The following is a 56,104-nucleotide window of genomic DNA, read 5'->3' on the forward strand; positions in this document are numbered from 1 at the left end:
GTCGAGTGTTCGAGTCACTCACGCCCCACCAGCGAATTCAGGAAAAGCCGGAAGCTTGCTTCCGGCTTTTTTCATTTCCGCGCGCACTGCGGTTGCGCGCGGTCGGCATGGCTGCCGGTTTCTTGATACGCGGGTTCTCACCAATTCCCCTGCGCCCGCTTTCCCGGTTGAATCGCATCCGCGCACATTGTGGAACATAGTTCCGTATCGCGGAACTATCGCAAGGTGCCGGCCGTCGCCGCATCCCGGCACGGCCCGGTCATGCCAGCGCGGGGATCCGTGACAGCGCGGGGCGCAGACGAAAGGTCTGCGTCCGAAGAAACGCCTGCAGCCCGCCTGGCGAATCAGTGAAAGAAGAACGGAGGCACTCCTTGAAAGCAGTTATCAACGCCGGCGCAGCCGCCTGCATCGCCGCCCTTGGCCTGGCCCACGCCGGCCTGGCCCAGGCCCAGTCCTACCCCAACAAGCCGATCCGCCTGATCGTTCCGTTCGCGGCCGGCGGCACCACCGACATCGTTGCGCGCGCGGTCTCCGACGGCCTCGGCCGCGAACTGGGCCAGCCGGTGGTGGTGGAAAACCGCGGCGGCGGCGGCGGCGCGATCGGCGCCGACGCGCTCGCCAAGTCCGCCCCGGACGGCTACACGCTGGGCATCGCCACCGTCAGCACGATGGCGACCAACCCCGCCACCAACCCCAAGAACCCGTACGACCCGCTAAAGGACTTCGCGCCGATCACCAACCTGGTCAACGTGCCGAACGTGCTGACGGTCAACCCGAAGGTGCCGGCCAAGACCCTGAAGGAATTCGTCGCGATGCTGCAGGCCAACCCCGGCAAGTACAGCTACGCCTCGGCCGGCAAGGGCAGCATCTCGCACCTGGACGGCGAGCTGTTCAAGGACATCACCAAGACCGATATGGTCCATATCCCCTACCGCGGATCGGGCCCTGCGCTGAACGACACGCTGGCCGGCCAGGTCAACGCACAGTTCGACAACCTGCCGTCGTCGATGCCGCATATCCAGGCCGGCAAGCTGCGCGCGCTGGCAGTGGCAGCGCCCAAGCGGGTCGAGGGCCTGCCTGACGTGCCGACCTTTGCCGAAGCCGGCATGAAGGACATGAACAACATGGCCTGGTACGGCCTGGTGGCCCCGGCCGGCACGCCGGCGGCAATCATCACGCGCGTGCATGATGCCGCGGTCAAGGCGCTGCAGGACCCGAACGTCAAGCGCCGCCTGGCCGACAGCGGTGCCTACACCGACGGCAACACCGCGGCGCAGTACGCCGCCCAGATCAAGCGCGAGCTGGACCTGCGCAAGAAGATCGCACGCGACCAGAACATCACACTGGAATAACCGGACGGCGAAACCGTCCCGCGAGGGTCATGACCGGCTGCCACCTGGCAGCCGTTTTTTTATGGCTGGCCGTTGAAAATGGGCCATGGGGCACCCACATCTATCTAAAGAGCGTTGCATTTGATCCGGCGCAGTACGCAGGCAACGCCATGGGTGTTCAATACTTGTAAAAGAAATTTTCACTTTGCGGACAAGCGCTGACTCGGTACATTTACCGGGTGTTCCGCCACATGTGCCCGGCCGTCACCGGCCAAGCTCGGCCCCAAACCGGATTCGCGCAGGCGCTGCGCGACCGTCAATCGCGAGGATAAGCAAGATGCTGAAAAAGACCGTTTCGACCCTGATCGTTGCAGCACTGGCCGCACTGGGCGCGACGCAAGTGTACGCGCAGAAGAACTACACCGAAGGCGGCGATCTCTACGGTGGCAGCCACACCAAGAAGGCCAGCCCGAACCAGAACCCGGCCAAGTCCGGCAAGTTCGACCCGTACACCGATGGCGCCAAGCAATCGACCAAGTCGGACCTGACCAACTCGGGCAAGAAGTTCGACCCGAACACGGATGGCGCCAAGGCCGGCAAGTTCGATCCGTACACCGACGGCGCCAAGGCCGGCAAGGCTGACCCGTACACCGACGGCGCCAAGGCACCCGCCAGCCAGGGCGGCAAGGCGCAGTAAGCCTGCCCCGCCGCCAACCGGCGGCACCAAGGCAAACAGCCCGCTTGCGCGGGCTGTTTTGCTTTCTGGCGGAGGCAGCGCTCAGGCTGCCATCGCCTGGGCCGGGTGCGCGGGCTGCATGGTGCCGCGGTCGCGGAAGCCGACATGCCAGGACAGCGCCTCTTCCAGCAGGTGCGGGGTCTGGCCACCATGGGCGCTGGCGCGCCGGAAGTAGTCGCCCAGCAGCTCGCGGTATTGCGGGTCGGCACAGTTGGCGATGAGCGTGCGCGCGCGTTCGCGCGGCGCCAGGCCGCGCAAGTCGGCCAGGCCGTGCTCGGTGACGATGATGTCGACGTCGTGCTCGGTATGGTCCACGTGCGCCACCATCGGCACGATGCTGGAGATATCGCCGCCCTTGGCCACCGACTTGGTCACGAATACCGACAGGTGCGCATTGCGCGCAAAATCCCCGGAGCCGCCGATGCCGTTCATCATGTGCGTGCCCCCCACATGCGTGGAGTTGACGTTGCCGTAGATGTCGCACTCCAGCGCCGTATTGATGGTGATCAGCCCGAGCCGGCGCAGGATCTCCGGATGGTTGCTGATCTCCTGCGGACGCAGCACCAGGCGCGAGCGATAGCGGTCCAGGTTCGACAGGAAGCGCTGGTACACCTCGCGCGTCAGCGTCACCGAAGAGGCCGAGGCAAACGCCAGGCGCCCCGCATCCAGAAGTTCGATGGTGCTGTCCTGCAGCACCTCGGAATACATCTGCAGGTCGCGGAACGGTGAATCGACCATGCCGTGCAACACCGCGTTGGCAATGGTGCCAATGCCCGCCTGCAGCGGCTGCAGCGAGGGCGAGAGCCTGCCGGCGCGGACTTCGCGCAGCAGGAAATCGTTGAGATGGCCGGCGATATTGCGCGTATCGGCATCCGGCGGCAGCGCGTTGGACGGGCTGTCGTCCTTGGCGGTGATGACGATGGCCGCGATCTTCTCGGGATCGATGGGGATATACGGCAGGCCAATGCGCTGCTCGGGCGCGATCAGCGGGATCGGCTGGCGGTAGGGACGCTGCACCGGGAAGTAGATGTCGTGCAGCCCTTCCAGCTCCAGCGGCATGTTCAGGTTGATCTCGACGATCACCTTGCGCGCCAGCATGGCGAAGCTGGCCGAGTTGCCGACCGAGGTGCTGGGGATGATGCCGCCCTGCTCGGTGATCGCCACCGCTTCCACCACCGCAACGTCCACCGGCGCGATCTGGCCGGAGCGCAGTTGCTCCACGGTCTCGGACAGGTGCTGGTCGATGAACATCACTTCGCCGGCGTTGATCTTGCGGCGCAGCGTGGCGTCAGACTGAAACGGCAGGCGGCGCGCAATCACGTCGGCCTCTGCCAGTACCCGGTCGATATCGTTGCCCAGCGAGGCGCCGGTCATCAGGGTGATGCGCAGTGGCTCGGTTGCCGCCCGCCGCGCCAGCGCAAACGGGACTTCCTTGCAGTCGCCCGCGCGCGTGAAGCCGCTCATGCCTACCGTCATGCCGTCGCGGATCAGCGCGGCGGCTTCGTCGGCCGAGACAACCTTGTCGTGCAGCCTGGCCAGGCGAATGCGTTCCTTGTACATCCTTATCTCCGGTCTGGCGGCCGGGCCCGTGCCCGCGCCGCGCGCCCCGTGCTGGCCTGAAGGCTCGTTGGCGGGGGTCTCCGGCAGGCAGTGTAGCCAGCCGCATACATTCTGGCTGTGATTTAAAGTCATAGTTTCCAGTCGCTTTATTCATAGCTGAAACAATGCTGGGAAACGTGCGGGCCACTATGTCCCTGTGATGCCACAGGGCATTCCCTCGCTGTCACATTGCCGGCAAAGGATTCTGGTAGTGTCTGCCCCATCGGTCGACCGTGCCCCGCCAGAGAGGTTGCGGCGTCCGTGCCGCCCGGGCCGGCCATGCTCCGGCCCCTGGTATCTGTGCGACGGATGCCAGCGCATCGCAGTGGCGGCAAACCAAAACAGGAGACGCCATTCATGCAGCCAAGACCCCTCGAACCCAGCGAGCCGGTTGTCCTTGCCCTGGTTGATGCCGTAACCGCCTGGCAAAGTGCGTTGGAACAGACGCTGTGCGCCTCTGGCCTGAACTACGCCCAGTGGCTTCTGTTGCGGGCCATCCGCCAGGATGCCTTCGTGCGCGGCTCGCCCTTGACCGGCCCGATGCTGATCGATGTCGCGCGTTCCGAGACGATGCTGGATGAACTGCAGCGCGACGGCTGGATCGAGTACGCAGACACCCAGGCGCCCCGCATTGCAGATAGCGCAGCCAGCCGGCTGCAGCGCACCGCGCAGGCCCTCAGCGCGCTGCACAGCGTGTCAGTAGCGGCGCTCAGTTCGCAAGAGCGTGTTGCGCTGGGCTCCCTGCTGGAGCGGATGAAGACCACGCTGAGCGACCACACCACGCGCCAGGTTCGCGCGGGCACCCAAGCCGCCCGGCAGGAGACAGCTGCCGCGCCCTCGCATTGCCCCGGCCTGCCGCCGGTCGCCCACCGCCCCACCACCTGCCCCACCCTCGCCGCCACGCGCCTCTGAGCGCCGCGCAAGCCGGTCCCGCGGGCAGCAGCGGGAACCGATCCTTTTCTTCACGCGTCATCCTCATACCCGCCACTTTTCTTGCGCCGGGCATGCGGTTTTTTCCTAAAGTATGAGCATGCCCCGGCACATGCTGCGGGCCGCCCATCGACACCGCGAGGAGGGATCATGCCGCAGGAGAACGAAGACAAGGTCGCGCACCTGCTGGACGAACTGGCCAGCTTCGCGCGCGAGCGGCTGCCGGCGGCGATGTTCGCCGTGGTCGAGCCCTTCCTGCTGCACTACTACGACCAGGCCGACGCCGAAGACTTGCTCCAGCACGACGTCGACGATCTCTACGGCGCCGTGATGGCGCACTGGCAGACCGCACAGAAATTCACCCCCGGCAATGCGCGCATCCGCGTCTACAACCCCAACCTGGAAGAGCACGGCTGGCACTCGGACCACACCGTGGTCGAGATCGTCAATGACGACATGCCCTTCTTGGTCGACTCGGTGACGGTGGAGATCAACCGGCAGGGACTGGCGCTGCACTCGGCGATCCATCCCGTGTTCCGGGTCTGGCGCGACGCGCGCGGCGGCATCGAGCGGATCGCCAAGGGCGGCGCCGGCGAAGCCGGGGACAGCTCGCGCCTGGAGTCCTTTATCCACTTCGAGATCGACCGCAGCGGCGAGGCCGCGCGGCTGGAGGCGCTACGCAGCTGCATTGCGCAGGTGCTGGTCGACGTGCGCGCGGCGGTGGAAGACTGGCCGAAGATGTGCGACATCACCCAGACCACCATCAGCGCCATGGCGCAGGCGCCCGACGCGGCCGCGCCGGAAAGCGCCGAAGCGCGCGCCTTCCTGGACTGGATGATGGATGACCACTTCACCTTCCTCGGCCAGCGTGACTACCAGCTGGTGTCGCAGGACGGGCGCTACTTCCTGCGCGGCGTGCCGGGCTCGGGCGCGGGCATCCTGCGCGAAAGCCTGCGCGAGCCCGATACCGAAGACCTCACGCTGCTGCCCGCCGCGGCCACCGCGATCATCGAAGGGGCTTCGCCGATCTTCCTGACCAAGGCCAACTCGCGCGCCACCGTGCACCGGCCGGGCTATCTCGACTATGTCGGCGTCAAGCTGCTCGATGACAAGGGGCAGCTGTTCGGCGAGCGGCGCTTTGTCGGCCTGTACACCTCGACTGCCTACATGGCGCCGATCGCGGAAATCCCGCTGGTGCGGCTCAAGTGCGCCAATATCCTGGCGCGCGCGGGCTTCCTCGCCAAGGGGCACCTGTACAAGTCGATGGTGACCATCCTTGAGCAATACCCGCGCGATGAACTGTTCCAGGCCACCGAGGATGAACTGTTCGACATCACCACCGGCATCCTGCGGCTGCAGGAACACCAGCGCACCCGGCTCTTTGTACGGCGCGACCGCTTCGACCGCTTTGTCTCGTGCCTGGTGTTCGTGCCGCGCGACAAGTACAACACCGACCTGCGCCAGAAGATCCAGAAGCTGCTGACCGCGGCCTTCCACGGCACCAGCTGCGAGTTCACGCCGCTGCTGTCCGAGTCGCCGCTGGCGCGCATCCAGCTGACCGTGCGCGGCGAGCCCGGCACCATGCCGCACGTTGATACGCGCGAGCTGGAGGCGCGCATCGTGCACGCCAGCCGCCGCTGGCAGGACGATCTCGCCGAAGCCTTGCATGAAAGCCATGGCGAAGAGCAAGGCAACCGGCTGCTGCAGCGCTATGGCGGCTCGTTCCCCGCCGGCTACCGTGAGGACTATCCGGCCCGCACCGCGGTGCGCGATATCGAGCTGATGGAGCACGCGCTGCGCGGCAACGGCATGGCGATGAACCTGTACCGGCCGATCGAGGCCGCGCCGGGGGTGTTCCGCTTCAAGGTGTACCGTGCCGGCGAGCCGATCGCGCTGTCGCACAGCCTGCCCATGCTGGAGCACCTGGGCGTGCGCGTGGATGAAGAGCGCCCCTACCTGATCGAACCCGACAGCGGCACGCCGGTATGGGTGCACGACTTCGGGCTGGAGATTGCCGACAGCGGCGGCGCGGCGGAATTCGATATCGCGCGCGTCAAGGCATTGTTCGAGGATGCCTTCGCGCGCGCCTGGCACGGCGAGATCGAGAACGACGATTTCAACCGCCTGGTGCTGCGCGCCGAGCTGGCCGCGCGCGACGTCACCATCCTGCGCGCCTATGCCCGCTACCTGCGCCAGGTCGGCTCGACCTTCAGCGACGCCTATATCGAGCGCGCACTGACCGGCAACGCGGCCATTGCCGCCATGCTGGTCGGCCTGTTCGTTGCGCGCTTCGACACCTTCAGCGAGGTCGCCACCGACACCGCCCGCCAGGCGCGCTGCGACAAGCTGCTGGCCGATATCGGCGCGGCGCTGGACAAGGTGCCCAACCTGGACGAGGACCGCATCCTGCGGCTCTTCCTGGGCGTGATCAACGCCACCGTGCGCACCAACTATTTCCACCGTGGCGAGGAAAGCCAGCCGCGCCCGTATGTGTCGTTCAAGTTCAATCCCGCGCTGGTCCCTGGCCTGCCCGAGCCGCGCCCGATGTTCGAGATCTGGGTCTACTCGCCACGCGTTGAGGGCGTGCACCTGCGCGGCGGGCGCGTGGCCCGCGGCGGACTGCGCTGGTCAGACCGGCGCGAGGACTTCCGCACGGAAGTGCTGGGACTGATGAAGGCGCAGATGGTCAAGAACACGGTGATCGTGCCGGTGGGCTCCAAGGGTGGCTTCGTGGTCAAACGCCCGCCCCCGCCCACCGACCGCGATGCTTTCCTGCAGGAGGGCATTGCCTGCTACCAGACCTTCCTGCGCGGGCTGCTGGACTTGACCGACAACCTCGTCGGCGGCCAGCTGGTGCCGCCTCCCGAGGTGGTGCGCCACGACGACAACGACCCCTACCTGGTGGTCGCAGCCGACAAGGGCACCGCGACGTTCTCCGATTTCGCCAACGCGATCTCGGCCGAATACGGCTTCTGGCTGGGCGATGCCTTTGCGTCCGGGGGCTCGGTCGGATATGACCACAAGAAGATGGGCATTACCGCGCGCGGTGCGTGGGAATCGGTCAAGCGGCATTTCCGCGAGATGGGTGTCGATATCCAGACCACGGACTTCACCGTGGCCGGCATCGGCGACATGTCGGGCGACGTGTTCGGCAACGGCATGCTGCTGTCGCCGCATATCCGGCTGGTGGCGGCTTTCGACCACCGGCATATCTTCCTCGATCCCGACCCGGACACGGCAAGGAGCCTGCAGGAACGCACGCGGCTGTTCGGCCTGCCCCGCTCCAGCTGGGCCGACTACGACGCCACGCTGATCTCCGCCGGCGGCGGCATCTATCCGCGCAGCGCCAAGACCATCCCGCTGTCGCCGCAGGTGCAGGCAGTGCTGGGGGTCACGGCAGCCACACTGTCGCCGGCCGAGCTGATCCACGCCATCCTGATGGCGCCGGTCGACCTGCTCTACAACGGCGGCATCGGCACCTACGTCAAGTCCAGCCAGGAAACCCACCTGCAGGCCGGCGACCGCACCAACGACGCGGTGCGCGTCAATGGCAACGACCTGCGCTGCAAGGTGGTCGGCGAAGGCGGCAACCTCGGCTTCACCCAGCTGGGCCGCATCGAGTTCGCGCGCAACGGCGGTCGCATCAACACCGATGCCATCGACAACTCGGCCGGGGTGGATTGCTCGGACCACGAGGTCAATATCAAGATCCTGCTCGGACTGGTGGTTGCCGACGGCGAAATGACCGAGAAGCAGCGCAACAAGCTGCTGGCCGAGATGACCGACGAGGTCGGCCTGCTGGTGCTGCAGGACAACTACTACCAGACCCAGGCACTGTCCGTGGCCGGGCGCAGCAGCCCCGCGCTGCTCGACGGCGAGGCGCGCCTGGTGCGCTGGCTGGAGCGCGCCGGGCGGCTCAACCGCCCGCTGGAGTTCCTGCCTTCGGAGGAGGAAATCGCCGAGCGCAAGCTGGCCGATGAAGGCCTCGCATCGCCCGAACGTGCGGTGCTGCTTGCCTACAGCAAGATGTGGCTGTACGACGAACTGCTGGCCTCCGACGTGCCGGAAGACGCGCTGGTTGCCGGACTGCTGTCGGACTATTTCCCGGTTCCGCTGCGCCAGCGTTACGCCGACGCGATGCAGCGCCACCCGCTGCGACGCGAGATCCTGTCGACGCACCTGACCAATATGCTGGTCAATCGCATCGGCGCCACCTTCGTGCACCGGATCATGGAAGAGACCGACGCACGCCCGGCCGATATCGTGCGCGCCTGCCTGATCGCACGCGATGTCTTCGGCCTGACCACCCTGTGGCAGGAGATCGATGCGCTGGACAACCGTGTGGCCGATGCCGAGCAGGCGCGCATGTTCGGGGCCGTGGCGCTGCTGCTGGAGCGCGCGTGCCTGTGGTTCATCCGCTATCTGCGTAGCGGCAGCAAGGCCGCCGAGGATCTGGCGCGCTTTGCCCAGGCAGCGCAATGGCTGGCACCGCAACTGCCGCGGCTGCTGCCACCGGCCGATGCGACGGCGCTGTCAGAGCGCACCCGCGCCTTGACGGATGCGGGGGTCGACGAAGCGCTGGCCGTGCGCGTGGCCGGCAGCGAGATCTCCGCTGCCGCGCTCGATATCGCCGAAGTGGCCACCGCGTGCGAACGCAGCCTGGACCTGGTGGCGGGGGTTTATTTCGCGCTGGACAGCCACCTGAGCTTCAGCTGGCTGCGCGAGCGCGCGCTGGCGCTGCCATCGGACACGCACTGGGATCTGCTGGCACGCACCACCACGCTGGAAGACCTGGGGCGGCTCAAGCGCGCACTGACCGTCAGCGTGCTGACACAGGCGGGTGAACTGGATACGCCCGAAACCATGATCGATGCGTGGCGGTCCAGCCGTCATGGCGCGCTGGAACGCTTTACGCGCATGCTGGCCGACCAGCGCGCCTCGGGGGCTGCGGGGCTGTCGATGCTGTCGGTCGCGGTGCGCGAAATCGGTATGCTGGAACGCGCATAGAGCGGCGCTGTCCAGCCGGGGGTTATTGGTCTGCTTCTGCGTCCGTGTCGATGTCCGCAGCGTCGCCGAAGCCTGCGTCGGCACCACGCGGGCGCAGTTCCAGCCCGAGCAGGACCAGCAGATCGAAGGCATCGGAAAGCAGGTGCTTCTGCCTGGGCAGCAGGCTGGCGTACGGCATGTCGTAGATCGACTGGTGCGCGGCACGCTCGCCCTTGAGGCCACGGTCGCGCGCGATATCCGACAGCAGCGCGGCAAACCCTGAGAGATCCTGCGCTGCCAGTGCTGAATTCAATACCTTGGCGATCACTTCCGGCGAAGCGTTCGCCCAGCCCATGCGTTCGGCATTGGAAGCAGAGTCTTGAGGAAGGTCGGCAAAGTCCATGATGTGTATAACGGTCCCGCCTGAGCAAGCTTAAGGCAGCAGCCATGTGTATTTGACCCCACATGCGTGGGGTGACATGGCGTGCCGCCGTCGGTCCGGACTAGCGCGGCGCCGGCTTCGCCGCCACCTGGCGGTAGACCGTGCTGCCGTCGCGCGCGGTGCGTGCCTGGACGTGATTGCGTGCACCGCATTGCGGGCAGCGGAACACGGGACCCTGCCCTTCATTGCGGATCTGCACCTCATTCGGCTCCCAGCGCGCACCGCAAGCCTGGTTCCCACAAACAAACATGAATTCTCCTTGAAACAGACGCCCGAGAGCCTGAGCCGGGCGCGATACCGGGCATGGCCGCACCGCCTGGTGGCGGCGCGGCCATGCCTGCTCAGCCGTGATTATCAGGCCAGTCGGCCGGCCGCGGGCCCATTCGCCACATATTCGGCGGCTCACCCAATGCCGTGCTCTGATACATCCAGGCGCCGCAGCCAGTGCAGCGCCAGCGGCTGTCGACCTTGCAGCGGTTGCTCATCGCAGCCATGCCCGAGGCAGCCAGGTTCTCGTGCGGCGGCACGCTGGACGGTTCGCCCACCAGCTGATGACACAGGTCACAGGCGTGCATCGGCATCTCCTGTCATGGCGATGATTGCGCGGCGGCGCCTTCAGCCATTGTGCTGCACCCATTGCCGCGCCCACGAAATCGCCGCGGCCCGCGCGTCTTCAGGCGTCGCGTGCGTGGCCGGCGGCGCGCCGCCCTCCAGCACCACGGCGCCCGACTCCCAGATATCGCACAGGGCCTTGAACCGCCCCATGCCCAGCGCGTGGCAATACACGTGGATCACGAAGCCGCCGTACTCCACCACGTCGGTGGCGGTATCGGTCAGCGCCTGATCCGCCGCGGGATCGGACGGCACCAGCGGCGCATCGCGCTGGCGCAGCACCCGCTGCTCCGCGGCGGTGCGCACCAGCATGGCGCAGGCACTGCCCACCGCCGCGCCCAGCACCGCGCCCAAGCCAAACCAGCAAGCCCTGCTCCCGCACCTCGCCATGGCATCCCCCGTAGCGACCCTGCCGGCCTGCCACGACCACGCTGTGCGACCGGCATCGTTTTCAGGTTATACCAATCCAGGCCGACACCGCTTGCCACCAACTTCCACGCGGCAAGGACACAGCGCCGCAGGGTGTGCCGGCGCACGAAAATGAGAATCGTGGGGGATGACCGAACCGCCGGCCAGGGCTATACTGTACATCCATACAGTATCCGGATACTGCCCCATGCCCTTGTACCAGTCCGATTCCATCCTGCTCGAGGCCTACTACTTCGGCGACGACAGCGAATCCCTGCGCCTGCCCTGCGGCAGTGTCTGCGTGGGCGCCGGCGCCATCCTCGTCGACGGCATCGAGCCACGCCAGCTGCAGGCGCTGCGCTGGACGCCGGATTTCCTGTCCTTCGACGCCCAGGGCACCCGTCACCGCTACCCGGTCAGCCGCCCCGCCCTTGTCGGCCCCGGCCAGGCACGCTTCGCGCTGCTTTAAGCTACGGCTTCCGCATCCCCGATGCGCCACGCCCCTTGCCCACATGCCAGACCTCAGTCCGACCGCCCGCCAACTGATCCGCTCGCTCGACCTGCAGCCACATCCGGAAGGCGGCTACTACCGCGAAACCTATCGCGGCGAAGAACAGGTCGTCTGCCAGGACGGGCGCACGCGCGAAGCCTGCACCGCAATCCACTACATGCTGTGCGGCAACGACTATTCCGCGTGGCATCGCATCCGGTCCGACGAACTCTGGCACTACCACGCAGGCTCCCCCGTGGACGTGCACCGGATCGTGGACGGCACCATCGTCACGCAGCGCCTGGGCGACCCGCTGCGGCATCCCGGCGCGGCCTTCCAGGCAATGGTGCCCGCCGGACTATGGTTTGCCGCCGAACGCCTGGATCTGGGCGATGGCGTGGACTTCGCCCTAGTCGGCTGCACCGTGGCACCGGCCTTCCGCTTCAGCGATTTCGAACTGGCCGACGCAACAGCGCTTGCCGGCCTGGCAAGCGGACATGACGCGCTGTTGGGCAGACTGACTCGCTAGCCCCCAAAAAAACAGCCCGCCGCGGCGGGGTGCGGGCGGGCTGGCAAGTACAGCGGCACGAGTCTAAGCCAGGGCCCCAGCGGGCCATGATGGGAGAACCCGGGTATCTCGCCGCTTTTTCTGGAAACGGCCGCGCAGCGCGTATAGCCCAATAGGCACTCAGGATGCGGATCAATATCCTGCAGCACAGATAATCTTGGGCTCACCTATTATTTGCAGCTACAATTATTCCGCATTGACATCACCTTCGACCCCGTCAAGGATGTCAGCAACCAGTCCAAGCACGGTGTTTCACTCGCGCTGGCGGCAAGGTTCGACTGGCCGAACCTGTTGGCAGGGATAGATGACAGGGCCGACTACAGAGAACTCCGCGAGATCGGCTTCGGCGTCATTGATGAGCGCCTCTATTGCGTGGTGTTCACCCAGCGCGGGAATGCAATGCATATCATCAGCCTGCGCAAGGCCAATAAACGCGAGGTACGGAACTATGTCGACCAAGCCTAAGATCGTCATGCCGACCGACGAAGAGGACGCGGCCATCAACCGCGGCATCGCTGCGGATCCGGACACGTACGAGGTGTCGGCGAAAGAGATGCAGGCCATGAAACCGCTCGGCAAGCGCGGCCGTGGTCGGCCCAAGCTCGCCAGCACCAAGGAACTGGTGAGCATTCGCTATGACGCGGATGTACTGGATGCATTCCGCGCCAGTGGGGAAGGTTGGCAGACGTTGATGAACGCAACGCTGAACGTTGCGATTCAACAGGCCATGGACATTACCTACGTTGGGGGGCCACTGCATGGAACCACGGTCCGCGACAACCCCAACACCTTGTCATCCGTACTTACCTATCGCCCGGTAACAGCCTTCGCGAACGACCCTGCGCATCAGGCAACGTATCGTCGGGTAACCCTCGAACGCTCCATTGGAAACAACGTCGAGCGCCGCGAGTTCTTTGTGAGTGACAGTCTCACCGACAGCGAAGCCGATTCCCTCGTCCAGCGAGAAGACCTCTGGCCTATGTCAGAGCCACACCATGCCTGAGTATTGGATGCTGTCCAATAGTGCAGCTTGGCGGGCTCCCCGGAGTCAGCCAGCACCGGCAGCGTCCAAACTCGCTGATGCAATTGGCGACCTGCTGTTCCCGCGCGTCCGAGTGCTTGCGTGCGTTGCGCATATATGGCGCAAGCTCCACAGGAAAAGTAAGAACGACAGCAGCGATCGCTATCGTTGCAACAGGTTAGGTAGAAAGCGGGCCGGCTTTTCGCAGTAACAGCCAGCGCCGCGCATGGCGGGCCGAAAGGTCATGCACTTATCCACGCTTGCATTCGACCTTCTCTTCGTATTCACCGTCGTCCTTCCATTCGCGCTCGATCAGGCAAGGGCCGTCGCGGTACTTCTGCTTCTGCTCATAGCCACGCGGGCCGCCCTTGCATTTGCGCTCTTCCTTGTATTCGCCATCGCGCTTCTGTTCGCGTTCGATTTCACAAGGGCCGCTACGGAATTTCTCTTTGTACTCACCGCCACGATATGCGCTCGGGTAGCCGCGGTCATCGGCGCGTGCGGCAGCCGCGGCCGTCAGCAGGAGGAGCGCAAGGGTAGCCACATAGAGCTTTCGGAACATAAGTGGGGAATCGGTCGGGAGGATGGCAGAGCATAGCAACGGGCATCGGTGACGGCTGTATCAAAGCGTTACCGCACCGGCCGGCCATTTCCACGCGGAAAAAAAACCGCTTGGCTATTCACCAAGCGGGTTTCTGTCTGATCGGGGCGAGAGGATTTGAACCTCCGACCACCTGCACCCCATATATCCACACAACCCAATCAAATCATGTGGTTAGCGCATTTCTTCTAACTTGCTGCGTAAACTTTAAGCACGGTGGCACAAGGCTTTGCGGGAAGTTCTTGGGGCAAGTCAGACAGATCAGGCGCCGTCTTCCCGCGCAGGCTGGGGTGAGGCTATACTGTATATTCATACAGTACCCATACACGCCCCGCCATGTCGCCCGAACCTGCAAACTGCCCCATCTGCGGCGCTGCCGCTGAGCGCATGCGCGCCCCATCTCATGGCTACCTCTACAGGTGCCCAAGTTGTGGCGCCTTTCACATCACCAGCAGCGCGCTGGCCCGTACGAGGGACATTCCGAGTTCTGTCCGGGAGGGTGTCCGGCTACTTCGGGCCTACGGTCACCAGCCTCAGATCGAGGTTTCTCGGGACGGCGTGCGCGTCGTCCCCGGTCGGAGCTGAGCATGGGCAACAGCAAACGCGCGGCAGGCTACCATCTCCCGGCCACAACCCCCGAACCGCTACCCCAGTTCGGCGCGAACGGCATTCTTGCCCAAGTCCAGGGGCACTACATCGCCGCTGGCCTGCAGACGTTGCCTCAGGCCACGCACGACTCGCCCAGCCACCATGAGGTCCTGGTCGAAGCCGGCCATCTCGGCACCGTCCGGCTTTTCATAGAGAAGAAACTGGCCCGCCACAACCGGCACAGCCACTACTACTGGTCCGCCTATCGAGCCGAGCCTGCCGACAAATAGCAGCGCCCCGTTTTGCACCGGTAGCGGTCTGGATTGGCATGCGTGACTGCACGTCCGGCCGTCCCCATGTCAAATTCCGGCCGCCCCTCCCGCCGAAGCCACCCGGCAACACCCTTCAGGCTCTATCTTTAACAACTGCCCTACTTCACCTGAACGGACAACAAAACATGCCGAGAAACATGTTGAAAAACTGTTTAGGCAGACTTGCTGTGCTCGGCAGCGTGCATCGCGAGGTAGGCGTTGAGGTTTTCGTCACATATACCTAAGGTGCGCAAGATTTCGGCCATGAAGCTGACCGGAGCGGTACCGGGAGCTGTGACGACATGCTGATCGGCAACTGCATAAGGGACATCCTGATAGTAAGCGGCTCCACCATAATTCAGTTCCGACAGGTTTTCTGCCGAATTGGACGTATGACGGAGGTTATCGAGCACGCCCGATTGCGCCAACACACGGGTACCGTCGCAAATGCCAGCGACGACGATGTTTCTTTCATGGGCAGCGGCAACTAGCGCTGCGATATTTGGGGCCAGATCGGTTTGCCAGATAGTACCTCCACATACGACTAGCAGGTCAAGCTCATCGAGTAGGATGGCTTCGAGCGCCAAGTGCGGGGTGACGATCATGCCTCCAGAGGAGGTGACTGGAGCGCCATCGGGGGTGGCGAAGCGCGTATCGAAGCCGTAATAGGCACGACCAGTGGAATTTATCAGGGCGGTTTCCCAATCGGAAAAATTCTCGGTGAGAATAGTAATGGCACGTGTCATTGGAGTGTCCTTTTTTATGTTGTTTATGAATGCCTGAGGAATTTTCCTTTCCACAGGAAACCAAAGAGTAATAGACACTACTGTCAGTTTCTGTCAGTAGAGTTTGGCTCCTGTGGAGGGATGTCCTTAACTTCATGCTGCTCTTTGAGAAGAACTTGCTGGCGACGTGGATAGCTTTGGGGCTCAATCCTGTCGACAGGCAGCAAAGGCGCGCCACCTCGCCCCTCCTCGGGGCAGGTCGCGTTTCGGAAGAGCAACGCCCAGCCTATCGCAACACTGAAGGAGCTACTCTTAAAAGTACGCGGCTACCGACTGCTGGCCACCACGGGCAGCGCGCCGCGGCTGAAGTCCCGCAACGGAGCCGACGCAACGACCTGGTTTCCCGAGCTGACGGGATGGCGCCTGGCTCTATTGCCCATTCCCAAGAAAAACAAAGGTTCCGAGCTGCATTTCTTCACCGGGCCTAAGATACCAAGAAGAAATACCAGGAATCTCAGGATTGTATGTAGCACTTTCCCAAACAGGAAGCCTTGTATGCCGAAATTGACAAAACCTCTCCTTTTAACACTGCACAATGGCGGGCAGCGCCGCAACATATATCACAGTGTTATTTTCTTTGACATGATGCTCGTCACAAATTTATGGACGTAATCGCGCTTCAATGGTGCTTTGAGAAGAGGAAACGTCCATGCGCTCAAACGCTGCTAGTTCCTGTGTTGCCTTGCTTATAACTTTGGCCGCGACCAGCGCCGCGGGAAAAGCAAACGCTGCCGCGGCGAGCGCCGGGATGAGGGACTCGGACTCAGGCGCCGCTGTCCCGGTGCTCGATATGAGCCGAACCGCTTCGACAAGCGCGCAAAGCGAGTATCTCTACATGCGTGAGTGCGGAAAGAGGTAAAGGCATTTCCCTCAAAGCACCGCAGCAGCTCTAGGGACGAGGATGCACACCATAAAGGTCGGTACCATCTGATCGTCGCAACTAGGCCACTGATTCCATGGATTGTGAAAGCATCACCACATCAAACAGCGGCAGTCGCTTTGCTACGAGCCCCTGATCATCAGCGGATTCTCGACACGCCGAGGCACTTCCGCGCGGGCTCGGCGCTCTTTTTGGACCTTCATCTTGTGCACCAAGCCAGCTCAAAAAACGGACGCGGCGAACTAATGCCTTTGCTAAAGACTTGGCCCTCCTGCCTCTAGGCATCGTGTGACTGTCGTCACAACCCCGGAAGGCACCAAGGTTCAGAATTAGCCCGTTCGAGATGACCCGTTCGAACACCCTGTTGGAGTCTGACCCCTCTAACAATTTGCGACCACGCCAAGCCCCTGAGGCTTGGCGTTTTTTTTCGAAGCTGAGTTCTGCTGGCAAGCGGCCACCGCCGCCTCCTGTCGGGTGTCGTATCCTTTCCGCTGCTCCATCTCTACCAGCGGCGCCTTGGCCCTTCATGCAGATGTCGGCGCCCGGCTCCACCGGTCACGCGCCAGTGCTGGCGACTCCGTCTCCTGCACGAGTCGACCTTCCCAGCGAGGAGTAAATCGCAACTTGTGATTGCCATCACCACCGCCGGAGCCGCCAACGAGCAGAATCGCCTCGTCAGGGACCCCGCTAGCGATCTGACCCGTTCGAGATTGACCCCTCGGCGGATTTCCCTTAGAACGCCAAGTCCCCGCTTGGCGTTTTTTTTGGGGCTAGTCATTGCCCGATGCGACCACCGCCTGCGCCCTCACCCGCTCCTCTAGCGCCCTCAACTGCGCGGCTGTTTCGTGATAGGCGCCGTAGTTGTCGGCGACGGTGGTGGCAACGTCTTGAGCTGGGGCGGCGGGCGCATCAGCAACTCCGGCGGGTTCGGGAAGCTCGCCCCGCGCGGCGGCGTCGTGGAGCACCCTGAAACCACCAGGCATAGGGCAAGAATCAGACTCGGCACCATCCTTGGTGATGGCCGCGTCCAGACGCCATAGCAGCGCTGTTGGCAGGCCCCCGCGTAGTCGCCTGCAAGCAACCGCTTCCGCATCGACGAGCCGGACCAGTTGCCGATGCCGAACTGCCCAACGAAATCAACGTACAGGTCAAACCCCTCCTGGTGGAGCCGGACACCGGGCAGGCTGGCCACGAACCGCCGCTCGTCGACCACCATCAGGTTGCGCGCCAGGATTGCCCCGCGCTCGCGCGTGATCGGCGGATCTGACATCCGAACCGGCCGGCCGTCCTCGTAGCGGGTCGAGCCATGCCCGATCGTGAGCACGTCGCCCCTGGTCGGAATCACCGGCCGCTCAGTGAAGCCCTCGGAGGCCTGCCAGGCGGTAAAGCCGACTGCCGACATCGTGAGCGGCGCGACCGCGATGCGCAGCTGACTCATGGCAGGCACCCTGCAGTTCGCGCATTTTCGCAGCGTGCTCCTCGGCTTCGCGCTGATCTTTCCGCCGCGTGTACCAAGCGTTCAGTCCGAACGTTAGTAGCGCAGTAAATATGCCGATGATGATGCCGATATCGGTCAGAGTAAGTGACGACAGGATCGACACGACTGCGCCGGCGTAGCTGCTGGCCTCAACGGGATTGGTTTGTCGCACGTTGTATCCCCGGAAGCAAAAAAGCCCGCTCGCGGCGGGCAACAAAAAACCCGCGTTCAGCGGGTTGTCTAGAGAGAGATGTGCCGATTGTCGGAAGACACTTGGCTCAGTACTTTTTTGAGGATTCCAAATTGTTCTCAACCAAAATGCATTTACACTTTCCCGTATTACAAAAAATTACAAACCGGGTACGACGAAGGATGAAGGGCAAGCCCCCCGCGACTGCCACGGTCGTGTTGAGAAAGGACTCAGGCTGGGTCGTCGAACGTGGCGTAGGCAAATACACGATCGTCTTCCATCATCAGTATCGAAGCGCTGCGGAGGCAATGGAGGCTGCTCTCGCTTTGTTCCCTGGCGAGCCAGTCGAAGTTCTGAGCCCTGGTTCTGCCCGGAAGCGCCCTAGAAGCACGACAAAAATGCGAAGCGCAAGGCGATTCGCTTGAGGATTGCGCGGCAAGTCAGGACGGTAGCCAGTAGCGACTGCACCGGCCAGCCGTTATCCATCTCTGTACAGGAATGGCCGCTCAAACGTCCCTCGCTATTGGGATGAGACCATATCGAGCTTCAGGCTGCATGCGGAAGCAGTCCTAGACCAGGAAGGAGATCGACACTACGAAGCCCAATGGCCTGTCTTGGCTTCTCGCACTCGCGCAACACCACGGACTTCCTACGTCCTTGCTTGGCTGGACGCATTCGCCCTACGTGGCGGCGTTCTTCGCGATGGCAGATGCACTTGAACGGAAAAACTCCCGCCCAAGTGTCAAGTACGTGCGAATCTACGGCCTCACCCAGGAGTTTTTTCGAGATCACTCCGCGGAGCTGATCAACTTTCCGGCTCTTGAGCCGTACGTCTCATGCACGGGCGTTTCGCCCCGAGGAAATCCTCGACTCTACGCACAGCAAGGCCTCTTTTTGGTTACAAGCGTTGGGAATCTTGAAGCCTTTATCTGTAGCCGAGAACAGGAGCACGGACAGTCGTACCTCACGCAAAATCATGCCAATCGGTGTGCGACGTTACAGTAACAGTCCGATATTAGAAATCTTCTAATACGAAGAGCTCGCGCGCTACCCTGCGCGGAAAATAAAAAACCCGCTTGGCTATTCACCAAGCGGGTTTCTGTCTGGTCGGGGCGAGAGGATTTGAACCTCCGACCACCTGCACCCCATGCAGGTACGCTACCAGGCTGCGCTACGCCCCGAAGCAAAAGATTATAACAGAAGCATTTCCCGTATGACTAGCTCCCGACGTCGAAATTATCCGTGCTTCGCGATCTCCCGCAGTTGCGCGAGCAGGTGCTGCACTTCGACCAGTTCATTGCGCAGGCCGCCGATGTCGACCGACAATGCCACCGCATTTTCTTCGCCAGCCTCTGCGGCCTCAGGCGCTGCCGCTGCCCCACTGTGATGACGGCCTTCATCGAGGCGGTTGCGCGCGCCGTTGATGGTGAAGCCCTGTTCGTAGAGCAGTTCGCGGATGCGGCGGATCAGCAGGACTTCATGGTGCTGGTAGTAGCGGCGATTGCCGCGGCGCTTGACGGGCTTGAGTTGCGTGAACTCCTGCTCCCAATAGCGCAGGACGTGCGGCTTGACGGCGCAAAGCTCGCTCACCTCACCGATGGTGAAGTAGCGCTTGGCCGGAATCGGCGGCAACGCGATGCGATCGCTGGATTTGTCCGACATGTGGTGTGTAGACGAGCGTCAGGCCATGCCGGCCATGCGGTTGGCGCGCACCAGGTGCGCGCCCAGAAGCATACCGATGCCGGCTTCGGGAAGCAATCCGCCGTTCGGGTGACGCGTCAGCCGGCGATGCCCGCGCGTTCTTCCACCAGGCCCTTGAGCTTCTGGCTGGCGTGGAACGTGACCACGCGGCGCGCGGTGATTGGAATGACTTCGCCGGTCTTGGGATTGCGGCCGGGCCGCTGCGGCTTGTCGCGCAACTGGAAGTTGCCGAAGCCGGACAGCTTGACGCTGTCGCCCTGCTCCAGCGCTTCGCGGATGACGTCGAAGAAGGCTTCGACCATGTCCTTCGATTCGCGCTTGTTCAGGCCGACCTGGTCGAACAGCATCTCGGCGAGTTCGGCCTTGGTCAGCGTGGGAACTTCGGTCGCGCGCGCATCCGGCATAGCGTCGTCAAGGGAGGAAGCCTGCCGGTCGCTCATCTCACCCAGTGCTGCAGCGGTCATGGAATTCGCGTCTCGATCATTCATGTCGATCGCTCAAGTGTGTGTCTGGCGATCCGCCCGGGGCAAGCCCGGGCGCCCTTGTTTATCGTGTGTCCGTCGCGTACTTGTCGCGTACTGGGATGGCTTAGCCGCGCAGCCGGGCCTGGAAGGCCTCTGTCAGCGCGTCGACCATGCAGCGCACTGCGCTGTCGACGGTTTCGTCCTGGAGGGTCGACCCAGTATCTTGCAAGGTCACCCGGAACGCAAGGCTTTTCTCGTCCGCGCCAATGGCAGCGGAAGCGCCCTTGGGACGGAACTCGTCGAACAGCACCAGGCTCTGGCAGTAGCGGCCGTAGCCCTGCTTTTCCAGTGCCGCGCGCATGGCGTCGAGCAGGTCCTGCACGCGCACCGATTGCTTCACGACCACGGCCAGGTCGCGCACGGCGGCCGGGAACTTGGAGATCTCGGTGTACACCGGCAGGCCGGTGTCGCGCAGCGTGTCAAGCGCCAGTTCGAACACGACCGGGGCGTGCGTCAGCTCGTATTCCTGCAGCCAGCGCGGATGCAGCTCGCCAACCACGCCCACCGCCTTGCCGTCGAGCAGCACGCGCGCGGCGCGGCCCGGATGCAGCGCGGGGTGCGACACCGGCTCGAAACGCGGCACGTGCGGATGGAACAGTGCCTCGACATCGCCCTTGATGTCGAAGAAGTCGACGTTGCGCGTGGGGATGCCCCACTGCTCTTCGAACACCGGGCCGTAGGCGATGCCCGCGGCCATCATCGGCTGATCGTAGCCGGCCACCGTCAGGCCGCCGTCCTTCACGCTGTCGTCACGATGGAACACGCGGCCCACCTCGAACAGGCGCACGCGCGCGGCCTTGCGGTTCAGGTTGTAGCGCACCTTGTCGACCAGGCCGCCGATCAGCGTCGAGCGCATCACCGCCAACTGGCTGGCGATCGGGTTCAGCAGGCGGATCGGGTTGTCGTTGGCGGCGAAGTCGCGCTCCCACTTCTCTTCGACGAAGGCGAAGTTGATGACTTCCTGGTAGTCGCGCGCGGCCACGGCATGGCGCACCACGTGGGTGGAGCGGCGGGCCTCGTTGGTCGGGCGCATCTCGCTTTCGGCGATCGGCGGACGGGCTGGGATGCGCTCGAAACCATAGATGCGGGCGACTTCCTCGATCAGGTCTTCCTCGATCTCGATATCGAAGCGGTAGCTCGGCGGCGTGACTTCAAACACCTCGCCCTCGGCGCCCTGGGTGCGCGCGAACGGCAGCTGCAGGCGCTGGAATACATCGGCAATGGCCGCGGGCGACAGCTCGATTCCCAGCACGCGCTCGGCGCGCGCCACGCGCAGGCTGACCGGCTTGCGCTGCGGCAGGTTGACCACGTGGTCGTCCACCGGGCCGGCCTGGCCGCCGCAGATCTCGAGGATCAGCGCGGTGATGCGCTCGATATGCTCAACCGTGGTGGTGTAGTCAACGCCGCGCTCGAAGCGGTGTCCGGCGTCGGTCGAGAAATTGTAGCGGCGGCCACGGCCCTGGATCGCAGCGGGCCACCAGAATGCGGCCTCGAGATAGATGTCCGTGGTATCCAGCGTCACGGCGGTGCTGTCGCCGCCCATGATGCCGGCCAGGCTTTCGATCTCCTTGTCATCGGCGATCACGCCGACCTGCTCGTCGACCTCGATGGTGTTGCCGTTGAGCAGCTTGATCTGCTCGCCCTTGCGGCCCCAGCGCACGTCCAGGCCGCCGTGGATCTTGTTCAGGTCGAACACGTGCGAGGGACGACCCAGTTCCAGCATGACGTAGTTCGAGATATCGACCAGTGCGGAAACACTGCGCTGGCCCGAGCGCTCCAGGCGCTGCACCATCCATGCCGGTGTGGCCGCGCGCGCATTGACGCCGCGGATCACGCGGCCGGAGAAGCGGCCGCACAGGTCCGGCGCCGATACCTTGACCGGCAGCTTGTCCTGGATCGTCACTGCCACCGGCTTCATCTCGGGCAGCGTCAGCGCGGCGCCGGTCAGTGCCGACACTTCGCGCGCCACGCCGTGGATCGACAGGCAGTCGGCCTTGTTCGGCGTCAGCTTGATGACAAAGACCTGGTCATCCAGGTCGAGGTATTGGCGGATGTTCTGGCCGACCGGCGCGTCATCCGGTAGCACCAGCAGGCCACCGTGTTCTTCCGACAGCTTCAGTTCGCGTGCCGAGCACAGCATACCGTAGCTGTCCACGCCGCGCAGCTTGCCGACCTTGATTTCAAACGGCTGGCCGCCGTCCTCGGACGGGGGCAGCACGGCGCCAACCAGTGCGCACGGCACCAGGATGCCCGGCTTGACGTTGGGTGCGCCGCAGACGATCTGCAGGGGCTCGCCGGTGCCGGCATCGACCTGGCACACGTTGAGGCGGTCGGCGTTGGGATGGCGCTCGGTCGACAGCACGCGCGCGACCACCACCTTGTCGAACGGCGGCGCGACCGAGCCCACCTCTTCCACTTCCAGGCCGGCCATGGTCAGCGTGTGCGACAGCGCGTCGGTGGAGATCTTTTCAGGGTTGGCGAAGGTGCGAAGCCAGGATTCCGAGAATTGCATGGCGCTTCTGATCCGGTAAGTATTCTGTGTGATCGTTGACGAGGAGACGGCGGCGCGTCAGGCGAACTGGCGCAGGAAGCGCACGTCGCCCTCGAAGAACAGGCGCAGGTCGTTGATGCCATAGCGCAGCATGGTCAGGCGCTCCAGGCCGGAGCCGAACGCAAAACCGATATAGCGCTCGGGATCGAGGCCCATATTGCGCAGCACGTTCGGATGCACCTGGCCCGAACCGGAGATCTCCAGCCACTTGCCATTGCCGAAGGCCATGTCGATCTCTGCCGACGGCTCGGTGAATGGGAAGTACGACGGGCGGAAGCGCACCTGGATGTCATCGCGCTCGAAGAACTTGCGCAGGAAGTCGGTGTACACGCCCTTCAGGTCGGCAAAGCTGACATCCTCGCCGATCCACAGGCCTTCGACCTGGTTGAACATCGGCGAGTGCGTGGCGTCGCTGTCGACACGGTAGGTGCGGCCCGGGCAGATCACCTTGATCGGCGGCATCGCCTTGCCGGCGTACTTCTCGACATGCATCTTGGCGTAGCGGACCTGCATCGGGCTGGTATGCGTGCGCAGGAGCAACAGCTTGTCTTCGCTGTCGCGGCCATCCACGTAGAACGTGTCCTGCATCGAACGCGCCGGATGGTTGTCCGGATTGTTCAGCGCGGTGAAGTTCATCCAGTCGGTCTCGATCTCGGGGCCGTCGGCCACATCGAAACCGATCGAGCCGAAGATCTGCTCGACGCGCTCCCACGTGCGCATCACCGGGTGCAGGCTGCCGCGGCTGACCGCACGGCCAGGCAGCGTGACGTCGATGGCCTCGGCGGCCAGGCGCGCGTTCATCAGCGCATCGGCCAGTGCCTGGCGGCGTGCCTGCAGTGCAGCTTCAACCTGCTGCTTGATCTGGTTGATGCGGGCGCCTTCCGTCTTGCGGGTTTCCGGGTCGAGCTTGCCGAGGCCCTTGAGCAGTTCGGTCAGCGCGCCGGTCTTGCCCAGGAAGCGGGCCTTTTCGTTTTCCAGCGTGGCGTTGTCGTTGGCAGCAGCGAAGGCGGCCTGGGCATCGGCGACAATTTGATCCAGATCCTGAGACATGGCGGCGGTCGTGGGATTTTTGGCGTCGGGCCGGTATGCACCGGTCCGACGTGGGTTGGCACTACGTGCGGTGTTCGTTTCGAATGCGGTCTCGGCAACCGGATTGCGGCAACTGAAACGGCATTCGAAATAAAAACGGGGCTCGGTGAGGAGCCCCGTTTCAGCAGACCTTGCGGTCAGCGGTCGACCTTGCGGTCGGTGCTTGCCCGGCAGCGCTTACGCGCTACCGCAGCCGGCATCAGGCAACGGTGGCTTTCACCTGGTTGACGATGGCGGCAAAGGCAGGCTTGTCGTGAATAGCCATGTCCGACAGCACCTTGCGGTCCAGTTCAATCGAGGCCTTCTTCAGACCGTTCATGAACACGCTGTAGGTCATGCCATGCTCACGCGTCGCGGCATTGATACGCGCAATCCACAGGGCGCGGAACACGCGCTTCTTGTTGCGGCGATCGCGGTATGCGTACTGGCCAGCACGCATGACCGCCTGCTTGGCGATGCGATAGACATTATTGCGACGGCCGCGGTAACCCTTGGCAGCATCGATGACTTTCTTGTGACGGGCCCGTGCAGTGACCCCACGCTTTACTCGAGGCATGTAATTCTCCTTTCGTTTTCGTCAGGGGTTATGCGTAAGGCATCATCGCGCGCACCGACTTCAGGTTCGTCTCATGGACGTCCTGAGTACCGCGCAGTTGACGCTTGTTCTTGGTGGTCTTCTTGGTCAGGATGTGACGCTTGAAGGCCTGGCCACGCTTGAACGAACCGTTCGGACGTGCAGTAAAGCGCTTGGAGGCGCTTTTCTTCGTCTTCATCTTCGGCATGAAAAACTCCAGCTCATATGACATGCATGCAGGTGGACGGCTCACGCCGACGCTTGCAAGACCCGCATCCACTTGTTGTTGCACAGCAGCCCTTGCGGACCGCGCGCGACTTCCGCACGAAGCAACGCCGGGATGCCTGGCATCCCGGCCGCTGCACCGCGCAGGAATTACTTCTTCTTCTTGGGGGCGAGCACCATCACCATCTGGCGCCCTTCCATCTTCGGCATCTGCTCGACCTGGCCGATTTCTTCCAGGTCCGCCTTCAGGCGTTCGAGCATGCGCGCGCCGATTTCCTGGTGCGCCATCTCGCGACCACGGAACCGCAGCGTGATCTTGGTCTTGTCGCCGTCTTCCAGGAAGCGCTTCAGGTTGCGCAGCTTGACGTTGTAGTCGCCATCATCCGTACCCGGCCGGAACTTGACTTCCTTGACCTGGATGATTTTCTGCTTCAGCTTCGCCTCGTGGGCGCGCTTGGCTTCCTCGTACTTGAACTTCCCGTAATCCATGATCCGGGCGACGGGCGGAACCGCGTTCGGCGCGATCTCGACCAGGTCCAAGTCCTTATCTTCAGCCAGCCGGAGCGCGTCCATGAACTTGACGATGCCGAGCTGTTCGTTATCAACCCCTACCAGGCGCAGCTCAGGCGCGCTGATTTCCCGGTTGATGCGATGACCTTTGTCCGTAGCGATGTTGCGTTACCTCAAGAAGACAAAAAAACAAGCCGTGCTCACCACCCATCAGGCTTTGCTGGCAACGTCGTTTTGCAGACGCTCAACAAACGCGGAGACGGGCATCACACCCAGATCCACGTTGCCACGGGCACGCACGGCCACTTGACTGGCATCCCGCTCCTTGTCGCCCACTACCAGCAGGTAGGGAACCTTTTGAAGCGAATGCTCGCGGATTTTATACGTAATTTTCTCATTACGCAAATCAGCCTTGGCCCTAAACCCTTGTTTTTGCAGCAATTGCACGACGCTTTCGGCGTATTCCGCCTGCGAATCCGCAATATTCATGACCACCACCTGCTCCGGGGCCAGCCAAGCCGGCAGGGCACCGGCATGGTTTTCCAGCAGGATGCCCAGGAAACGCTCGAACGAACCCAGGATGGCACGGTGAAGCATCACCGGGCGCTTGCGCGAGTTGTCCTCGGAGACGTATTCGGCATCCAGGCGCTCCGGCAGCACCAGGTCAAGCTGCAGCGTGCCGCACTGCCACGAGCGGCCGATCGCGTCCTTGATGTGGTACTCGACCTTGGGGCCGTAGAAAGCGCCTTCACCCGGCAGCTCTTCCCAATCCACGCCGCAGGCGCGCAGCGCCAGTCGCAGGCCCTCTTCGGCGTGATCCCATACCTCGTCGGAGCCGGCCCGCTGGTCCGGGCGCAGCGACAGCTTGACCTTCACATCCTTGAAGCCGAAGTCGTCGTAGACCGAGAAAGCCAGTTCGTTGAAGGCCTTGGCCTCCGCCACGATCTGCTCTTCCGTGCAGAAGATGTGCGCATCATCCTGCACAAAGCCGCGCACACGCATCAGCCCGTGCAGCGCGCCCGACGGCTCGTTGCGGTGGCAGGCACCGAACTCGGCCAGGCGCAGCGGCAGGTCGCGGTACGAACGCAGGCCGTGGTTGAAGATCTGCACATGGCCCGGGCAGTTCATCGGCTTGATCGCGTAGTCGCGCTTCTCCGACTCCGTGACGAACATGTTCTCCTTGTAGTTCTGCCAGTGGCCGGATTTTTCCCAAAGCGAACGATCCATCACCTGCGGCGTACGGACTTCATCGTAGCCCGCGTCCGTCAGGCGGCCGCGCATGTATTGCTCGACGGCCTGCCACACCTGCCACCCCTTCGGGTGCCAGAACACCATGCCGGGCGCCTCTTCCTGCAGGTGGAACAGGTCGAGCGTCTTGCCGAGCTTGCGGTGGTCGCGCTTCTCAGCCTCTTCCAGCATGTGCAGGTAGGCTTCCTGGTCTTCCTTCTTGGCCCAGGCCGTGCCGTAGATGCGCTGGAGCATCTCGTTGTTGGCATCGCCGCGCCAGTAGGCGCCGGCCACCTTCATCAGCTTGAAGACCTTCAGCTTGCCCGTGGACGGCACGTGCGGGCCGCGGCACAGGTCGACGAAGCTGCCTTCGCGGTACAGGCCGATTTCCTGGTCGGAGGGGATCGAGGCAATGATCTCGGCCTTGTACTTCTCGCCCATCGACTCGAACAGCGCCACCGCTTCGTCGCGGTTCCATACTTCGCGCACGACCCTCTCGTCCTTGCGGGCGAGTTCCGTCATCTTCTTTTCGATGGCGGCCAGGTCTTCGGGCGTGAAGGGACGCTTGTAGGCAAAGTCGTAGTAGAAGCCGTTTTCGATCACCGGCCCGATCGTCACCTGCGCTTCCGGATAGAGCTCCTTGACGGCATAGGCCAGCAAGTGCGCCGTGGAGTGGCGGATCACATCGACGCCATCGGCGTCCTTGTCCGTGACGATGGCCAGCTCGGCATCGCGGTCGATCTTGTAGCTCGTGTCGACCAGTTGGCCGTCCACCTTGCCGGCCAGCGCGGCCTTGGCCAGGCCGGCACCGATGCTCTGCGCCACTTCGGCAACCGTCACCGGGTCGGGAAACTCGCGGCGGGACCCATCCGGCAGCGTGATTGCGATCATTTCGACTCTCCAGGATTCCGCCGGCGGCGTCTTGCGCTTCGCCTGAGCGGATCAAACTGCATCTTGTGGCACCGGCCCGGCATGCCTGCGGGACCGGCGATTTATTCTTTGCTGCCCTGCCCTGCCGCACCCGAAACGCGGCAGCTTATCAGGGCGCTGACAGGCGACAGACGAAAAAAAACGCGGCCAAGGCCGCGTTTCTCTTTGTCAAACCCGATCCAACCGGGTCGAAGGCGCACCTCGACTACTGTCGCTTGCCAGCGGTAGTAGTTCGCGGTGTCATAACCATGATGCCCTTCCGTTCCGTATGGGGTTGAATCGGACTTGCCGTACTTCTTTTTACTGCTTTACTGCAATTCGTTGGTAGGCTCGATTGGACTCGAACCAACGACCCCCACCATGTCAAGGTGGTGCTCTAACCAGCTGAGCTACGAGCCTAGCGAAGCCGCAAGTATAGCATCACTTTCTTTTCGCCTGCAACACCCCCTGGACGTCTTCGATCAACTGCAGCGCGCGCTGCAGCTGCGTGGCCTCGGACACTTCCGCAGTGAACTGCATGCGCGCCACGCCCTTGCTGGAGAGCGTCTTGACGCCGGTGACGTTGATCTTCTCGCGCGACAGCACTTCGGAGATATCGCGCAGCAGCCCCTGGCGATCGATCGCCTCGACATGGATGTCGACCGGGTAGACCGCGGCGTGGCTCTTCTGGCCCCACTCGGTCTGGATCACCCGCTCCGGCGCGCGCCCGGCCAGTTGCTGGAAGGTGTGGCAGCTGCGCCGGTGGATCGACACCCCGCGCCCGCGCGTGACAAAGCCGACGATGTCGTCCGGCGGCGCCGGCTTGCAGCAGCGCGACATCTGCGTCATCAGCGAATCCACCCCCACCACCAGCACGCCGCTCTTGGCGCCGCGCGCCACGCTGGTGGCGCGGCTCTTCTTGGTGACAGCGTCTTCCTCGCTCAGCGGCGCCTGGACCTCACCCTCCGGGTGTCGCAGCGCGTGCTCCACGTGGCGCAGGCTGAACTCATCCTTGGCCACTGCCGCAAACAGATCCTCCGGCGTCTTGAAGCCCAGCCGCGTGGCCAGGTCTTCCAGCTTGACCGCGGTCTTGCCTTCGCGCTGCAGCGTCTTGTCGATCAGCACGCGGCCCTGGGCGATGGTCTCCTGCGAATCTAGCGCATTGAACCAGGCCCGCACCTTGGCCCGCGCGCGGCTGCTGGCCAGGTAGCCCAGGTCTGCGTTAAGCCAGTCGCGCGACGGGCCGCCCTGCTTGACCGCGATGATCTCCACGGTCTGGCCGTTCTTCAGCGGCGTGTTCAGCGGCACCATGGTGCCGTCCACGCGCGCGCCGCGGCAGCGGTGGCCGAGGTCGCTGTGCAGGTAGTAGGCAAAGTCCACCGCGGTGGCGCCCTGCGGCAGCGCCACCACGCGCGCCTGCGGCGTCAGCACGTAGATGTGGTCGTCGATCGCGGCGTGCTTGATCTGCTCCCACGATTCGTCGTGCGCCACGCTGTGGTCGGCATCGTCCTTCCACGCCAGCAGCTGGCGCAGCCAGGCTATCTTCTCGTCATAGCGCTCGCTGGCGGAGAACTGCCCGGCATAGCCGCGGCTGCCCGCCTCCTTGTAGCGCCAGTGCGCGGCCACGCCGTATTCGGCAAAGTGGTGCATCTCATGCGTGCGGATCTGCACCTCGAAGGCGCGCCCGTCATCGCCGATCACCACCGTATGCAGCGACTTGTAGCCATTGGCCTTGGGCCGCGAGATGTAGTCGTCGAACTCGCGCGGGATCGGCTGCCAGATATGGTGGACGATACCCAGCACCGTGTAGCAGTCCTTGATATCGTCGACGATCACGCGGAAGGCGCGCACATCGTACAGGTCGGCAAAATCCAGCTCCTTGCCGCGCATCTTCTTCCAGATGCTGTAGATATGCTTGGGCCGCCCGCTGACCTCGGCACGGATGCCGGCGGTCGCCAGCTCGGACTGCAGCCGTTCGATGGCGCTGCCGATATAGCCTTCGCGCTCGATGCGCTTTTCATCCAGCAGTTTGGCGATGCGCTTGTAGGTATCGGGCTGCTCGAAGCGGAACGCCAGGTCCTCCAGCTCCCACTTCATCTGCCAGATGCCGAGGCGGTTGGCCAGCGGCGCGTAGATGTCCAGCGTTTCGCGCGCCACGCCGGGCAGCGGCGCCTGCTTGGTCTCGGCCAGCCAGCGCAGGGTCTGCAGCCGCGAGGCCAGGCGCACCAGCACCACGCGGATGTCCTGCGCGAACGCCAGCAGCATCTTGCGCAGCGCCTCGACCTGCTCGTGGCGCGCCTGCGCCTCGTTCTTGGACGGCGCGGCCGGCTCGGCCTCGGGGCGGCTGCCGGCGATGGCGCCGATGCGCAGCAGCTGCCGCACACCGTCGACCAGCCGTGCCACCTCGTCGCCAAAGCGCGGTGCGATCTCGGCCTCGGTGCCGGGCACGAAGGCCACCAGCCCGAACAGGCAGGCGGCGGCGCGCGCGGCGTCGTCGACGCGCAGGCCGTCGAGGATGCGCAGCATGCCTTGCGCGTGCGACAGCACGGTCTCGCCGGTGGGCAGCGCGACCTCGGCACCATGCTCGCGCACGTAGGCCAGTGCGCGTTCGACCAGTTCGGCATCCGGAATGCCCGCGACCCGACCGGTCAGGTCGGTGGACGTCACCATGTCACAACGCCTGCATCAGTTGAGTGCAGCGGTCACCACCACTTCGATCAGGTAATCGGGATTGGCCAGGCGGGCTTCGACGGTGGCGCGCGGGGGCGTGTTGCCTTGCGGCACCCAGGCGTCCCAGACCTCGTTCATCTCGCCGATCTGGTCGACATTGGCCAGGAAGATCTGGCACGACAGGATGCGGGTCTTGTCGCTGCCGGCCTCGGCCAGCAGCCGGTCGATATGGCCGAGGACCTCGCGCGTCTGGCCGCGGATATCGGCCTTGGGATCGACCTCGGGCACCTGGCCGGCGAGGTACACCACGCCGTTATAGACCGCGTATTCGGACAACCGCTTGCCCACGTGGGCGCGCTTCAGTTCAAGGTTACTCATGACAATGCGTTGACTGATAAAAACAAGGCCGGCATGCGATGCCATCAGGCCCCGGCAAAGAACTGCCGGGCGATTGCAATCTGCGCCGGATCGACAAAGGTCGGGGCATGGCCCACGTCGGGCACTTCCACCGAGCTCACATGCTTGCCGCGTGCCACCATTTCGGCCACGGTCTCGCGCAGCAGCAGGTCCGACTGCGCGCCGCGCACCACCAGCACCGGGCCTTCGATGGCCTCGAAGCTGCGCCAGAGCGCGGCCTCGCCGGCGGCAATGGCCTCGGGCGTGGACTTGCGGAACGGCACCGCCAGCTGCGGATCGTAATGCAAGCCCCATTCCAGGCCGTCGGTGCCCTGCACCGGCTTCAGGATGGCGGCGTTGAGCTCGCGCCACTGCTCGGGCGCATGGCGGCCGAACGATGCGCTGATGGTCTGCAGGTAGGCCAGGCCTTCCTCGAAGGTCTTGAAGCGCACCGGCAGCCCCAGGTAGGCGCCGATCCGTTCCACCGCCGACGGCGCCAGCTTCGGGCCCACGTCGTTGAGTAGCAGCTTGCGCACCGGCGACTTCGGCAGCCCGGCCAGGCCCATGCCGATCAGCCCGCCCATCGAGGTGCCGAACCAGTCCACCTTGTCCACGTTGAGCCGCGCAATCAGCGTGACCATGTCGGACACGTACTGCGGCACCACGTAGCCGTTGGCATCGGCCAGCCATTCCGAGCGGCCGCGCCCGGCCACATCGGGGCAGACCACGCGGTAGTCGCCGCACAGCGCGCTGGCGACGGTGTCGAAGTCGCGGCCGGTGCGCGTCAGCCCATGCGCGCACACCAGCACGCGCGGATTGGCGGGGTCGCCCCACTCGTGGTAGGCCATGCGGTGCAGGCCCGCCGGACTGATGCACTGGACAAAACCGAGACGCGGACTGGCAGACATCTGGACTCCCTGACGAACCGGACCGCGGACCGCAAAAAGACGGCGCTGCCGGAGGTTGAGCAAAGCTGGATTGTACGCCGCAGCGGGTACAATGCCACAGCACAGTGTCAGCGCACCGCCACGGCGCGCTCCGCCAACCCTGTGGCATCCCTTCTGTGGCATCCCATTCTCTCGACGGAGGCTTACATGCTCAACGGCAAGACCGCACTGGTGACTGGCTCGACCAGCGGCATCGGGCTCGGCATCGCGAAAGCGCTGGCGGCCCAGGGCGCCAACATCATCGTCAACGGCTTTGGTGACGCGGACGCCGCAAAGGCAGAAATCGCGCAGGCCGGCCAGGGAATCCGGGTCGGCTACCACGGCGCCGACATGAGCAAGGCGGCCGAGATCGAAGACATGATGCGCTACGCGCAGTCCGACTTCGGCGGCGCCGACATCCTGGTCAACAACGCCGGCATCCAGCACGTGGCCGCCATCGAGGATTTCCCGCCTGAGCGCTGGGACGCGATCATCGCCATCAACCTGACCTCGGCCTTCCACACCACGCGCCTGGCACTGCCCGGCATGAAGCAGAAGGACTGGGGCCGCATCATCAATGTTGCCTCCACCCACGGGCTGGTGGCCTCGGCGCAGAAGTCCGCCTACGTGGCGGCCAAGCACGGCATCGTCGGCTTCACCAAGGTGACCGCGCTGGAAACCGCGCAGACCGGCGTCACCGCCAACGCGATCTGCCCGGGCTGGGTGCTGACGCCACTGGTGCAGAAGCAGGTCGAAGCCCGCGCGCAGAAAGAAGGCATTCCGGTGGAACAGGCCAAGCGCGAGCTGGTGCTGGAGAAACAACCCTCGGGACAGTTTGTCACGCCCGATGAGCTGGGCGCGCTGGCCGTGTTCCTGTCGTCCGAAGCGGCCCGCCAGGTCCGCGGCGCGATCTGGAACATGGACGGTGGCTGGGTGGCGCAGTAAGGAGCAAGCGATGCAACGACGCAGCTTCCTGCGCGCGCTGGCGCTGGGCGCGGTCTCGGCCGGGGCGCTGGCACCGGTGGCCGGCGCGCTGGCGCAAGCCGCCAAGCGGCTTGCCATCGATGTCTACAAGAGCCCGCTTTGCGGCTGCTGCGAGGATTGGGTCAAGCACCTGCGCAGCAACGGCTTCACCGTGACGGTGCATGATGTCGAGGACACCGGCGTGTACCGCAAGCGCTTCGGCATGCCGGAACGCTTTGGCTCCTGCCACACCGGGTATATCGGCGGCTACGCCATCGAGGGCCACGTGCCGGCGGCGGATATCCGCAAGCTGCTGGCCGCAAAACCCAAGGCCGTCGGCCTGGCCGTGCCGGGCATGCCGGTCGGCTCGCCCGGCATGGAACAGGGCCCGCGCAAGGACCCGTTCGACGTGCTGATCGTAAAAGCGGACGGCGCCGCTTCGGTGTTCGCCAGCTACAACAAGCAGGCAGGCTGACCGCCGTACCCATGAAAAAGGCCCCGCGGGTTCGCACCGGCGGGGCCTTTTTCCTTTCCGGAGGTCGCTTACAGCAGCGGCGCGCCGGTCTTGGCCTGGATTTCCTCGCGGCTGACGCCCGGGGCGGTTTCCACCAGCTTCAGGCCGGCCTCGGTCACGTCGATCACGCCCAGGTCCGTAATGATGCGGTTGACCACGCCCACGCCGGTCAGCGGCAGGTTGCAGTCCTTCAGGATCTTGATGTCCTCGGTGCCGTCCTTCTTCTTGGCGGTGTGTTCCATCAGCACCACCACGCGGCCGACGCCGGCCACCAGGTCCATCGCGCCGCCCATGCCCTTGACCATCTTGCCCGGGATCATCCAGTTGGCCAGGTCGCCCTTCTCGCTGACCTGCATCGCACCCAGGATCGCCAGGTTGATGTGGCCGCCGCGGATCATCCCGAACGAGTCGGCCGAAGAAAAGATCGACGAGCCCGGCAGCGTCGTCACGGTCTGCTTGCCGGCGTTGATCATGTCGGCGTCGACTTCGTCCTCGGTCGGGAACGGGCCGATGCCCAGCAGGCCGTTCTCGGACTGCAGCCACACTTCCATGCCTTCCGGCACCCAGTTGGCCACCAGCGTCGGCAGGCCGATGCCCAGGTTGACGTAGAAACCGTCCTGCAGCTCGGTCGCGGCGCGCGCGGCCATTTCGTCACGTGTCCATGCCATGATGCGTCTCCTTAGCTGGCCGCGCGCACGGTGCGCTGCTCGATGCGTTTCTCGGGGGTGGTGTTCAGCACCAGGCGCTTCACGAAGATGCCGGCCAGGTGGATTTCATCCGGGTCCAGCTCGCCGGTCTCGACGATATGCTCGACCTCGGCGATGGTGACCTTGCCCGCCATGGCGCACATCGGGTTGAAGTTGCGCGCGGTGCGGCGGAACACCAGGTTGCCGGCCTTGTCGGCCTTGTATGCCTTGACCAGCGCCACGTCGGCGGTCAGCGAACGCTCCATCACGTACTGCTGGCCGTCGAATTCGCGGATCTCCTTGCCTTCGGCGACGATGGTGCCGACACCGGTCTTGGTGAAGAAGGCCGGGATGCCCGAGCCGCCGGCGCGCAGCTTCTCGGCCAGCGTGCCTTGCGGCGTGAATTCCAACTCAAGTTCGCCCGCCAGGTACTGGCGCTCGAACTCCTTGTTCTCGCCCACGTAGGACGAGATCATCTTCCTGATCTGGCGCGTGGCCAGCAGCAGGCCCAGGCCGAAGCCATCGACGCCGGCGTTGTTGGAGATGCAGGTCAGCTGCTTGGCGCCGCTGTCGCGCAGCGCGGCAATCAGCGCCTCGGGGATGCCGCACAGGCCGAAACCGCCAACGGCGATCGTCTGGCCGTCGCGGACGACGCCTGCAAGCGCTTCTGCGGCGCTGGCGTAGACCTTGTTCATGCTTCGCTCCTTCCTCGGTAGTTCCCTGTCGCTCTTCCCGCCACCGGGTTGTGCGGCGGGCGACGCAGGGAAATTGTAACGGTACAATCGGCAACAGGCGGGCGACAGTCGCCGCAACTCGTCCGACCGACAGCATACGCAAGCGCAGCCGGCTACGCCATTACGTAAAAATACATAAGCAGATGCCCGCAATCGACTACCAGACCGCCTTCCAGCTCGCCCCCGTGGGCCTGGTGCTGTCACGCGAACGCGTGATCGAGGACTGCAACGAGGAGGTCTGCCGCATTTTCGGCACCACGCGCGAAGCGCTGCTGGGCCAGTCCTTCCAGGTGCTTTACCCCACCGCCGACGAGTTCGAGCGCACCGGCGCGCGCATCGCGCCGATCATGGGCAAGCGCGGCATGTACTCGGACGAGCGCATCATGAAGCGCGCCGGCGGGGAATTGTTCTGGTGCCATGTCACCGGGCGCGCGCTGGACCGCACGCAACCGCTGGGCGCCGGGATCTGGACTTTCGAGGACCTGTCGCAGAAGCGCCAGGTCACGGCCGAGCTGACCGCGCGCGAACGCGAGATCGCGGCGCAGCTGGTGGAGGGGAAGACCAGCAAGCAGATCGGCAAGCTGCTGGCGATCAGCCCGCGCACGGTGGATATTTATCGGGCGCGGTTGATGAAGAAGTACGGGGCCAGTACCTCGGTGGACCTGGTGCAGCGGCTGGTCAACCACTGAGCCCCGTGGCGGGCGTCAGCCCTCGATGATCGCGCGGATCTCGGCCGGCACCGGCACCGACTTCTCCAGCGTGTAGTCGCACCACACCACCTTGGCCCCGCCCTCGGCCCAGACCACGTCGGGCAGGTCGGTGCGGCGGATCTCCATGCGGGTTTCGAAGCTGGTGCGGCCGAGCTGGCCGGCGTAAACGCGGCACTCGATGTCGCCCGGGTAGCGCAGCTGCTTCAGGAAGGTCATATGCGCATTGATGATGACCGGGCCCTGCCCGCCCGCGTCCTTGCCGCCGCGGCCCAGCGACGCGAACCACTCGATGCGCGCCTGCTCCAGGTACTGGAAGTAGACGGTGTTGTTGACATGGCCCATGGCATCCATGTCGCCCCAGCGGATCGGCATGACCACCGTATAGACGTGCTTCATCACAGCCTCCAAGAGAACAGGCCCGCCAAGTCTGGTGGGCCCTCTGCGTGCCTTAGCGCTTGGCGATCGCGCCTTCGGCCTTGGTCACCAGGTCGGCGCCGATCTGCTTCTTCCACTTGTCGTAGACCTTGGCGGTGGCCTTGCGGAAGGCGTCATGCTCGGCCGGCGTCAGGTGCGTGACCTTGACGCCGTGCGCCTCCATGTCCTTCCAGGCCGGCGCGCCCGGCTCGGCCAGGCCCTTGCGGGCCAGCGCGATTTCCTGCTTGCCGGCGTCGATGGCGGCCTGCTTCACGATCTCGCGGTCGGCCGGGGTCCAGCTTTCCCAGATTTGCTTGTTGACCACGAAGATCAGCGGGTCAGCCACGTAGCCCCAGGTGGTGACGAACTTCTGGCCCACCGTGTACAGCTTGGCGGCGGCGAACACCGACTGCGGGTTCTCCTGCCCGTCGACCGCGCCCGAGGCCATCGCCGGCTGCGCATCGGCCCAGCTCATCTGGGTCGGGTTGGCGCCCAGCGCGTTGAAGGTCTCGATGTACAGCGGCGAACCGACCACGCGCAGCTTCATGCCCTTGAGGTCTTCCGGCTTGCGGACCTCGCGCTTGGAGTTGGACACTTCGCGGAAGCCATTCTCGCCCCAGGCCAGCGGCACCACGCCGGCCTTTTCCAGCGTGGTGAAGAGCGACTTGCCGACTTCACCCTGCGTGAGCGCGTCCAGCGCCTTGTAGTCGGGCATCAGGAACGGCAGCGAGAACAGGTTCAGTTCCCTGACCTGCGGCGACCAGTTGATGGTCGAGCCCACCGCCATGTCGATCACGCCCTGGCGGATCGCCGAGAATTCGCGGGTCTGGTCGCCGGCCACCAGCGAGGTGCCCGGGTACAGCTTGATATTGATGCGGCCGTTGGTGCGCTGCTTGACCAGGTCGGCCCAGATCTCGCCGCCCTTGCCCCACGGGAAGGCCGGGCCGAGCACCAGCGACATCTTGTACTCGGACTTGTAGGTCTGGGCCATTGCGCCGGCGGGGGCGAAGGCGGAAGCGGCAATGGCGGCAGCCGTTGCGAGCATCAGGGCACGACGTTTCATTTCATCTCCTCTCGGGAAAGCGTCAATTCTTGTTGGTGAATGCGGAACATCAGTAGCCGAGGTACTCAGGCAGCCAGGTCGCCAGCGGCGGATAGGCCAGCACCATCAGCATGGCGACAAACATCGCCAGCAGCATCCAGATCACCCAGGGCACGGTCTCTTCCATGCGCACCCGGGCAATCCGGCACGACACCATCAGGTTCACGGCCAGCGGCGGCGTGAACTGGCCCAGCGCCACCTTCAGCGTCAGCACCACGCCGAACCACACCGGGTTCCAGTGGAAGGCATTGACAATAGGCAGCAGCAGCGGCACGAAGATCAGGAAGATCGAGATACCGTCCAGGAACATGCCGACCGTCATCAGCAGCAGCACGATCAGCGCCAGCACGCCGTACTCGCCCAGCCCGGAATTGGCGATGGCATGCGCGAGCGGGTCGATCACGCCCAGCGTCGACAGCGCATAGGCAAAGATGCCGGCCAGCGCCACCACCAGCAGGATCACCGCCGAGGTCTCGGCCGCCTCCTGGAAGATGGTGAACAGGTCGCGCATGCCGATGCTGCGGTACACCACCATGCCGACGAACAGGCCGTAGACCACCGCCACCACGGCGGCTTCGGTCGGCGTGAACCAACCGGCGCGCATGCCGCCCAGGATCAGGAACGGCGCCACCAGCCCCCACGCGGCCTCGCGCAGGCTCTTCCAGAACGGCGGGCGCGGCAGCGCGGCCTCGATCGCGCCCATGTTGTGCCTGCGCGCCAGCCACACCGCCGGAACGATCAGCGCCACGCCGGCCAGGATGCCGGGGATCATGCCCGCGGCGAACAAGGCCGGCACCGATGCACCAGGCACCAGCACGCTGTAGATGATCAGGGCCACCGACGGCGGGATCAGGATGTCGGTCGCGGCTGCCGCGCCAACCACCGCTGCGCTGTACGAGCCCGGATAGCCGGCGCGCGACATCGCCGCGATCATCACGCCCCCCACCGCGGCCGCGTTGGCCGGGCCGGAGCCTGAAATGCCGCCGAGGAACATCGCCACCAGGATCGCCACCAGCGGCAGCATGCCCGGGCCGCGGCCAACGATGGCGATGGCAAAGGTCACCAGCCGCTGCGCCACGCCCGAGCGGTCGAAGATCGACCCCACCAGCACGAACATCGGGATCGCCAGCAGCGGATACTTGGCCAGCCCCGCATAGAAGTTCTGCGGTACGGCCAGCAGGCCGAACATCTGGGTGTCGAGATTGGACAGGCCGATCGCGACCAGGCCACCCAGGCCCAGCGACACGCCGATGGGCACGCCCAGCAGCATCAGGCCGATAAAGACCACGAACAGGGTGATGGCGACGAACGTCATTGCGCCTTCTCCGTCGTGGTGGCCTTGCCTTCATGCAGCGCCTTGAGCGCGCGCACGTTGCGCAGCACCAGCCCCAGCGCGCGCAGCGCGATGCCGGCCGACAGCACCGGCAGCCAGATCGAGTACCACCAGCTCGGCACGCCGATGCCCGGCGAGGTCTCGCCGAAGGTGTACTCATCCCAGGTAATGCGTGCGCCCAGCACCGCCAGCGCGATGAACATCACCGCCACCGCCAGCGCCGACAGGATCGCCAGGCGGCGCTGGCGGGGCGCNNCTGCCGCGCTCGAAGAAGAATTCGATGCGGATATTGCGATCGCGCGCCACCGCGGCACTGCCGGCAACAAGCGCCAGCACGATCATCAGGAAGACCGAGAACTCCTCGGTCCAGGCAAACGACTCGTCGGTGAAATAGCGGACCACCACGTTGGCGAAAGTGATGCCGACCAGCAGCACCATCACGATCACGCCAATCCAGTCCTCGATGCGGGGCGATACCCGGAATTCAGCGTCCTGCGCTTCGTCGGCGGCCTGCGGGATCACCGCGGAATCGACGACGTGTTGCGGCACGGCGTTGCGCCGTGCCTCTTCTTGTTGCTCCATCTCCCCGGCCTCCGGTCCGGGCCGCTCGGGCCATGCAGCCACCGCGGCGTTTTTTTACTTGTATGTAAAGACTTAATCTGCAGACATGGCGGATTATGCCAAGACTGGCCCGCCACGCACGAATTTTCTGATGATTGATGTGTGCTGGCGACGGCGCACCCAAGGGGACCGGATCAGCCCTGGGCGTGCAATCCGTGCATCCCGCGGCGCTTTTGGCGCGCAGCCGGGATGCAGGGGGCGTTGCGCCCCCGGCCAGCGATCAGGCGGTCAGACCATGCCGTCGTCGGCGGTGATGACAGCTCCGTTGATGAACTGCGACTGGTCGGATGCGAGCAGCAGCAACAGGCCGTCGAGATCCTCCGGCTTGCCCAGGCGCTTGCGCGGCAGCATCTGGATCAGCTTCTGGCCGGCGTCCGAGTCCCAGTGGTGGTGGTTGATTTCGGTATCGATATAGCCCGGGCAGATCGCATTGGTATTGATGCCATGGCGCGCCCATTCCAGCGCCATGGCCTTGGTCATGTGCACCACGGCCGCCTTGCTCATGCAATACACGCCGATCTGCGACAGCACCTTCAGCCCCGCCACCGATGCGACATTGACGATGCGCGCCTGCGGCAGCGGGCTGCCGTTGCGCTCGGCGCCCTTGGCGCGCGCGATCATGCGCTTGGCCACTTCCTGGGCGACGAAGAAGGCACCGCGGGTATTGGTGTCGAACACGAAATCGAAATCGTCGGCGGTCACATCGGTCAGCTTCTGCGTGGTCGACACGCCGGAGTTGTTGACCAGGATGTCGATGGAGCCCGCTTCCGTCTCGGCGTGCGCCACCGCGGCGCGGATGCTGTCCGGGTCGGTGACGTCCAGGCGCACCACATGGGCGCTGCCGCCCTCGGCCTCGATCGCCGCGCGCAGTTCCTTGAGCCGCTCGGTGCGGCGCGAAGCCAGCACCACCTTGGCGCCGGCGGCGGCCAGCACCGTGGCGAAACGCGAGCCCAGCCCGCTTGAAGCGCCGGTGACCAGCGCGACCTTGCCTTCCAGATTGATCGACAAACCCATGATTACCTCTTGTGCGGGAGCTCCTCCGGCCTATGCGGGAGCAGAAGGCAGCATATCAAAAAAAAAGAACGACCGTTCCAAAAAAATCCTTGCCTGTGGGTGGCGAGTCCCGGACAATGCCGGAGATTCTAAGAACTTGGCCAGCAAAGGGAAAGAGGGAAAACGCGCGATCCGGGCGTCTATGTACCCCAAATCGCTGCCAACTCACCCACCCGCGGCTCCCGTCCGCGCGCTGGCCCGGTTCTCGGCAAAACGATCACCGCATTTCCCACAATTGCAAGCAAGCAGCAAAGAAATAGAGGGTTAGAGACAATGGATCAGCAACAGCTCCTGGAGCAGTTCGGCCCGCGCGAAGCCATGGAATACGATGTGGTCATCGTCGGCGGCGGCCCCGCCGGCCTGGCCACCGCCATCCGCCTGAAGCAACTCGCGCAGGAGAATGGCGCCGACGTCAACGTGTGCGTGCTGGAAAAGGGCTCCGAGCCCGGCGCCCACATCCTGTCGGGCGCCATCATGGACCCGCGCGCCCTCAATGAACTGATCCCGAACTGGAAGGAACTGGGTGCGCCGCTGAACCAGGCGGTTACCGAAGACAAGTTCCTGTTCCTGAACGAGTCCGGCTCCAAGGGCACGCCTCCGGCCCTGCTGCCCGAGTGCTTCCACAACGAAGGCAACTACATCATCAGCCTGTCGAACTTCGTGCGCTGGCTGGGCCAGCAGGCCGAGGCGCTGGGCGTTGAGATCTTCCCGGGCTTCCCCGCCGCCGAAGTGCTCTTCAACGAAGACGGCTCGGTCAAGGGCGTGGCCACCGGCAACATGGGCATCAACAAGGAAGGCGAGCCCACCGACAACTTCCAGCTGGGCATGGAGTTGCATGCCAAGTACACCATCTTCGCCGAAGGCGCGCGCGGTCACCTGGGCAAGCAGCTGATCGAGAAATTCAAGCTCGATGCTGGCAAGGATCCGCAGAGCTACGGCATCGGCCTGAAGGAGCTGTGGGAGATCGACCCGGCCAAGCACAAGCCCGGCCTGGTGGTGCACACCGCCGGCTGGCCGCTCGACCCCGCCACCTACGGCGGCTCGTTCCTGTACCACATGGAAGACAACAAGGTCGCGGTCGGCTTTGTGGTCGGCCTGGACTACACCAACCCGTGGCTGTCGCCGTTCGAGGAATTCCAGCGTTTCAAGACGCACCCGGAAATCCGCCAGTACTTCGAGGGCGGCAAGCGCCTCTCCTACGGCGCGCGCGCCATCACCGCCGGCGGCCTGCTGTCGCTGCCCAAGACCGTGTTCCCGGGCGGCGCGCTGGTCGGCTGCGACGCCGGCTACCTGAATGCCTCGCGCATCAAGGGCAGCCACGCCGCCATCAAGACCGGCATGATGGCCGCCGAGGCCGCCTATGACGCGCTGCAGGCCGGCCGCCAGCACGACGAGCTGGCCGCCTACCCGGCCGCGTTCGAGCAGAGCTGGCTGCACAAGGAACTGCTGCAGGCCAAGAACTTCAAGCAGTGGTTCAAGAAGGGCCGCACCACCGCCACGCTGATGACCGGCATCGAGCAATGGCTGCTGCCCAAGCTGGGCATCCGCAACCCGCCGTGGACCATCCACCGCGTGAAGCCGGACCATGTGTACCTGAAGCCCGCGGCCGAGTGCCAGAAGATCGAGTATCCGAAGCCGGACGGCAAGCTGACCTTCGACCGCCTCAGCTCGGTGTTCATCAGCAACACCAACCACGAAGAGAACCAGCCGGCGCACCTGACGCTCAAGGACGCCAGTGTTCCGGTCAACATCAACTGGGACAAGTACGCCGGCCCCGAGTCGCGCTACTGCCCGGCAGGTGTGTATGAGTTCGTGCAGGACGAGACGTCGGGCAAGGAACGTCTGCAGATCAACGCGCAGAACTGCGTGCACTGCAAGACCTGCGATATCAAGGATCCGACCCAGAACATCGTGTGGGTGACGCCGGAAGGCGGCGGCGGTCCGAACTACGTCGGCATGTAAGCCTGCCGCGCCAGCGGCAGTAAAAAACGGCACCGGAAACCCGGTGCCGTTTTTCTTTGGGCGATGCAGCGCGGCTATCTCGCCTGCCGCCGCGCGGCCATCGCCTTGTCGACCACCTCGGCCTGCAGCGCCTCGGCGGGATTGCCGAAGGCCTGGCTGCGCAGCGCATCCAGCTGCTGCCGGCGGTCCTGCTCCGACAACCCCGGGAATGACTCGATCTGCGCGCGGCGCGCGGCGTAGTCGTCGTAGCGATGCTGCCAAGCCTGCCCGGCTTGCGCCTGCTGCTGGTAGCGCTGCGCCACCTCGGCACCGTAGGCCTGCGCCAATGCCGCACCGATGTCCTGCGCACTGCGGCCGGAGGCCTGCATGGCCGCGATGGTGTCGATGATCGCCTGCGGGCGCGCGCTGGCCTCCCGTGCCGCGCGCAATGGCTCGGGCAGCGTGGCCTCGAGTTCGGCCAGCCGCTGCCGCCGCTGCGCGTCATCCAGGCCGGATTGCGCCGCGATGTCGAGCCGCGCCAGCATGGCATCGTCATACGCCTGCTCATCGCCGAACCAGATTGCCGCCACCTCCGGCAGCAGGCGTTGCCGCGCACCGTTGCGCCCAGCCTGCAGCGCACGCAACTGCTGCACCTGCGCCGCATCCAGCGTGCCGTTCGTATCCGCCTGCGGCTTGCGGGCCGCCTGCGGTTGAATCTCGGCAAGATAGGCTACATAGCGCTGCCACAGCTGCCACGCCTGTCCTGCCGCGGGCTGTGGCACGCGGCGGCGGATATCGTCGTACACCAGCTGGTCCAGCGCGTCGGCGCCGCCGGCGTCGTGGCGGGCGCTGAGGAAGTAGTCGAAGTAGGTGCGCAGCGCGCGCGTCAGGCGCAGGTCGCCTTGCGCGTCGAGTTCGGGGCCTGCGGGCACGTCGACGCCGGACAGCGATGGCAACGCAGCCACGCCGGCGGGTCCGGCGTCTGCCGATGTTGCCGCAGGACTCGCAGCGGTGGTGATCGCTGCCGAGCGCTGCGGCACGGCAACCGGACTGGACGGCATCGTCAGCCAGTACACCGCGGCCGCCGCCGCGCCGGCCGGCAGCAAGGCCAGCCAGAGCCGCGGCGAGCGCTCAGAGCTGGTCATTGCGCAGCCGGTTGGCGTGGCTGAGGATGACTGTGCGCGGATCGACGTCCTGGTACAGGCCGGCCATCTGGTTCACCTCGTCGAGGTGGTTCCAGTAGTAGCCAGTGGCCAGCACCCGGCCCCACTTGCTGCTGCAGACCGAGACCAGCCCGTCATTGGGGCCGGCACCCTTAAGGTCCATCAGCGCGGCCGAGGTCGACATCATCACCGTGGTCGGGTCCAGCAGGTTGGAGCGCAGCAGGCTGAACGGCCCGCCCTGCCCGGTCCACGAATATGCGGCCTGGGTATGGGTGACAAGGTTGCCCGCGGCATCGCGCGCCTGCCGTTGCTCGGACACCGCGCCAGCGGTATTGCAATCCGACCCCAGTGCCGATTTCGTGCCGGGCACCAGCGTGGCATCGAGGCGCGCATTCTGCTCGGCGGCGCCGCGCGTGGTCAGGATCTTGAGCGAGGCCAGCGCATCCTGGTCCAGCGCCTGCCCGTTGCCGATGCCGTTGAACCAGCCCACCGTGTCGACCACGCTTTGAATGATGCCGACCAGCACAGGCCCGGCGATCGGAATACTGTTGACGCCATTGATCAGGTCCAGCACGGTGTCGGCCACTTCGCTGCCGCGATGCGGGCTGCCGATGGTGGTGACCGAGGCCACGTCCTGCGGCGACATCGCCGCCAGCATGCGCGAGGTCGGCCCGCCCTGGCTGTGGCCGATCAGGTTGACCTTGTCGGCGCCGCTTTCCAGCTTGACCGCGCGCACATAGGCCTGCAGCGCCAGCGCGCGCTCTTCGTCGCTGTTGAACGACGGCACCGTGGCCACATAGACTTGCGCGCCGTTGGCCCGCAGCACTTCCGGGATGCCATACCAGTAGTCAAGCACACCACCCATCTTGGCCGCGCCGGTCAGTCCGTGGACCAGCACGATCGGGTAGCGCGTCTTCGCGTAGTCGCCGCTCGCGGCCAGGGCTGGTGCTGGCTGCGCCAGCATGGCCGCTGCGGCCAGCGTGGCTGTGCCTGCGAGCCTGCGCAAGGCCTTGCCGGCCTTCTGCTCGCGTAGCGCGGGCGTGTGTTGTCCGCACGCGTGGTGTCCGCTGTGCTCCATCTTGTCTCCTCGGTGGTGGGTCTTTTTATGTTGGAAGCAGTAAAGACTGGCCGCCCCGACGAGACAATCAAAACATTAGCGGATTCCCTCTAAACGGCCGCTACAGCCGCGGGCTGCAAGGGCATGCGGGTGCTGGAAAGCAGCTGTTCGTAGATATAGCACTGCAGCAGCGTCAGCTCGCGCTCGGCCAGCACGTCGAAGGCCACGCCGAAGGCCGGGAAGTCGGCATCGTCGCTGGCCGCGCCGGGGGGCGCGAGGCGGACCCAGCCGTCGATGATGACCTCGCTGTCCAGCGACGCCGTGCGCATCTTGAAGCGCAGCCGTACGCGGCTGCCCGGCGCCGGCGCCGGCGCAGTGGTCTGCACCAGCGCGCCGCCGGTGCTGAGGTCGGACAGCAGCGCCAGCCGCGCCGTGCCGGTGTCGATGCCGTCGTCATCGCCGGGCTCGGTCAGGTAGGCGGCCAGCCGGGTAGGCACGCGCGCGGCCTTGCGTACCGGCGTTGCGTGCTTCTGCACCGGCGCCGACAGCACCAGGTAGCGAAACGGGCTGCGGCACACGGCGGTGATGGTCGAGGTGAAGCTGTGGATGGCCTGTCCGGAGAAGCCGCGCAGCAGCACGGCATCGCCCGCCTGCAGCGGCAGGGCGCGCCCGCCCNCGAGCTGCGGCCAGGTGACGAACAGGCCCTGCTCGATAAAACCGATTAGGCGGCTGGCGGCCGGGCGCGCGGCCTCGCCCTCATGCTTGACATGCAGCAGCGTGCCGACCTGCAGGCCAAGCGGCCCGGTGGCCGGGCGCAGTTCGTCATCGGCATCGTCGTGGCCATCTTCGCGGCAGACCACGCCATGGCGGAACACCAGCGCCAGGTCGCGTTCATCGGGAATGACACTGCCGCTGCCGAGCACCAGGTTGCCCTCGCCATCGAGCAATGACCAGGGCAGCGGGTATCCGACGGGAAGATCGTTAGGTGTGAGCTGGATCATGGCTGTTCGCAGTAGGCCCCGGCATTGGATGCCATGGGGCATGGCAAGCCCTGGGCGGAGCTGACGCGCAGGATCCGCCACCTGTATCAGGCTTCTATCGGCGCCGGAGCGGCGAAATTAAGCACTTGGCGATTGACTAAGACCGCATGTGTAGCATTCGCTCCCTACGGAGGCCTTGACGCGTCGCAAAGTTAGGCCGAAAATCAGCAAAATCTGTCTGACAGCCTGACATATCTAGCCATGACCATCCTGCCCCGCCCGGCCTCGCTCGCCAGCCGCATTGCCCAGACCCTGCACGACGACATCCTCGCCGGCCGCTACGGCGCGGGCGCGCGCCTGCCAGCGGAGACGAGCCTGGCCGATACCTTCGGCGTGAGCCGGCCGATCGTGCGCGAGGCCATCGCCCAGCTGAAGGCCGATGGCGTGCTGGTGACGCGCAAGGGCTCGGGCGCTTATGTGTCGGAGACGCCGGGCGGCCAGGCCTGGCGCGTGGCCAGCTCGCCCGACGGCGGCCCGACGCTGGCGCAGCTGTTCGAACTGCGCCGGGTGGTGGAAACCGCCTGCGCCGAGATGGCCGCGCAGCGGCGTTCCGATTCCGATATCGACGCCATCCGGGCCGCGCTGGCGGCGATGCAGGCACAGGCCGACGGCCAGGGCGACATGGCCAGCGCGGCCGCGGCCGACATGGCCTTCCACCACGCCATTGCGGAAGCGGCCCACAACCCCTGCTTTACCGGCCTGACCGATTTCGTCAGCCAGCAGATGCTGGCCGCGCGCCAGCGCGCCTGGGAGAACACCGCGCGGCTGAGCGTGACGACAGGCGCGCCGCGCGCGGCCGACCAGGAACATGCGGCGCTGGCCGAAGCCATTGCCGCCGGCGACGCCGCGGCCGCCCGCAGTGCCGCGCAGCAGCACCTAGCGGCCGCCGCCGCCCGCCTCGGCCTGCCGGCCCCAGCCCCGAACACACAGACATTGAAGCAAGGAACAACCATGGAAACAGTGGATTGCGTCGTCATCGGCGCCGGCGTGGTGGGACTGGCGGTGGCGCGCGCACTCGCGCTGCAGGGCCGCGAAGTGATCATCCTGGAAGCCGAGAACGCCTTCGGCACCATCACCAGCGCACGCAACAGCGAGGTCATCCACGCCGGCATCTACTATCCGGCCGGCTCGCTCAAGGCGCAGCTGTGCGTGCGCGGCAAGGCCATGCTGTACGACTACTGCGCGTCGCACCACATCGCCCACCAGCGCTGCGGCAAGCTGATCGTGGCGACGAGCGAGGCGCAGGTGGCCACGCTCGACGGCATTCGCGCCAAGGCGGCTGCCAACGGTGTCGGTGACCTGCAATTCCTGACCCGCACCGAAGCACAGGCGCTCGAGCCGAATCTCCAATGCCACGCCGCCCTGCTCTCGCCATCGACCGGCATCGTAGACAGCCACGGACTGATGACCGCCCTGCTGGGCGACGCCGAGAACGCCGGCGCCATGCTGGCGGTACAGTCCCCGGTGCTGAATGGCGCGGTAACGCCTGACGGCATCCGGCTGGAGGTTGGCAATGAGGATGGCGGCAGCACCACGCTGCTTGCGAAGACGGTGGTGAATTCCGCGGGCCTGACGGCGCCGGAACTGGCGCGCCGCATCGACGGCATGCCCGAGGCCCATATCCCGCCCCAGTACTACGCCAAGGGCTGCTATTTCACGCTGGCCGGGCGCGCGCCGTTCTCACGGCTGATCTACCCGGTGCCCGAGGCCGCCGGGCTGGGTGTGCACCTGACCATCGACCTGGGCGGCCAGGCGCGCTTTGGCCCCAATGTGCGCTGGATCGACGAGATCGAATACGGCGTGGACCCGGCCGACGCCGACGGCTTCTATGACGAAGTGCGCCGCTACTGGCCGGGGCTGGCCGACGGCGCGCTGCAACCCGGCTATGCCGGCATCCGCCCCAAGATCAGCGGGCCGCACGAGGTTGCGGCGGACTTCCGCATCGACGGCCCCGCCGTGCACGGCGTGCCGGGGCTGGTTCACCTGTTCGGCATCGAGTCGCCGGGGCTGACCTCGTCGCTGGCCATCGCCGAGCGGGTCTGCGCGGCGCTGGCCTGAACCGCGCCGTCCCCTTCCGCGCGAAAGCTCATCACGGCACAGAACGCGCCGGCCGCCGCGGCGATGGCGGCCAGCCCGAAGGTATGCTCGGGCGCCAGCGCGTTCCAGGTCCAGCCCATCGCCAGCCCGCCCAGCGTGCCGCCGACGCCATAGGAAATGCCCGTGTACAGCGCCTGCCCGCGCCCCTGCAACGGCCCGGCAAACCAGGCCTGCAAGCGCTTCAGGCTGGCGCTGTGGTGCGCGGCAAAGGTGGCCGCGTGCAGCACCTGCACCAGCGCCATGAGCCAGGCAAACTGGGCAAGGTAGCCGGTCAGGCCGAAGCGCAGCGCCGCCAGCACAAAGGTGCCGGCCAGGATGGTGCGCAGCGCATAGCGCGCGAACAGCAGGCCCTGGTAGTAGAAGAAAACGATCTCGGCCACCACGCCGATGGTCCACATCACGCCAATGGCGAACTTGCTGTAGCCCAGTTGTGCCAGCCACAGCGAATAGAACACATAGAGCGCGGCGTGCGCGAACATCATCAGGAAGGCTGAAGCCAGGAACCAGGCCACGTCCGGGCGGCGCAGCAGCGGCAAGGCGCGCGGCGGCGCCGTGCGCGGGCCGTCGTCGGCGGCGTCATGCATGGTCAGCACCACCCCTGCCAGGATCGCCAGCAGCGTGCTGGCCACCCACGGGAAGGCGCGCATGCCGACCGCCTCGAACAGCGCCCCGCCGGCCAGCACCGCGCCGATAAAGCCGACCGAGCCGAACATGCGGATGCGGCCGTAGCTATGGTCGAAGGCGCCGTGGCGGCGCAGCGTGGAGATGGTCAGGGCATCGCCCAGCGGCGACATCGCGCTGGTCAACAGGCTCAGCGTCAGCATCATCGCCATCATGCCGCCGTAGCTGCCGACACCCGGCAGCATCAGGAAGGCCAGCAACGAGGTGAACGCGCTCACGCGCAGGATGCGCACGCGCGTGTGCATCACGTCGGACAGCCAGCCCCACAGGTAGGGCCCGAAAATGCGGCTGACCTGGAAGCTCGCCATCAGCACGCCGATCTGCACCGGGTTGAAGCCGCGGTCGGCGAAATACAGGCTGACGTACGGCGAAATCAGGCCGACGTAGCCGTAGTAGCCAAGATAGAAGAGCCCGAAACGGGCGTAGTCGGGGCGGCCAGCGCCGGTGGCGCCGCCGCCCGCGAAAGGCGTGGCCAACGCGAGGTCAGCTCAAGGGGTCTGGCCCGCCTGCGCGGGAATGCGCGGCGTATCGACCTTGACGTCGCCGCACTGGGCGCGGTGGCGCAGGGCGTGGTCGATCAGCACCAGCGCCAGCATGGCCTCGGCGATCGGCGTGGCGCGGATGCCCACGCACGGGTCGTGGCGGCCGAAGGTCTCGACGGTGGCGGCATTGCCGGCCTTGTCGATCGATTCGCGCGGGGTGCGGATGGAAGACGTCGGCTTGATCGCCAGCGACACGGTGACGTCCTGGCCGGTGGAAATGCCGCCCAGCACGCCGCCGGAATTGTTGGTGCGGAAGCCCTCGGCGGTCAGCTCGTCGCCATGCACGCTGCCGCGCTGGGCCACGCTGTCGAAGCCGGCGCCGATCTCGACGCCCTTGACCGCGTTGATGCCCATCATGGCGTGGGCGATGTCGGCGTCGAGCCTGTCGAACAGCGGTTCGCCCAGGCCGACCGGCACGTTGCTGGCCACCACCTCGATGCGCGCGCCGACGGAGTCGCCGTCGCGGCGCAGCGCGTCCATATAGGTTTCCAGTTCAGGGATGATGTCGGCGTTGGCCGCGAAGAACGGGTTCTGCGGCACATGCGACCAGTCCGTGAACGGCACGGCGATCTCGCCCAGCTGCGACATATAGCCCCGGATCTCGGTGCCGTACTGCTCGCGCAGCCATTTCTTGGCCACCGCCCCGGCCGCCACCACCGGCGCGGTCAGGCGCGCCGACGAGCGGCCGCCGCCGCGGTGGTCGCGGATGCCGTACTTCTGCCAGTAGGTGTAGTCGGCATGGCCCGGGCGGAAGGTCTCGACGATATTGCCGTAGTCCTTGCTGCGCTGGTCGGTATTGCGGATCAGCAGGCAGATCGGGGTGCCGGTGGTCTTGCCCTCGAACACGCCGGACAGGATCTCGACCTGGTCGGCTTCCTGGCGTTGCGTGACGTGGCGCGAGGTGCCGGGCCGGCGGCGGTCCAGGTCGCCCTGGATGTCGGCCTCGGTCAGCGCCATGCCCGGCGGGCAGCCGTCCACCACCGCGCCGATGGCGGGCCCGTGCGATTCGCCGAAGGTGGTAACAGTGAAAAGCAGGCCAAGGGTATTGCCGGACATGATGGAAACCGCACAGGAATTGGGGACGGCCTCCATTGTAAGGCCAATGGCGGGCCTCGGGCGGCCGCAGGGCGGCCCGACAGGCTCAGGCGGCGGCGCTTTCCAGCGCCAGTTCGGGGTAGAACTCGGCGCGCATGCGCTCCATATAGGCCACCAGGTTGGCATGCCCCTCGGCCGCGGTGCGGATCGGAGTGTCGAATACGGGGCACAGCAGGCTGCCGGCAAAGGCAAACAGCGTGGCGTCGGCCCCGCACGGCGCGTTGCCCATCAGGTAGGGCTTGTCGCCGAGGATGTCGGCAATCGAGGTCACGCCCTTGCTGGCCAGCGCCACCAGGTCTTCTTCGCTATGCCGGCCCAGGCCCTGCCCCCACAGCGTCTTGCGCACCTTGTAGCGCACCAGGCGCTCGGCCAGGCCGCGTACCGGCGCCGGCACGCCGCGGAAGAACTGGGCCGGCCCCTTGTCGAAGTTGGCCTGGTCCAGCCAGCGCACCCGCGCCACCGCCCAGTACAGGTGGTCTTCCATCAGCTTCTCGGCGGCCCAGGCGATGCCGCGCTCGGCCGCGCTCAGGCCGGCGTCGAAGTCGATGTGGTAGGTCTTCTCGATATGCCAGCGGATCATGGTGGAATCCGCCACGATCCTGCCCATGTCGTCCAGGTAGGGCAGCTTGCCCTTGGGCGCGCGCCGCAGGCTGCCGCGGCGCGCCTGGTAAGGCAGGCCGGCCAGCTTGAGCAGCATCTCGGCCTTGGTGACGAAGGGGCTGGCGTCGGGCAGCCCGAAGGCGGGGCCAAAGGTATAGAGCGTGATCATCGTGGTTTCGGGTTCCGCACTACGGATTCAGCGCCAGTCGCCGCGCAGGGCCTGCACCATCCGCTGCAGCCCTTCCGGGGTGGCGGCCTCGGGCGGCACGGGCTCGCCCACCACCAGTTCCAGCCGGTTCAGGATGCCGCGCCGAAACGGCCGCGACATCGCCGGTGCCCCCTTGCGCGAGAAGAAGCTGCCCCACAGCCCGCGCAGCGCCATTGGCACCACCGGCACCGGCGTGCGCCGGATGATCTGCTGCACGCCCTGCTTGAACGGGTTGATCTCGCCGGTGGCGGTGATCTTGCCTTCGGGGAAGATGCAGACCAGATCCCCCTCGCCCAGCGCCTGCGCCACGCTGTCATAGGCGCGCTTGAGCATGTCCGGATTCTCGTGCGCCGGCGCGATCGGGATCGCGCGGGCCTGGCGGAAGAACCACGACAGCAGCGGCACCTTGAAGATGTTGTGGTCCATCAGGAAGCGCACCGGGCGTGGGCTGCAGGCCATCAGCACCACCGCGTCGGCAAAGCTGACGTGGTTGCAGACCAGCACGGCCGGGCCGTCGGCGGGAATGCGCTCGGCATTGACGCGGCGCAGCCGGTAGAGGGTATGGACCAGGATCCACGCGATAAAGCGCAGCAGGAATTCCGGCACCAGCGAGTAGATATAGACCGCCACCACCGCATTGAGCAGCCCCACCACCAGGAACAGCTGCGGGATGCTGTAGCCCGCCCGCGTCATCGCCACGCCCAGCAGAGACGCGGCAATCATGAAGAAGCTGTTCAGGATGTTGTTGGCGGCGATGATGCGGGCGCGGTGCGTGGGCGCGCTGCGGCTCTGGATCAACGCGTACAGCGGCACGCTGTAGAAGCCGCCGAACATGGCCAGCAGGAACAGGTCCACCAGCACGCGCCAGTGGCGCGGCTCGGCCAGGAAGCCGCCGATGCCGCTCAGCGCCACGGGTGCCTGCCCCTGGCTGGCAAAGTACAGGTCGACCGCGAACACGGTCATGCCGATCGAGCCGAACGGCACCAGGCCGATCTCGACATGGCGCCCGGACAAGCGCTCGCACAGCAGTGAACCGGTGCCAATGCCCAGCGAGAACACCGCCAGCAGCAGCGTCACCACGTTCTGGTCGCCGCCCAGCACATCCTTGGCATAGCTGAAGAACGAGGTCAGGAAGGTGGCGCCCAGGAACCACAGCCACGAAATGCCGAGCAGGCTCAGGAATACCGTGCGGTTGCCGCGCGCCAGCACCAGGTTGCGCCAGGTCTCGGAGAACGGGTTCCAGTTGATGCGCAGGTCCGGCTGCGGCGCCGGCGAGACCGGGATGCGGCCCGACACCAGCCGCCCCGCCACGGCGATCACCACGCACACTGCGCCCACGTACATCGGCCCCACGATGGTTCCGCCCTGCTGCAGCCCGGCCAGTTCGCCGCCGATCAGCGTCCCGAACAGGATCGCGACAAAGGTGCCCATCTCCACCATGCCGTTGCCGCCGACCAGCTCGCTTTCATCCAGGTGCTGCGGCAGGTAGGCAAACTTGACCGGCCCGAACAGCGTGGAATGCAGCCCCATCAGGAAAGTGCCGGCGTACAGCAGTGGCGCGCTGTGCCAGGCAAAGCCGGCCAGGCCCAGCACCATGATGGCGATTTCCAGCGACTTGACCAGCCGGATCAGGCGCGACTTCTCCAGCTTGTCGGCAATCTGCCCGCTGGTGGCGGAAAACAGCACGAACGGCGCGATAAAGATGGCCGAGATCAGGAAGGCCGCGCTGCGCGCGTCCACGCCCTCGAACAGCGCCGTGTGGTAGGTCACCAGCGAGGTGAAGGCGACCTTGAAGACGTTGTCGTTCATCGCCCCCAGGAACTGGGTCCAGAAGAACGGGGCGAAGCGGCGCAGGCCGAGCAGTCGGAACTGGCTGGGTTGGCTCATGGATGGGCCGGTCGGTCAGGGACCGCCGCGGAAATGGGAACGCCGGCTAGTGTGCCGTAGCCGGGGTTCGGCCGCCACCCCGCCACGGCCGCGTGGCGCCAACCGAGGGTATTTCCGAAGAAAGCTTCAGCCCGGGCGGCCCGGCGCCATCACTCGGCGCGCTCTTCCGGCCAGTCGCGGATATAGGCCTTGAGCATCTTGTTCTCGAAGCTCTGGTCCTCGACCACGGCCTTGGCGACGTCATAGAAGGAGATCACGCCCATCAGCGTGCGGTTGTCGAGCACCGGCAGGTAGCGGGTGTGACGCTCCAGCATCATGCGGCGGACCTCGTTGATGTCGGTCTCCATGGTGCAGGTCAGCGGCGCATCGTCCATCACCTTGCGGATGCTGGTGGTGCCGACGTTGCCGTTATTGCGGGCCAGCGTCTCGATGATCTCGCGGAAGGTCAGCATGCCGACCAGGTCGCCATACTCCATCACCACCAGCGAGCCGATATCGTGCTCGGCCATGGTGTGGACGGCTACCAGCAAGGAGGCGTCAGGCGTCACGGTATAGAGCGTATTGCCCTTGATCTGGAGGATGTCGCTGACTTTCATGTTGGTCTCCGCTGCCTGCGCTCAAACTGAGGGCATCGCTCCGGCCGGGGGCACAGGGGGCGATACCGGTCACATTGTTATCTGTCTATGGGTGTGCGGGCGCGCGCTGCCTCACGGCGCCCCGTTGGCCGATCCTAGCCCAAACCCGCCGTCAAAGTAAAGCGGGAGGCCGGTTTGCGGGCGCCGGCGCGCGCACGGTGCTACGATGCTGGCCGGAGACAACTCAAGGCCGACCGACCATGTCCGGAACCCGATTCGACACGCTGGCGCTGCACGCCGGCGCCGCGCCAGACCCTGCTACCGGGGCCCGCGCCACCCCCATTCACCTGACCACGTCCTTCGTGTTCCGCGACAGCGAGCACGCCGCGTCGCTGTTCAACATGGAGCGCGCGGGGCACGTCTACTCCCGTATATCCAACCCCACCGTGGCCGTGCTGGAAGAGCGCATCGCCGCGCTGGAGAACGGCGCCGGCGCCGTCGCCACGGCCTCGGGCCAGGCCGCGCTGCACCTGGCGGTGGCCACGCTGATGGGCGCGGGCTCGCACGTGGTGGCCTCGTCGGCGCTGTACGGCGGCTCGCACAACCTGCTGCACTACACGCTGCGCCGCTTCGGCATCGAGACCACCTTTGTCAAGGCGCGCGACATCGACGCCTGGCGCGCCGCGATCCGGCCCAATACCCGGCTGCTGTTCGGCGAGACCCTGGGCAACCCGGGGCTGGACGTGCTGGACATCCCGACGCTGGCGCAGCTGGGCCAGGACAACGGCATCCCGTTGCTGGTGGATTCCACCTTCACCACGCCCTACCTGCTGCGCCCGTTCGATCACGGCGCCGGCCTGCTCTACCACTCGGCCACCAAGTTCCTCGGCGGCCACGGCACCACCATCGGCGGCGTGCTGGTGGAAGGCGGCACCTTCGACTTCGAGGCCTCGGGCCGCTTCCCGGAGCTGTCCGAGCCGTACGAGGGCTTCCACAACATGGTGTTCACCGAGGAAAGCACCGTGGCGCCGTTCCTGCTGCGCGCGCGCCGCGAGGGCCTGCGCGACTTCGGCGCCTGCATGAACCCGATGGCCGCCTGGCAGCTGCTGCAGGGCGTTGAGACGCTGCCGCTGCGCATGAGCCGCCATGTCGACAACACCCGCAAGGTGGTGCAGTTCCTGGTCTCGCACCCGATGGTGGAATCGGTGTCCTACCCGGAACTGGAATCGCACCCCGACTACGAACTGGCCAAGCGCCTGCTGCCGCGCGGCTGCGGCGCGGTGTTCAGCTTCAACCTGAAGGGCAATCGCATCGCCGGCCAGCGCTTCATCGAGAGCATGTCGCTGTTCTCGCACCTAGCCAACGTCGGCGACGCGCGCTCGCTGGTGATCCACCCGGCTTCGACCACGCACTTCCGCATGGACGCGGCGGCGCTGCAGTCGGCCGGCATCACCGAGGGCACGATCCGGCTGTCGATCGGGCTGGAAGACCCGGATGACCTGATCGACGACCTCAAGCGCGGCCTGAAGGCGGCTGAGAAGGCGATGAGCGGCAAGGGAGGGCAAGCCTGATGGAACTGACCATTGCAGGCCAGCCGGCCTACGCCTATACCGGCGGCAAACCCTTCAATCCCGCCCTGCCCTGTGCCGTGTTCGTCCACGGCGCGCAGAACGACCACAGCGTGTGGGCCCTGCAGACGCGCTGGTTTGCCAACCATGGCTTCTCGGTGCTGGCGGTGGACCTGCCGGGCCACAACCGCAGCAAGGGCGCGCCGCTGGCCACCGTCGAGGCCATGGCCGACTGGGTCATGGCGCTGGTGGCGGCCGCCGGCGTAAAGGCGCCGGCCTTCGTGTTCGGCCACAGCATGGGTTCGCTGATCGCGCTGGAATGCGCGGCGCGGCATGCGCAGGCGGTGCGCGGCATCGGCCTGCTGGCAACGGCCTACCCGATGAAGGTCTCGGACGCGCTGCTGGACGCTTCGCTCAACCGCGAGGGCGAGGCCATCGCCATGGTCAACACCTGGTCGCATTCTAGCCTGGCCAACAAGCCGTCTTCGCCCGGGCCGGGCGCGTGGATGCACGGCGGCAGCCAGCGGCTGATGGAGCGCGTGTCGCGCAACAACCCGCAGGCCCATGTGTTCCACAATGACTTCTCGGCCTGCAATGCCTACGCCCATGGCGAAGAAGCCGCGGCCGCGGTGGCCTGCCCCGCGCTCTTCATCACCGGCACCAAGGACATGATGACATCGCCCAAGGCGGCCCAGGCGCTGGCCGGCAAGATGGCCAAGGCAAGCCTGGTCACGGTGCCGTGCGGCCACGCGCTGATGGGCGAACGCCCCGATGAAGTGCTGGACGCGCTGGCGGCGTTTGCGCGCAAAGTGGTCGCGGCCGGCTAAACCTGGCCCTGGATGGCTGGCCGGCCACGCCGGCGGCCAGCCTCCCGGCACCTCGGCGCAGAAGGTCTACACTGCACAAGACCAGACCTGCCGGAGACAGCCATGGCCCACGCCCGCGCGCGCGAGTTCGAGAACTTCGCGGCCTTTTATCCCTACTACCTGAGCGAACACCAGAACCGTACCTGCCGGCGGCTGCATTTTGCCGGGTCGACGGTCGCGCTGCTGTGCCTGGTGGCGCTGGTGGTTACCGGCAATGCGTGGTGGCTGCTGGCCGCTGTGCTGGCAGGTTACGCCTTTGCCTGGGTCGGGCACTTTGGTTTCGAGAAGAACCGGCCGGCGACGTTCCGGCATCCGGTTTACAGCCTGATGGGAGACTGGGTGATGTATGCCGATATCTGGCGGGGCAGGATTCCGTTCTAAGCAACTTCACTGTCGCAGGGGCCGGGCCCTACACCTGGCCATGCCAGCCCGGCGGGACCACTTCCAGCGTGCGCCGCTGCGGGTGGCTCCCCCCATCCCCTTCAGTCGGCGGCAGATCGGCCGGCTGCTGCCGGAACACCGCCTCCAGCGTCTGATCCAGCTGCGGATTGTCCAGGACCGACTTGAGCGCATCCGCCCCTTGCAGCTGCTGCGCCAGCGCGGTGCGCGGCAACCGCGGCAGGTTCAGCACCAGCCGGTCATGCAGCGTGCGCAACGTCACCTGTGACGGATTGCACAGCAGTGCCCAATGAGCCTGACCACGCTCCTGCTGCAAGCGCCCGACCAAATGCATGGCCTTGAGCTTGCCCAGCAGGTCCGACAGGTAATCGGCCTCGACCCGCAGCTTGCGGCCCAGGTCCAGTTCGCCAACGCTGCGCGGCACCTCGTCGCGCGCGCGGTAAAGCAGCAGCAGCACGCCCAGCGCATCGAAGAACTCGCTGCCGGCAAAGGTGCGGCGGCGCCAGTAGCCCTGCCGGATCACCGGCAGGTTGGCGGCAATGGTCGCACCCAGCAGCGTCACCAGCCAGCTCAGGTAGATCCACAGCAGGAACAGCGGCAACGCGGCGAAGGTGCCGTAGACCGCGGTATAGGCCGGGATCTCGGTGATGAAATAGCCGAAACCGCGCTTGGCGAACTCGAACGCGACCGCCGCCACCAGGCCGGCCACGATGGCATCGCGCCATTCGACATAGGCATTCGGCACCGCCGTGTACAGGAAGGCGAAGGCCAGCGCCGACAGCAGCACCGGCGTCGCGCCCACCAGCAGCCCCAGCCCCACCGGCATGGTGCCGACATAGCCCGCCGAGACCGAGATCAGGTAGGAGCTGATCGACAGGCTCGCGCCGATCAGCACCGGCCCGAAGGTCAGCACCGCCCAGAACACCAGCACCCGCTGCGCCAGCGGGCGGCGCTGCTTGACGCGCCAGATCGCGTTGAGCGCGTCTTCCACGGTCAGC

At 65.5% G+C, this 56,104-nt stretch carries 52 protein-coding genes, 2 tRNA genes and 4 pseudogenes (1 of these 58 cut by a window edge); 20 read left to right on the plus strand and 38 right to left on the minus strand.

The genetic code is table 11. The features are described from left to right. The 3 genes from CF68_RS38145 to CF68_RS08495 form a co-directional block, all read left to right on the plus strand. Positions 1 to 200 (plus strand): hypothetical protein (locus tag CF68_RS38145; protein WP_235205700.1); only part of this gene is annotated, 200 nt, incomplete at its 5' end. Positions 201 to 371: 171 nt separating this feature from the next. Then, complete coding sequence (locus CF68_RS08490; protein WP_035817452.1) at positions 372 to 1,352, plus strand: tripartite tricarboxylate transporter substrate binding protein BugE; 981 nt, start codon at positions 372 to 374, stop codon at positions 1,350 to 1,352. Positions 1,353 to 1,668: 316 nt separating this feature from the next. Further along, complete coding sequence (locus CF68_RS08495) at positions 1,669 to 2,028, plus strand: hypothetical protein (RefSeq protein ID WP_010813085.1); 360 nt, start codon at positions 1,669 to 1,671, stop codon at positions 2,026 to 2,028. A gap of 81 nt (positions 2,029 to 2,109) precedes the next feature. Here the strand turns inward: CF68_RS08495 and CF68_RS08500 are convergent, their stop codons facing one another. Further along, entirely contained in the window at positions 2,110 to 3,627 is a 1,518-nt protein-coding gene (locus CF68_RS08500) for an acetyl-CoA hydrolase/transferase family protein (RefSeq protein ID WP_013956375.1), read from the minus strand. 396 nt (positions 3,628 to 4,023) lie between these two features. Here CF68_RS08500 and CF68_RS08505 point away from each other — a divergent pair, with 396 nt between their 5' ends. Together CF68_RS08505 and CF68_RS08510 are read left to right on the plus strand one after the other, a co-directional pair. After that, positions 4,024 to 4,578 (plus strand): hypothetical protein, encoded by a 555-nt coding sequence (locus tag CF68_RS08505; protein ID WP_035817454.1) that lies wholly within the window; start codon positions 4,024 to 4,026, stop codon positions 4,576 to 4,578. Between the two features lie 168 nt (positions 4,579 to 4,746). Then, complete coding sequence (locus tag CF68_RS08510) at positions 4,747 to 9,603, plus strand: NAD-glutamate dehydrogenase (protein WP_035817456.1); 4,857 nt, start codon at positions 4,747 to 4,749, stop codon at positions 9,601 to 9,603. Positions 9,604 to 9,625: 22 nt separating this feature from the next. Here CF68_RS08510 and CF68_RS08515 read toward each other — a convergent pair whose 3' ends face one another. The 4 genes from CF68_RS08515 to CF68_RS08530 form a co-directional block, all read right to left on the minus strand. Next, positions 9,626 to 9,985, minus strand: a complete 360-nt coding sequence (locus tag CF68_RS08515; RefSeq protein WP_013956372.1) for a hypothetical protein — start codon at positions 9,983 to 9,985, stop codon at positions 9,626 to 9,628. 100 nt (positions 9,986 to 10,085) lie between these two features. Further along, complete coding sequence (locus tag CF68_RS08520) at positions 10,086 to 10,274, minus strand: hypothetical protein (protein WP_018310329.1); 189 nt, start codon at positions 10,272 to 10,274, stop codon at positions 10,086 to 10,088. A 91-nt stretch (positions 10,275 to 10,365) separates the two neighbouring features. Next, positions 10,366 to 10,605 carry a hypothetical protein gene (locus tag CF68_RS08525; protein WP_013956370.1) on the minus strand — a complete coding sequence of 80 codons (240 nt, stop codon included), beginning with the start codon at positions 10,603 to 10,605 and terminating at the stop codon, positions 10,366 to 10,368. Between the two features lie 34 nt (positions 10,606 to 10,639). Continuing rightward, on the minus strand, positions 10,640 to 10,981 hold the full coding sequence (locus CF68_RS08530) for a hypothetical protein (protein WP_235205703.1): 342 nt from the start codon (positions 10,979 to 10,981) through the stop codon (positions 10,640 to 10,642). A 271-nt stretch (positions 10,982 to 11,252) separates the two neighbouring features. Here CF68_RS08530 and CF68_RS08535 point away from each other — a divergent pair, with 271 nt between their 5' ends. The 4 genes and pseudogenes from CF68_RS08535 to CF68_RS38150 all read left to right on the plus strand — a co-directional run. Beyond that, entirely contained in the window at positions 11,253 to 11,513 is a 261-nt protein-coding gene (locus CF68_RS08535) for a hypothetical protein (RefSeq protein ID WP_035817461.1), read from the plus strand. A gap of 43 nt (positions 11,514 to 11,556) precedes the next feature. Then, entirely contained in the window at positions 11,557 to 12,063 is a 507-nt protein-coding gene (locus CF68_RS08540; protein WP_013956367.1) for a cupin domain-containing protein, read from the plus strand. A gap of 234 nt (positions 12,064 to 12,297) precedes the next feature. Next, positions 12,298 to 12,567, plus strand: a complete 270-nt coding sequence (locus CF68_RS08545; protein ID WP_035817532.1) for a BrnT family toxin — start codon at positions 12,298 to 12,300, stop codon at positions 12,565 to 12,567. Next, positions 12,551 to 12,808: pseudogene (locus CF68_RS38150) on the plus strand (BrnA antitoxin family protein); the annotation flags it as partial. The gene CF68_RS08545 and the pseudogene CF68_RS38150, both read left to right, overlap by 17 nt. A gap of 565 nt (positions 12,809 to 13,373) precedes the next feature. On the opposite strand, the gene CF68_RS08555 reads toward CF68_RS38150, so the two are convergent. Next, on the minus strand, positions 13,374 to 13,685 hold the full coding sequence (locus tag CF68_RS08555) for a hypothetical protein (RefSeq protein WP_035817464.1): 312 nt from the start codon (positions 13,683 to 13,685) through the stop codon (positions 13,374 to 13,376). Between the two features lie 626 nt (positions 13,686 to 14,311). On the opposite strand from CF68_RS08555, the gene CF68_RS08560 reads away from it, so the two are divergent. Beyond that, positions 14,312 to 14,602 (plus strand): hypothetical protein, encoded by a 291-nt coding sequence (locus CF68_RS08560; protein ID WP_035817467.1) that lies wholly within the window; start codon positions 14,312 to 14,314, stop codon positions 14,600 to 14,602. A gap of 194 nt (positions 14,603 to 14,796) precedes the next feature. Here the strand turns inward: CF68_RS08560 and CF68_RS08565 are convergent, their stop codons facing one another. After that, positions 14,797 to 15,369: a DJ-1/PfpI family protein gene (locus CF68_RS08565; protein WP_035817469.1), complete on the minus strand. Its 573-nt coding sequence runs from the start codon at positions 15,367 to 15,369 to the stop codon at positions 14,797 to 14,799. A 1,745-nt stretch (positions 15,370 to 17,114) separates the two neighbouring features. Continuing rightward, positions 17,115 to 17,726: a hypothetical protein gene (locus CF68_RS37470; RefSeq protein ID WP_051591458.1), complete on the minus strand. Its 612-nt coding sequence runs from the start codon at positions 17,724 to 17,726 to the stop codon at positions 17,115 to 17,117. Positions 17,727 to 18,612: 886 nt separating this feature from the next. Here CF68_RS37470 and CF68_RS36105 point away from each other — a divergent pair. Further along, positions 18,613 to 18,960: an FRG domain-containing protein gene (locus CF68_RS36105; protein WP_235205701.1), complete on the plus strand. Its 348-nt coding sequence runs from the start codon at positions 18,613 to 18,615 to the stop codon at positions 18,958 to 18,960. 99 nt (positions 18,961 to 19,059) lie between these two features. On the opposite strand, the gene CF68_RS08580 is transcribed toward CF68_RS36105, so the two are convergent. From CF68_RS08580 to CF68_RS08640, 13 genes are all read right to left on the minus strand, one after another. Next, a tRNA-Pro gene (locus tag CF68_RS08580) sits at positions 19,060 to 19,136 on the minus strand. A gap of 55 nt (positions 19,137 to 19,191) precedes the next feature. Continuing rightward, a complete protein-coding gene (locus CF68_RS08585; protein ID WP_035817473.1) occupies positions 19,192 to 19,617 on the minus strand; it encodes a MerR family transcriptional regulator in 426 nt (141 codons plus the stop codon). Between the two features lie 116 nt (positions 19,618 to 19,733). After that, positions 19,734 to 20,144, minus strand: a complete 411-nt coding sequence (locus CF68_RS08590; protein ID WP_026200608.1) for an integration host factor subunit alpha — start codon at positions 20,142 to 20,144, stop codon at positions 19,734 to 19,736. A 100-nt stretch (positions 20,145 to 20,244) separates the two neighbouring features. Then, positions 20,245 to 22,692, minus strand: a complete 2,448-nt coding sequence (pheT, locus tag CF68_RS08595) for a phenylalanine--tRNA ligase subunit beta (protein ID WP_035817476.1) — start codon at positions 22,690 to 22,692, stop codon at positions 20,245 to 20,247. A gap of 57 nt (positions 22,693 to 22,749) precedes the next feature. Further along, entirely contained in the window at positions 22,750 to 23,781 is a 1,032-nt protein-coding gene (gene pheS / locus CF68_RS08600) for a phenylalanine--tRNA ligase subunit alpha (RefSeq protein WP_010813101.1), read from the minus strand. A gap of 238 nt (positions 23,782 to 24,019) precedes the next feature. After that, on the minus strand, positions 24,020 to 24,376 hold the full coding sequence (rplT, locus tag CF68_RS08605) for a 50S ribosomal protein L20 (RefSeq protein ID WP_008650487.1): 357 nt from the start codon (positions 24,374 to 24,376) through the stop codon (positions 24,020 to 24,022). A gap of 28 nt (positions 24,377 to 24,404) precedes the next feature. Next, entirely contained in the window at positions 24,405 to 24,602 is a 198-nt protein-coding gene (gene rpmI, locus CF68_RS08610) for a 50S ribosomal protein L35 (protein WP_006575466.1), read from the minus strand. Between the two features lie 167 nt (positions 24,603 to 24,769). Continuing rightward, positions 24,770 to 25,291, minus strand: coding sequence for a translation initiation factor IF-3 (gene infC / locus CF68_RS08615; RefSeq protein WP_078195944.1), 522 nt, complete (start codon positions 25,289 to 25,291; stop codon positions 24,770 to 24,772). A gap of 48 nt (positions 25,292 to 25,339) precedes the next feature. Continuing rightward, entirely contained in the window at positions 25,340 to 27,247 is a 1,908-nt protein-coding gene (gene thrS / locus CF68_RS08620; protein ID WP_035817479.1) for a threonine--tRNA ligase, read from the minus strand. A gap of 361 nt (positions 27,248 to 27,608) precedes the next feature. Further along, positions 27,609 to 27,685, minus strand: a tRNA-Val gene (locus CF68_RS08625). 21 nt (positions 27,686 to 27,706) lie between these two features. Beyond that, entirely contained in the window at positions 27,707 to 29,935 is a 2,229-nt protein-coding gene (locus CF68_RS08630) for a bifunctional (p)ppGpp synthetase/guanosine-3',5'-bis(diphosphate) 3'-pyrophosphohydrolase (protein WP_035817481.1), read from the minus strand. A gap of 15 nt (positions 29,936 to 29,950) precedes the next feature. Continuing rightward, the gene (locus tag CF68_RS08635; RefSeq protein ID WP_035817539.1) at positions 29,951 to 30,313 is read right to left on the minus strand and encodes a RidA family protein; all 363 of its coding nucleotides are present in this window, start codon (positions 30,311 to 30,313) and stop codon (positions 29,951 to 29,953) included. 44 nt (positions 30,314 to 30,357) lie between these two features. Further along, complete coding sequence (locus tag CF68_RS08640) at positions 30,358 to 31,239, minus strand: alpha/beta fold hydrolase (protein ID WP_035817483.1); 882 nt, start codon at positions 31,237 to 31,239, stop codon at positions 30,358 to 30,360. Between the two features lie 186 nt (positions 31,240 to 31,425). Between CF68_RS08640 and CF68_RS08645 the strand changes: the two genes are divergently transcribed. Together CF68_RS08645 and CF68_RS08650 are read left to right on the plus strand one after the other, a co-directional pair. Beyond that, a complete protein-coding gene (locus CF68_RS08645; protein WP_010813107.1) occupies positions 31,426 to 32,202 on the plus strand; it encodes a 3-hydroxybutyrate dehydrogenase in 777 nt (258 codons plus the stop codon). A 10-nt stretch (positions 32,203 to 32,212) separates the two neighbouring features. After that, entirely contained in the window at positions 32,213 to 32,695 is a 483-nt protein-coding gene (locus CF68_RS08650) for a DUF411 domain-containing protein (RefSeq protein ID WP_035817486.1), read from the plus strand. Between the two features lie 68 nt (positions 32,696 to 32,763). Here the strand turns inward: CF68_RS08650 and CF68_RS08655 are convergent, their stop codons facing one another. After that, positions 32,764 to 33,402: a CoA transferase subunit B gene (locus tag CF68_RS08655; protein WP_013956320.1), complete on the minus strand. Its 639-nt coding sequence runs from the start codon at positions 33,400 to 33,402 to the stop codon at positions 32,764 to 32,766. Between the two features lie 11 nt (positions 33,403 to 33,413). Continuing rightward, on the minus strand, positions 33,414 to 34,115 hold the full coding sequence (locus CF68_RS08660; RefSeq protein WP_010813110.1) for a CoA transferase subunit A: 702 nt from the start codon (positions 34,113 to 34,115) through the stop codon (positions 33,414 to 33,416). A 182-nt stretch (positions 34,116 to 34,297) separates the two neighbouring features. On the opposite strand from CF68_RS08660, the gene CF68_RS08665 reads away from it, so the two are divergent. Beyond that, entirely contained in the window at positions 34,298 to 34,843 is a 546-nt protein-coding gene (locus tag CF68_RS08665; protein ID WP_010813111.1) for a PAS and helix-turn-helix domain-containing protein, read from the plus strand. Between the two features lie 15 nt (positions 34,844 to 34,858). Here the strand turns inward: CF68_RS08665 and CF68_RS08670 are convergent, their stop codons facing one another. The 6 genes and pseudogenes from CF68_RS08670 to CF68_RS08690 all read right to left on the minus strand — a co-directional run bounded on the left by CF68_RS08670 (position 34,859) and on the right by CF68_RS08690 (position 39,348). Continuing rightward, a complete protein-coding gene (locus CF68_RS08670) occupies positions 34,859 to 35,260 on the minus strand; it encodes a thioesterase family protein (RefSeq protein WP_035817489.1) in 402 nt (133 codons plus the stop codon). 52 nt (positions 35,261 to 35,312) lie between these two features. Continuing rightward, complete coding sequence (locus CF68_RS08675) at positions 35,313 to 36,341, minus strand: DctP family TRAP transporter solute-binding subunit (protein WP_035817492.1); 1,029 nt, start codon at positions 36,339 to 36,341, stop codon at positions 35,313 to 35,315. 49 nt (positions 36,342 to 36,390) lie between these two features. Further along, entirely contained in the window at positions 36,391 to 37,695 is a 1,305-nt protein-coding gene (locus CF68_RS08680) for a TRAP transporter large permease (RefSeq protein WP_035817496.1), read from the minus strand. Further along, a pseudogene (locus CF68_RS38155) lies at positions 37,692 to 37,967 on the minus strand (TRAP transporter small permease); the annotation flags it as partial. The pseudogene CF68_RS38155 and the gene CF68_RS08680, both read right to left, overlap by 4 nt. A 2-nt stretch (positions 37,968 to 37,969) precedes the next feature. Continuing rightward, positions 37,970 to 38,295: pseudogene (locus CF68_RS38160) on the minus strand (TRAP transporter small permease); the annotation flags it as partial. Between the two features lie 267 nt (positions 38,296 to 38,562). Next, positions 38,563 to 39,348: an SDR family oxidoreductase gene (locus CF68_RS08690; RefSeq protein ID WP_010813116.1), complete on the minus strand. Its 786-nt coding sequence runs from the start codon at positions 39,346 to 39,348 to the stop codon at positions 38,563 to 38,565. 312 nt (positions 39,349 to 39,660) lie between these two features. On the opposite strand from CF68_RS08690, the gene CF68_RS08695 reads away from it, so the two are divergent. Beyond that, positions 39,661 to 41,349 carry an electron transfer flavoprotein-ubiquinone oxidoreductase gene (locus CF68_RS08695; RefSeq protein WP_035817499.1) on the plus strand — a complete coding sequence of 563 codons (1,689 nt, stop codon included), beginning with the start codon at positions 39,661 to 39,663 and terminating at the stop codon, positions 41,347 to 41,349. Between the two features lie 74 nt (positions 41,350 to 41,423). Here CF68_RS08695 and CF68_RS08700 read toward each other — a convergent pair whose 3' ends face one another. The 3 genes from CF68_RS08700 to CF68_RS08710 form a co-directional block, all read right to left on the minus strand. After that, positions 41,424 to 42,473, minus strand: a complete 1,050-nt coding sequence (locus CF68_RS08700) for a lipase secretion chaperone (RefSeq protein WP_255351090.1) — start codon at positions 42,471 to 42,473, stop codon at positions 41,424 to 41,426. Next, on the minus strand, positions 42,460 to 43,569 hold the full coding sequence (locus CF68_RS08705) for a triacylglycerol lipase (protein ID WP_035817502.1): 1,110 nt from the start codon (positions 43,567 to 43,569) through the stop codon (positions 42,460 to 42,462). Before CF68_RS08705 ends, CF68_RS08700 begins: the two co-directional genes overlap by 14 nt. Positions 43,570 to 43,658: 89 nt before the next feature. Continuing rightward, positions 43,659 to 44,549, minus strand: a complete 891-nt coding sequence (locus tag CF68_RS08710; protein ID WP_035817504.1) for a flagellar brake protein — start codon at positions 44,547 to 44,549, stop codon at positions 43,659 to 43,661. A gap of 240 nt (positions 44,550 to 44,789) precedes the next feature. Here CF68_RS08710 and CF68_RS38165 point away from each other — a divergent pair. After that, positions 44,790 to 45,410 (plus strand): annotated as a pseudogene (locus tag CF68_RS38165) (FadR/GntR family transcriptional regulator); the annotation flags it as partial. 129 nt (positions 45,411 to 45,539) lie between these two features. After that, positions 45,540 to 46,646, plus strand: a complete 1,107-nt coding sequence (locus CF68_RS38170; RefSeq protein ID WP_035817543.1) for an NAD(P)/FAD-dependent oxidoreductase — start codon at positions 45,540 to 45,542, stop codon at positions 46,644 to 46,646. On the opposite strand, the gene CF68_RS08720 is transcribed toward CF68_RS38170, so the two are convergent. The 5 genes from CF68_RS08720 to CF68_RS08740 form a co-directional block, all read right to left on the minus strand. Beyond that, positions 46,568 to 47,842 carry an MFS transporter gene (locus tag CF68_RS08720; RefSeq protein ID WP_035817506.1) on the minus strand — a complete coding sequence of 425 codons (1,275 nt, stop codon included), beginning with the start codon at positions 47,840 to 47,842 and terminating at the stop codon, positions 46,568 to 46,570. The genes CF68_RS38170 and CF68_RS08720 overlap by 79 nt on opposite strands. 12 nt (positions 47,843 to 47,854) lie before the next feature. Continuing rightward, the gene (aroC, locus tag CF68_RS08725; protein ID WP_035817507.1) at positions 47,855 to 48,964 is read right to left on the minus strand and encodes a chorismate synthase; all 1,110 of its coding nucleotides are present in this window, start codon (positions 48,962 to 48,964) and stop codon (positions 47,855 to 47,857) included. An 85-nt stretch (positions 48,965 to 49,049) separates the two neighbouring features. After that, the gene (locus tag CF68_RS08730; protein WP_035817509.1) at positions 49,050 to 49,772 is read right to left on the minus strand and encodes a glutathione S-transferase C-terminal domain-containing protein; all 723 of its coding nucleotides are present in this window, start codon (positions 49,770 to 49,772) and stop codon (positions 49,050 to 49,052) included. Positions 49,773 to 49,799: 27 nt separating this feature from the next. Next, positions 49,800 to 51,698: an MFS transporter gene (locus CF68_RS08735; protein ID WP_035817511.1), complete on the minus strand. Its 1,899-nt coding sequence runs from the start codon at positions 51,696 to 51,698 to the stop codon at positions 49,800 to 49,802. A 149-nt stretch (positions 51,699 to 51,847) separates the two neighbouring features. Next, positions 51,848 to 52,294 carry a CBS domain-containing protein gene (locus CF68_RS08740; protein WP_035817513.1) on the minus strand — a complete coding sequence of 149 codons (447 nt, stop codon included), beginning with the start codon at positions 52,292 to 52,294 and terminating at the stop codon, positions 51,848 to 51,850. A gap of 239 nt (positions 52,295 to 52,533) precedes the next feature. On the opposite strand from CF68_RS08740, the gene CF68_RS08745 reads away from it, so the two are divergent. From CF68_RS08745 to CF68_RS08755, 3 genes are all read left to right on the plus strand, one after another. Beyond that, positions 52,534 to 53,844: an O-acetylhomoserine aminocarboxypropyltransferase gene (locus tag CF68_RS08745; RefSeq protein WP_035817514.1), complete on the plus strand. Its 1,311-nt coding sequence runs from the start codon at positions 52,534 to 52,536 to the stop codon at positions 53,842 to 53,844. Beyond that, positions 53,844 to 54,668, plus strand: a complete 825-nt coding sequence (locus tag CF68_RS08750; RefSeq protein ID WP_035817518.1) for an alpha/beta fold hydrolase — start codon at positions 53,844 to 53,846, stop codon at positions 54,666 to 54,668. The genes CF68_RS08745 and CF68_RS08750 overlap by 1 nt, the downstream gene beginning before the upstream one ends. A 102-nt stretch (positions 54,669 to 54,770) precedes the next feature. Beyond that, a complete protein-coding gene (locus tag CF68_RS08755; RefSeq protein ID WP_035817520.1) occupies positions 54,771 to 55,088 on the plus strand; it encodes an Mpo1-like protein in 318 nt (105 codons plus the stop codon). A gap of 28 nt (positions 55,089 to 55,116) precedes the next feature. Here the strand turns inward: CF68_RS08755 and CF68_RS08760 are convergent, their stop codons facing one another. Continuing rightward, positions 55,117 to 56,104, minus strand: the 3' portion of a protein-coding gene (locus CF68_RS08760) for a YihY family inner membrane protein (protein WP_010813131.1). The gene runs 359 nt beyond the window's last position; the window shows 988 of its 1,347 coding nt (coding positions 360-1,347); its start codon lies off the right edge, out of view; the stop codon is at positions 55,117 to 55,119.

The organism is Cupriavidus sp. SK-4, from assembly GCF_000611125.1.
Taxonomy (GTDB): domain Bacteria; phylum Pseudomonadota; class Gammaproteobacteria; order Burkholderiales; family Burkholderiaceae; genus Cupriavidus; species Cupriavidus necator.

Coding starts and splice junctions, on each gene's coding strand:
- CF68_RS08665 (WP_010813111.1), top strand. CDS start 34,298: ATGCCCGCAATCGACTACCAGACCGCCTTCCAGCTCGCCCCCGTGGGC.
- thrS (WP_035817479.1), bottom strand. CDS start 27,247: ATGATCGCAATCACGCTGCCGGATGGGTCCCGCCGCGAGTTTCCCGAC.
- CF68_RS08740 (WP_035817513.1), bottom strand. CDS start 52,294: ATGAAAGTCAGCGACATCCTCCAGATCAAGGGCAATACGCTCTATACC.
- CF68_RS08525 (WP_013956370.1), bottom strand. CDS start 10,605: ATGCCGATGCACGCCTGTGACCTGTGTCATCAGCTGGTGGGCGAACCG.
- CF68_RS08755 (WP_035817520.1), top strand. CDS start 54,771: ATGGCCCACGCCCGCGCGCGCGAGTTCGAGAACTTCGCGGCCTTTTAT.
- CF68_RS08515 (WP_013956372.1), bottom strand. CDS start 9,985: ATGGACTTTGCCGACCTTCCTCAAGACTCTGCTTCCAATGCCGAACGC.
- CF68_RS08705 (WP_035817502.1), bottom strand. CDS start 43,569: ATGGAGCACAGCGGACACCACGCGTGCGGACAACACACGCCCGCGCTA.
- CF68_RS08495 (WP_010813085.1), top strand. CDS start 1,669: ATGCTGAAAAAGACCGTTTCGACCCTGATCGTTGCAGCACTGGCCGCA.
- CF68_RS08660 (WP_010813110.1), bottom strand. CDS start 34,115: ATGAACAAGGTCTACGCCAGCGCCGCAGAAGCGCTTGCAGGCGTCGTC.
- CF68_RS08655 (WP_013956320.1), bottom strand. CDS start 33,402: ATGGCATGGACACGTGACGAAATGGCCGCGCGCGCCGCGACCGAGCTG.
- CF68_RS08695 (WP_035817499.1), top strand. CDS start 39,661: ATGGATCAGCAACAGCTCCTGGAGCAGTTCGGCCCGCGCGAAGCCATG.
- CF68_RS08585 (WP_035817473.1), bottom strand. CDS start 19,617: ATGTCGGACAAATCCAGCGATCGCATCGCGTTGCCGCCGATTCCGGCC.
- CF68_RS08560 (WP_035817467.1), top strand. CDS start 14,312: ATGGGCAACAGCAAACGCGCGGCAGGCTACCATCTCCCGGCCACAACC.
- CF68_RS08590 (WP_026200608.1), bottom strand. CDS start 20,144: ATGAATGATCGAGACGCGAATTCCATGACCGCTGCAGCACTGGGTGAG.
- aroC (WP_035817507.1), bottom strand. CDS start 48,964: ATGTCCGGCAATACCCTTGGCCTGCTTTTCACTGTTACCACCTTCGGC.
- CF68_RS08520 (WP_018310329.1), bottom strand. CDS start 10,274: ATGTTTGTTTGTGGGAACCAGGCTTGCGGTGCGCGCTGGGAGCCGAAT.
- CF68_RS08535 (WP_035817461.1), top strand. CDS start 11,253: ATGCCCTTGTACCAGTCCGATTCCATCCTGCTCGAGGCCTACTACTTC.
- CF68_RS08735 (WP_035817511.1), bottom strand. CDS start 51,698: ATGAGCCAACCCAGCCAGTTCCGACTGCTCGGCCTGCGCCGCTTCGCC.
- CF68_RS08630 (WP_035817481.1), bottom strand. CDS start 29,935: ATGGTGACGTCCACCGACCTGACCGGTCGGGTCGCGGGCATTCCGGAT.
- CF68_RS08675 (WP_035817492.1), bottom strand. CDS start 36,341: ATGAAACGTCGTGCCCTGATGCTCGCAACGGCTGCCGCCATTGCCGCT.
- rpmI (WP_006575466.1), bottom strand. CDS start 24,602: ATGCCGAAGATGAAGACGAAGAAAAGCGCCTCCAAGCGCTTTACTGCA.
- CF68_RS08555 (WP_035817464.1), bottom strand. CDS start 13,685: ATGTTCCGAAAGCTCTATGTGGCTACCCTTGCGCTCCTCCTGCTGACG.
- CF68_RS37470 (WP_051591458.1), bottom strand. CDS start 17,726: ATGAGTCAGCTGCGCATCGCGGTCGCGCCGCTCACGATGTCGGCAGTC.
- CF68_RS08745 (WP_035817514.1), top strand. CDS start 52,534: ATGTCCGGAACCCGATTCGACACGCTGGCGCTGCACGCCGGCGCCGCG.
- CF68_RS08645 (WP_010813107.1), top strand. CDS start 31,426: ATGCTCAACGGCAAGACCGCACTGGTGACTGGCTCGACCAGCGGCATC.
- CF68_RS08635 (WP_035817539.1), bottom strand. CDS start 30,313: ATGAGTAACCTTGAACTGAAGCGCGCCCACGTGGGCAAGCGGTTGTCC.
- CF68_RS08730 (WP_035817509.1), bottom strand. CDS start 49,772: ATGATCACGCTCTATACCTTTGGCCCCGCCTTCGGGCTGCCCGACGCC.
- CF68_RS08670 (WP_035817489.1), bottom strand. CDS start 35,260: ATGAAGCACGTCTATACGGTGGTCATGCCGATCCGCTGGGGCGACATG.
- CF68_RS08680 (WP_035817496.1), bottom strand. CDS start 37,695: ATGACGTTCGTCGCCATCACCCTGTTCGTGGTCTTTATCGGCCTGATG.
- CF68_RS08690 (WP_010813116.1), bottom strand. CDS start 39,348: ATGGGTTTGTCGATCAATCTGGAAGGCAAGGTCGCGCTGGTCACCGGC.
- CF68_RS08640 (WP_035817483.1), bottom strand. CDS start 31,239: ATGTCTGCCAGTCCGCGTCTCGGTTTTGTCCAGTGCATCAGTCCGGCG.
- rplT (WP_008650487.1), bottom strand. CDS start 24,376: ATGCCTCGAGTAAAGCGTGGGGTCACTGCACGGGCCCGTCACAAGAAA.
- CF68_RS08510 (WP_035817456.1), top strand. CDS start 4,747: ATGCCGCAGGAGAACGAAGACAAGGTCGCGCACCTGCTGGACGAACTG.
- CF68_RS08650 (WP_035817486.1), top strand. CDS start 32,213: ATGCAACGACGCAGCTTCCTGCGCGCGCTGGCGCTGGGCGCGGTCTCG.
- pheT (WP_035817476.1), bottom strand. CDS start 22,692: ATGCAATTCTCGGAATCCTGGCTTCGCACCTTCGCCAACCCTGAAAAG.
- CF68_RS08700 (WP_255351090.1), bottom strand. CDS start 42,473: ATGACCAGCTCTGAGCGCTCGCCGCGGCTCTGGCTGGCCTTGCTGCCG.
- CF68_RS08540 (WP_013956367.1), top strand. CDS start 11,557: ATGCCAGACCTCAGTCCGACCGCCCGCCAACTGATCCGCTCGCTCGAC.
- CF68_RS38170 (WP_035817543.1), top strand. CDS start 45,540: ATGGAAACAGTGGATTGCGTCGTCATCGGCGCCGGCGTGGTGGGACTG.
- CF68_RS08500 (WP_013956375.1), bottom strand. CDS start 3,627: ATGTACAAGGAACGCATTCGCCTGGCCAGGCTGCACGACAAGGTTGTC.
- CF68_RS08505 (WP_035817454.1), top strand. CDS start 4,024: ATGCAGCCAAGACCCCTCGAACCCAGCGAGCCGGTTGTCCTTGCCCTG.
- pheS (WP_010813101.1), bottom strand. CDS start 23,781: ATGTCTCAGGATCTGGATCAAATTGTCGCCGATGCCCAGGCCGCCTTC.
- CF68_RS08750 (WP_035817518.1), top strand. CDS start 53,844: ATGGAACTGACCATTGCAGGCCAGCCGGCCTACGCCTATACCGGCGGC.
- CF68_RS08565 (WP_035817469.1), bottom strand. CDS start 15,369: ATGACACGTGCCATTACTATTCTCACCGAGAATTTTTCCGATTGGGAA.